General features: G+C 46.7%; 57 protein-coding genes (2 of these 57 only partly in view). 19 read left to right on the top strand and 38 right to left on the bottom strand.

Annotated features, from left to right (window positions below; translation table 11 throughout):
- The 6 genes from ctaD to glsA form a co-directional block, all read right to left on the bottom strand.
- Positions 1–1004: the 5' portion of a cytochrome c oxidase subunit I gene (gene ctaD / locus ACXAJH_RS01605; RefSeq protein WP_474968397.1), read on the bottom strand. The gene continues 865 nt to the left of window position 1, outside the view; the window shows 1004 of its 1869 coding nt (coding positions 1–1004); the start codon lies at positions 1002–1004; its stop codon lies off the left edge, out of view.
- A 35-nt stretch (positions 1005–1039) separates the two neighbouring features.
- On the bottom strand, positions 1040–2104 hold the full coding sequence (coxB, locus tag ACXAJH_RS01600) for a cytochrome c oxidase subunit II (protein WP_474971521.1): 1065 nt from the start codon (positions 2102–2104) through the stop codon (positions 1040–1042).
- Between the two features lie 72 nt (positions 2105–2176).
- A complete protein-coding gene (gene cyoE / locus ACXAJH_RS01595) occupies positions 2177–3112 on the bottom strand; it encodes a heme o synthase (RefSeq protein WP_474968395.1) in 936 nt (311 codons plus the stop codon).
- 585 nt (positions 3113–3697) lie between these two features.
- Positions 3698–7141 carry a pyruvate carboxylase gene (gene pyc / locus ACXAJH_RS01590; RefSeq protein ID WP_474992927.1) on the bottom strand — a complete coding sequence of 1148 codons (3444 nt, stop codon included), beginning with the start codon at positions 7139–7141 and terminating at the stop codon, positions 3698–3700.
- A gap of 185 nt (positions 7142–7326) precedes the next feature.
- Entirely contained in the window at positions 7327–7608 is a 282-nt protein-coding gene (locus ACXAJH_RS01585) for an Fpa/YlaN family protein (RefSeq protein WP_027954072.1), read from the bottom strand.
- 84 nt (positions 7609–7692) lie between these two features.
- Positions 7693–8622, bottom strand: coding sequence for a glutaminase A (gene glsA / locus ACXAJH_RS01580; RefSeq protein WP_474968393.1), 930 nt, complete (start codon positions 8620–8622; stop codon positions 7693–7695).
- A 90-nt stretch (positions 8623–8712) separates the two neighbouring features.
- Between glsA and ACXAJH_RS01575 the strand changes: the two genes are divergently transcribed.
- Positions 8713–9207, top strand: a complete 495-nt coding sequence (locus ACXAJH_RS01575) for a hypothetical protein (protein WP_474992925.1) — start codon at positions 8713–8715, stop codon at positions 9205–9207.
- An 88-nt stretch (positions 9208–9295) separates the two neighbouring features.
- On the top strand, positions 9296–9874 hold the full coding sequence (locus ACXAJH_RS01570) for a YhcN/YlaJ family sporulation lipoprotein (protein WP_474971526.1): 579 nt from the start codon (positions 9296–9298) through the stop codon (positions 9872–9874).
- Between the two features lie 31 nt (positions 9875–9905).
- Here the strand turns inward: ACXAJH_RS01570 and ACXAJH_RS01565 are convergent, their stop codons facing one another.
- Positions 9906–10199, bottom strand: a complete 294-nt coding sequence (locus tag ACXAJH_RS01565) for a hypothetical protein (RefSeq protein ID WP_474968390.1) — start codon at positions 10197–10199, stop codon at positions 9906–9908.
- Between the two features lie 129 nt (positions 10200–10328).
- Here ACXAJH_RS01565 and ACXAJH_RS01560 point away from each other — a divergent pair, with 129 nt between their 5' ends.
- On the top strand, positions 10329–10532 hold the full coding sequence (locus ACXAJH_RS01560; RefSeq protein WP_084162991.1) for a YlaI family protein: 204 nt from the start codon (positions 10329–10331) through the stop codon (positions 10530–10532).
- Between the two features lie 44 nt (positions 10533–10576).
- Here the strand turns inward: ACXAJH_RS01560 and ACXAJH_RS01555 are convergent, their stop codons facing one another.
- Positions 10577–10954: a YlaH-like family protein gene (locus ACXAJH_RS01555; RefSeq protein WP_474968389.1), complete on the bottom strand. Its 378-nt coding sequence runs from the start codon at positions 10952–10954 to the stop codon at positions 10577–10579.
- 133 nt (positions 10955–11087) lie between these two features.
- On the opposite strand from ACXAJH_RS01555, the gene ACXAJH_RS01550 reads away from it, so the two are divergent.
- Positions 11088–11261, top strand: coding sequence for a DUF5325 family protein (locus tag ACXAJH_RS01550; RefSeq protein ID WP_474968388.1), 174 nt, complete (start codon positions 11088–11090; stop codon positions 11259–11261).
- A gap of 48 nt (positions 11262–11309) precedes the next feature.
- Here ACXAJH_RS01550 and ACXAJH_RS01545 read toward each other — a convergent pair whose 3' ends face one another.
- Both ACXAJH_RS01545 and ACXAJH_RS01540 read right to left on the bottom strand, forming a co-directional pair.
- Positions 11310–12119, bottom strand: coding sequence for an inositol monophosphatase family protein (locus ACXAJH_RS01545; RefSeq protein WP_474992923.1), 810 nt, complete (start codon positions 12117–12119; stop codon positions 11310–11312).
- 191 nt (positions 12120–12310) lie between these two features.
- Entirely contained in the window at positions 12311–12499 is a 189-nt protein-coding gene (locus ACXAJH_RS01540; protein WP_474968386.1) for a hypothetical protein, read from the bottom strand.
- Positions 12500–12678: 179 nt separating this feature from the next.
- Between ACXAJH_RS01540 and ACXAJH_RS01535 the strand changes: the two genes are divergently transcribed.
- Positions 12679–13320 (top strand): YktB family protein, encoded by a 642-nt coding sequence (locus ACXAJH_RS01535; RefSeq protein ID WP_474992921.1) that lies wholly within the window; start codon positions 12679–12681, stop codon positions 13318–13320.
- Between the two features lie 33 nt (positions 13321–13353).
- On the opposite strand, the gene ACXAJH_RS01530 is transcribed toward ACXAJH_RS01535, so the two are convergent.
- Positions 13354–13626, bottom strand: coding sequence for a UPF0223 family protein (locus ACXAJH_RS01530; RefSeq protein WP_474968384.1), 273 nt, complete (start codon positions 13624–13626; stop codon positions 13354–13356).
- A gap of 16 nt (positions 13627–13642) precedes the next feature.
- Positions 13643–14614, bottom strand: coding sequence for an NAD(P)H-dependent flavin oxidoreductase (locus ACXAJH_RS01525; protein ID WP_474971528.1), 972 nt, complete (start codon positions 14612–14614; stop codon positions 13643–13645).
- A 108-nt stretch (positions 14615–14722) separates the two neighbouring features.
- Between ACXAJH_RS01525 and ACXAJH_RS01520 the strand changes: the two genes are divergently transcribed.
- Positions 14723–16192 (top strand): aminotransferase class I/II-fold pyridoxal phosphate-dependent enzyme, encoded by a 1470-nt coding sequence (locus ACXAJH_RS01520; RefSeq protein ID WP_474992919.1) that lies wholly within the window; start codon positions 14723–14725, stop codon positions 16190–16192.
- Positions 16193–16238: 46 nt separating this feature from the next.
- Here the strand turns inward: ACXAJH_RS01520 and ACXAJH_RS01515 are convergent, their stop codons facing one another.
- Together ACXAJH_RS01515 and ACXAJH_RS01510 are read right to left on the bottom strand one after the other, a co-directional pair.
- Positions 16239–16349, bottom strand: a complete 111-nt coding sequence (locus ACXAJH_RS01515) for a GapA-binding peptide SR1P (protein WP_084162990.1) — start codon at positions 16347–16349, stop codon at positions 16239–16241.
- 210 nt (positions 16350–16559) lie between these two features.
- The gene (locus ACXAJH_RS01510) at positions 16560–17447 is read right to left on the bottom strand and encodes a polysaccharide deacetylase family protein (RefSeq protein ID WP_474991819.1); all 888 of its coding nucleotides are present in this window, start codon (positions 17445–17447) and stop codon (positions 16560–16562) included.
- Positions 17448–17576: 129 nt separating this feature from the next.
- On the opposite strand from ACXAJH_RS01510, the gene ACXAJH_RS01505 reads away from it, so the two are divergent.
- From ACXAJH_RS01505 to ACXAJH_RS01495, 3 genes are all read left to right on the top strand, one after another.
- Positions 17577–18647 carry an FUSC family protein gene (locus ACXAJH_RS01505; protein WP_474970382.1) on the top strand — a complete coding sequence of 357 codons (1071 nt, stop codon included), beginning with the start codon at positions 17577–17579 and terminating at the stop codon, positions 18645–18647.
- Positions 18648–18702: 55 nt separating this feature from the next.
- Complete coding sequence (locus tag ACXAJH_RS01500; protein ID WP_474968380.1) at positions 18703–20235, top strand: glycine betaine uptake BCCT transporter; 1533 nt, start codon at positions 18703–18705, stop codon at positions 20233–20235.
- A gap of 199 nt (positions 20236–20434) precedes the next feature.
- Positions 20435–20815 carry a hypothetical protein gene (locus ACXAJH_RS01495; protein WP_474968379.1) on the top strand — a complete coding sequence of 127 codons (381 nt, stop codon included), beginning with the start codon at positions 20435–20437 and terminating at the stop codon, positions 20813–20815.
- A 138-nt stretch (positions 20816–20953) separates the two neighbouring features.
- Here ACXAJH_RS01495 and lpdA read toward each other — a convergent pair whose 3' ends face one another.
- The 5 genes from lpdA to ACXAJH_RS01470 all read right to left on the bottom strand — a co-directional run bounded on the left by lpdA (position 20954) and on the right by ACXAJH_RS01470 (position 27037).
- The gene (gene lpdA / locus ACXAJH_RS01490; protein ID WP_474968378.1) at positions 20954–22363 is read right to left on the bottom strand and encodes a dihydrolipoyl dehydrogenase; all 1410 of its coding nucleotides are present in this window, start codon (positions 22361–22363) and stop codon (positions 20954–20956) included.
- 3 nt (positions 22364–22366) lie between these two features.
- On the bottom strand, positions 22367–23671 hold the full coding sequence (locus tag ACXAJH_RS01485; RefSeq protein ID WP_474992917.1) for a dihydrolipoamide acetyltransferase family protein: 1305 nt from the start codon (positions 23669–23671) through the stop codon (positions 22367–22369).
- A 29-nt stretch (positions 23672–23700) separates the two neighbouring features.
- Complete coding sequence (locus ACXAJH_RS01480; RefSeq protein ID WP_027954054.1) at positions 23701–24678, bottom strand: alpha-ketoacid dehydrogenase subunit beta; 978 nt, start codon at positions 24676–24678, stop codon at positions 23701–23703.
- Between the two features lie 3 nt (positions 24679–24681).
- A complete protein-coding gene (gene pdhA, locus ACXAJH_RS01475; protein ID WP_474968376.1) occupies positions 24682–25764 on the bottom strand; it encodes a pyruvate dehydrogenase (acetyl-transferring) E1 component subunit alpha in 1083 nt (360 codons plus the stop codon).
- A 577-nt stretch (positions 25765–26341) separates the two neighbouring features.
- The gene (locus tag ACXAJH_RS01470; protein WP_474971532.1) at positions 26342–27037 is read right to left on the bottom strand and encodes a YkyA family protein; all 696 of its coding nucleotides are present in this window, start codon (positions 27035–27037) and stop codon (positions 26342–26344) included.
- A 155-nt stretch (positions 27038–27192) separates the two neighbouring features.
- On the opposite strand from ACXAJH_RS01470, the gene def reads away from it, so the two are divergent.
- Complete coding sequence (def, locus tag ACXAJH_RS01465) at positions 27193–27747, top strand: peptide deformylase (protein ID WP_027954051.1); 555 nt, start codon at positions 27193–27195, stop codon at positions 27745–27747.
- A 40-nt stretch (positions 27748–27787) separates the two neighbouring features.
- Here the strand turns inward: def and ACXAJH_RS01460 are convergent, their stop codons facing one another.
- Entirely contained in the window at positions 27788–28564 is a 777-nt protein-coding gene (locus tag ACXAJH_RS01460) for a Cof-type HAD-IIB family hydrolase (RefSeq protein ID WP_474968373.1), read from the bottom strand.
- A 437-nt stretch (positions 28565–29001) separates the two neighbouring features.
- Between ACXAJH_RS01460 and ACXAJH_RS01455 the strand changes: the two genes are divergently transcribed.
- Both ACXAJH_RS01455 and rnjA read left to right on the top strand, forming a co-directional pair.
- Complete coding sequence (locus ACXAJH_RS01455; protein ID WP_474968372.1) at positions 29002–29211, top strand: DNA-dependent RNA polymerase subunit epsilon; 210 nt, start codon at positions 29002–29004, stop codon at positions 29209–29211.
- Between the two features lie 3 nt (positions 29212–29214).
- Positions 29215–30882 (top strand): ribonuclease J1, encoded by a 1668-nt coding sequence (rnjA, locus tag ACXAJH_RS01450; RefSeq protein ID WP_027954048.1) that lies wholly within the window; start codon positions 29215–29217, stop codon positions 30880–30882.
- A gap of 46 nt (positions 30883–30928) precedes the next feature.
- On the opposite strand, the gene ACXAJH_RS01445 is transcribed toward rnjA, so the two are convergent.
- The 4 genes from ACXAJH_RS01445 to ACXAJH_RS01430 all read right to left on the bottom strand — a co-directional run bounded on the left by ACXAJH_RS01445 (position 30929) and on the right by ACXAJH_RS01430 (position 34308).
- Positions 30929–32650, bottom strand: coding sequence for a pyruvate oxidase (locus ACXAJH_RS01445; RefSeq protein WP_474968371.1), 1722 nt, complete (start codon positions 32648–32650; stop codon positions 30929–30931).
- A 111-nt stretch (positions 32651–32761) separates the two neighbouring features.
- Positions 32762–33031 (bottom strand): hypothetical protein, encoded by a 270-nt coding sequence (locus tag ACXAJH_RS01440; protein WP_474968370.1) that lies wholly within the window; start codon positions 33029–33031, stop codon positions 32762–32764.
- Entirely contained in the window at positions 33031–33570 is a 540-nt protein-coding gene (locus ACXAJH_RS01435; protein ID WP_474968369.1) for a hypothetical protein, read from the bottom strand. Before ACXAJH_RS01435 ends, ACXAJH_RS01440 begins: the two co-directional genes overlap by 1 nt.
- Positions 33571–33636: 66 nt before the next feature.
- A complete protein-coding gene (locus tag ACXAJH_RS01430; protein WP_474992916.1) occupies positions 33637–34308 on the bottom strand; it encodes a BMQ_0737 family morphogenetic spore coat protein in 672 nt (223 codons plus the stop codon).
- 325 nt (positions 34309–34633) lie between these two features.
- Here ACXAJH_RS01430 and ACXAJH_RS01425 point away from each other — a divergent pair, with 325 nt between their 5' ends.
- The 3 genes from ACXAJH_RS01425 (at position 34634) to ACXAJH_RS01415 (ending at position 36327) form a co-directional block, all read left to right on the top strand.
- A complete protein-coding gene (locus ACXAJH_RS01425; protein WP_474992914.1) occupies positions 34634–35719 on the top strand; it encodes a hypothetical protein in 1086 nt (361 codons plus the stop codon).
- Positions 35719–36120, top strand: coding sequence for a M67 family metallopeptidase (locus ACXAJH_RS01420; RefSeq protein ID WP_474968366.1), 402 nt, complete (start codon positions 35719–35721; stop codon positions 36118–36120). The genes ACXAJH_RS01425 and ACXAJH_RS01420 overlap by 1 nt, the downstream gene beginning before the upstream one ends.
- Before the next feature lie 63 nt (positions 36121–36183).
- Positions 36184–36327, top strand: a complete 144-nt coding sequence (locus tag ACXAJH_RS01415; RefSeq protein ID WP_156896443.1) for a hypothetical protein — start codon at positions 36184–36186, stop codon at positions 36325–36327.
- Between the two features lie 107 nt (positions 36328–36434).
- Here ACXAJH_RS01415 and ACXAJH_RS01410 read toward each other — a convergent pair whose 3' ends face one another.
- The 5 genes from ACXAJH_RS01410 to ACXAJH_RS01390 form a co-directional block, all read right to left on the bottom strand.
- Complete coding sequence (locus ACXAJH_RS01410; RefSeq protein ID WP_160835446.1) at positions 36435–37100, bottom strand: potassium channel family protein; 666 nt, start codon at positions 37098–37100, stop codon at positions 36435–36437.
- A gap of 333 nt (positions 37101–37433) precedes the next feature.
- Complete coding sequence (locus tag ACXAJH_RS01405; protein WP_474992912.1) at positions 37434–38447, bottom strand: cytochrome d ubiquinol oxidase subunit II; 1014 nt, start codon at positions 38445–38447, stop codon at positions 37434–37436.
- Complete coding sequence (locus ACXAJH_RS01400) at positions 38444–39805, bottom strand: cytochrome ubiquinol oxidase subunit I (RefSeq protein ID WP_474968364.1); 1362 nt, start codon at positions 39803–39805, stop codon at positions 38444–38446. The genes ACXAJH_RS01405 and ACXAJH_RS01400 overlap by 4 nt, the downstream gene beginning before the upstream one ends.
- Before the next feature lie 247 nt (positions 39806–40052).
- Complete coding sequence (locus tag ACXAJH_RS01395; RefSeq protein WP_474968363.1) at positions 40053–41864, bottom strand: ABC transporter ATP-binding protein; 1812 nt, start codon at positions 41862–41864, stop codon at positions 40053–40055.
- A gap of 19 nt (positions 41865–41883) precedes the next feature.
- A complete protein-coding gene (locus ACXAJH_RS01390) occupies positions 41884–43641 on the bottom strand; it encodes an ABC transporter ATP-binding protein (RefSeq protein ID WP_474971539.1) in 1758 nt (585 codons plus the stop codon).
- 390 nt (positions 43642–44031) lie between these two features.
- Here ACXAJH_RS01390 and ACXAJH_RS01385 point away from each other — a divergent pair, with 390 nt between their 5' ends.
- Positions 44032–44874, top strand: a complete 843-nt coding sequence (locus ACXAJH_RS01385; RefSeq protein WP_474968361.1) for a mechanosensitive ion channel family protein — start codon at positions 44032–44034, stop codon at positions 44872–44874.
- 37 nt (positions 44875–44911) lie between these two features.
- Here ACXAJH_RS01385 and ACXAJH_RS01380 read toward each other — a convergent pair whose 3' ends face one another.
- The 5 genes from ACXAJH_RS01380 to cbpB all read right to left on the bottom strand — a co-directional run bounded on the left by ACXAJH_RS01380 (position 44912) and on the right by cbpB (position 50368).
- Complete coding sequence (locus ACXAJH_RS01380) at positions 44912–46201, bottom strand: hemolysin family protein (RefSeq protein ID WP_474968360.1); 1290 nt, start codon at positions 46199–46201, stop codon at positions 44912–44914.
- Positions 46202–46358: 157 nt separating this feature from the next.
- Positions 46359–47474 (bottom strand): N-acetyldiaminopimelate deacetylase, encoded by a 1116-nt coding sequence (locus tag ACXAJH_RS01375; RefSeq protein ID WP_474971540.1) that lies wholly within the window; start codon positions 47472–47474, stop codon positions 46359–46361.
- A gap of 99 nt (positions 47475–47573) precedes the next feature.
- Positions 47574–48293 carry a 2,3,4,5-tetrahydropyridine-2,6-dicarboxylate N-acetyltransferase gene (dapD, locus tag ACXAJH_RS01370; RefSeq protein ID WP_474992910.1) on the bottom strand — a complete coding sequence of 240 codons (720 nt, stop codon included), beginning with the start codon at positions 48291–48293 and terminating at the stop codon, positions 47574–47576.
- Between the two features lie 64 nt (positions 48294–48357).
- Complete coding sequence (locus ACXAJH_RS01365) at positions 48358–49827, bottom strand: MDR family MFS transporter (protein ID WP_474992908.1); 1470 nt, start codon at positions 49825–49827, stop codon at positions 48358–48360.
- A gap of 76 nt (positions 49828–49903) precedes the next feature.
- Complete coding sequence (gene cbpB / locus ACXAJH_RS01360; RefSeq protein ID WP_027954032.1) at positions 49904–50368, bottom strand: cyclic-di-AMP-binding protein CbpB; 465 nt, start codon at positions 50366–50368, stop codon at positions 49904–49906.
- A 254-nt stretch (positions 50369–50622) separates the two neighbouring features.
- On the opposite strand from cbpB, the gene trhA reads away from it, so the two are divergent.
- Complete coding sequence (gene trhA / locus ACXAJH_RS01355) at positions 50623–51261, top strand: PAQR family membrane homeostasis protein TrhA (RefSeq protein ID WP_474968356.1); 639 nt, start codon at positions 50623–50625, stop codon at positions 51259–51261.
- Between the two features lie 427 nt (positions 51262–51688).
- Here the strand turns inward: trhA and copZ are convergent, their stop codons facing one another.
- From copZ to fadH, 4 genes are all read right to left on the bottom strand, one after another.
- The gene (gene copZ / locus ACXAJH_RS01350) at positions 51689–51889 is read right to left on the bottom strand and encodes a copper chaperone CopZ (RefSeq protein WP_474968355.1); all 201 of its coding nucleotides are present in this window, start codon (positions 51887–51889) and stop codon (positions 51689–51691) included.
- Between the two features lie 13 nt (positions 51890–51902).
- Positions 51903–54308: a heavy metal translocating P-type ATPase gene (locus ACXAJH_RS01345; protein WP_474992906.1), complete on the bottom strand. Its 2406-nt coding sequence runs from the start codon at positions 54306–54308 to the stop codon at positions 51903–51905.
- A 14-nt stretch (positions 54309–54322) separates the two neighbouring features.
- The gene (locus ACXAJH_RS01340; protein ID WP_474968353.1) at positions 54323–54640 is read right to left on the bottom strand and encodes a metal-sensing transcriptional repressor; all 318 of its coding nucleotides are present in this window, start codon (positions 54638–54640) and stop codon (positions 54323–54325) included.
- A 436-nt stretch (positions 54641–55076) separates the two neighbouring features.
- On the bottom strand, positions 55077–55844 hold the full coding sequence (gene fadH / locus ACXAJH_RS01335) for a 2,4-dienoyl-CoA reductase (RefSeq protein WP_474992904.1): 768 nt from the start codon (positions 55842–55844) through the stop codon (positions 55077–55079).
- 148 nt (positions 55845–55992) lie between these two features.
- Between fadH and ACXAJH_RS01330 the strand changes: the two genes are divergently transcribed.
- Positions 55993–56853: a metallophosphoesterase gene (locus ACXAJH_RS01330; RefSeq protein WP_474992903.1), complete on the top strand. Its 861-nt coding sequence runs from the start codon at positions 55993–55995 to the stop codon at positions 56851–56853.
- A gap of 92 nt (positions 56854–56945) precedes the next feature.
- A protein-coding gene (locus ACXAJH_RS01325) for an SCO family protein (RefSeq protein WP_474992901.1) crosses the window boundary here: on the top strand, positions 56946–57232 show its 5' portion. 268 nt of this gene lie beyond the right edge of the window; the window shows 287 of its 555 coding nt (coding positions 1–287); it begins with the start codon at positions 56946–56948; its stop codon lies off the right edge, out of view.

Genomic DNA, 57232 nt, shown 5'->3' with positions numbered 1-57232 from the left:
ATCGTAAACAGCCAGTTAAAGATTTTAATTCCTGTAGGTACGGCAATGGCCATCGTTGCTACAGCAAAGATGGAGTTGGCAATCGGTCCCATCCCGACCGTAAACATATGGTGAGCCCATACCATGAATCCAAGGAACCCGATCAGGACTGTCGCAAATACCATAGCGGAATAACCGAACAGGCGTTTCTTGGAAAAGTTGGAGAAAATATCACTGAATGCTCCGAATAACGGAAGAATTAAAATGTATACTTCCGGGTGTCCGAAAATCCAGAAAAGGTGTTCCCAGATAATAACGTTACCACCGAGACCGACATCAAAGAATGCAGATCCGAACATCCGGTCAAACATCATGAGGAACAAACCGACCGTCAAAGCCGGGAAAGCAAATAAAATCAATGTGCTGGTTACGAACGTAGACCATGTAAACAGCGGCATACGCATATAAGTCATCCCGGGCGCTCTCATATTGACGATGGTTACAAGGAAGTTAATCCCCCCGATTAACGTCCCTGCCCCTGAGATCTGCAGCCCCATGACATAGTAGTCCACGCCGTGTCCCGGGGAGGATGTTGAGAGCGGTGCATAGTTGGTCCATCCCGCATCCGGCGCCCCTCCTGTAAACCAGGAAACATTCAACAGAAGACCCCCGAACAAAAACAGCCAGAAGCCGAGTGAGTTCAGGAATGGAAAGGCAACGTCCCTTGCCCCTATCTGCAGAGGGACGACCGCATTCATTAGAGCAAATATAAGCGGCATAGCTGCCAGAAAGATCATTGTTGTTCCATGCATCGTAATCATTTCATTATAGAGTCCAGCTGAGATGAAATTGTTATCCGGTTTCATCAGCTGAATACGAATTAACATGGCTTCAAGTCCGCCGATTAAGAAAAACAATCCGCCGGCTACCAAATATAAGTGGGCTATTTTTTTGTGGTCAACCGTAGTTAAGTAATCCCAAATCGCAGCGCCGAGCCCACGCTTTTGTGCTGTTGCAGTACTCACGCTTTAACCTCCCTTTTCAACCTCTTTCTCAAAACTTATTCGCTTGCTTCAATGACAGGAACGTCCTGACCGACATCCGAATGCTGCAGCTCCAGCAGATAGTCAGCAATCTTATCAGCCTCTTCCTCTGTCACGAGCTCTGCAGGCATTTGGTTGCCCGGCTTAATTTCATCAGGGTGCACGATCCAGTCTTTCAGGTTTTCTTTTGTAGGCTCAAGAATACCGGCGATTTTGGAACGGTTTCCAAAGTTGGCCAGGTTGGGGCCTACCCCCGCAGAACCTCCGCCGATGGCATGGCAGCTCATGCAGTTGTTGTTGAACAATTCCTGCCCTTCCTGAGCTGAAGCGGTTTCAGGTTCAGCTTCAGGATCCACATTTTTCATATCCTCCACCCACTGGTCATATTGGTCAGGACTGACCGCTACGACTTTAAAGTACATCAATGAATGGGAAGGACCGCACAATTCTGCACAGAACCCTTCATAAACCCCTTCTTCATAAGCTTCTAAGTACATCGTGTTCGTGTTTTCACCAGGGTTGGTGTCCATCTTACCAGAAATAGCAGGAACCCAGAATGAATGGATCACATCGCTGGATTTCATGTTTAAGTATACCCTTTCATTTGTAGGTATATAGAGTTCCTGGCTCGTTGAAATTTCCTGGTCGGCGTATGTAAACTGCCACCAATACTGATTCCCTGTTACATCGATCGTCAGTGTCCCTTCATCATCCTGGGAAGATTGATCCGCAAGATCAAACGTTGCCTGAACCGTAGGGATTGCAAGTACAAGCAGGAGAATAATTGGAATGACTGTCCAGATCACTTCCAACGCCTTGTTTCCTTCCGTCTGCTTCGGAATCCTGTCTTCCTGTCCTTTTTTCTCCCGGAATCGGAATAGAACGAAAGCATAGATTGCCATGACGATAACAAAGACAAAAATCATGATTGCAATGCTGATCATCATTAGATCAAATAATAATTCCGATCCGTATCCCTTTGGTTTTAAAGCGCTAACATTTTCAATACCACAACCGGTAAGAATCAGTGTCAGTGCACCAAAGAGTATTAACGAACGGAATTTTCCCATCCAACCTCTCATCTGAAATACCTCTCTTTCTTTTGTCATGCATGATTTATTTAATAACCGACCCCCGGAGCGGGGGTCAGTTCATTAAAATGGGAAAGGCAGTGTCACGATTACCATCATAAAAAACAGGATGGTCATATAATTCAAAGAATAAACAAACATCCATGTGGCCCATTTATCATCATTCTTCATAAAGAAACCAGCTATACCCAGGGCCAGCCAGCCAAAGGATAAAAGGAAAGCTGTGACAAGAAAAACAGGACCCAGAGATGCCAGATATACCGGCAGGGGCAGGAGACATGCGACGTAGACGACGATCTGACGCTTTGTCATCTTAAACCCGTGTACAACAGGCAGCATCGGAATACCCGCAGCCTTATATTCATCTTTTTTCTTCATGGCAAGCGCCAGGAAGTGAGGCGTCTGCCAGATGAACATAATCAGAAATAGAATCAGGGCTTCAAGCTGAAGGCCCGGATCCACCGCAGCCCAGCCGATCAGCGGCGGGACAGCGCCGGAAAAACTTCCGATCACCGTGTTGATCGTGTATCGGCGTTTTGACCACATCGTATAAAGGACGACGTAGACAAACCATCCGAATGCCCCCCATAATGCTGCCTGCCATGTAGTGAAAAGCAGAACAACAAACCCCAGTATGGAGAGAGCGATTCCCATATTTTTAATTACAGGCAGTGATATGGAGCCTGTAACGGTGGGACGCGTTTGAGTTCTCGACATGATCGGATCGATGTCCCGATCATACCAGTTGTTAATAACACAGCCACCCGCTATCACCAGAGCGGTACCAAGCATCGTTAACAGGAAAGTGACCCACTGGTCTGTGAATAGAGTGCCTGTAAAATATAAGGCCAGCCAGAACCCTGTAAACGCGGTAATCAAATTAGAGTTAATAATACCAACTTTGATTAAACTTTTTATATCAGCTAACAAAGTAGTTTCCTGGGTTTTTGTTTGGATCATTTCTGTAGAAGCAGATTCGACTGTTCTTGGATTGTCCATCGTTTATCTTCCTCCTTCTACTTCCCCTGATTCATCATTGTAACAAGTTCATGACGAAACAGGAGATGTTTCCGTCCTTGCACGTATCCCAGTGACAAGAAACATCAAAATAATTGTATCATGTAATGTTTTTTCTATCTATTTAAACCGGATAATTTTATGAATTTGTGACAAATTTGTGAAACCTGTCCTCCTCCCTCTTAGTATCTACCACGCCCGCTTATTTCCACTCCCTTTCCGGAGTGTTGACGACGTTCATTGAAATGTTCAGCTGAAATTTCGTCTGCCTGCCAGCCTGTTGTACATGAAGTTGCATTCAATCTGTCATACGGTTGTAAATTCCGCTCCGTCTATTTTACATGACCGTATCGGGAACATGGACCATCAGGAGTGAACGTTCTATGACAAAAATGTCCTTTTCTATCAGTCTGCCCTGATAACTGAATGTTCCTACATGCTTCCGCTCAAATATAAAGGGAAATTCCTGCACTATAAAAAAACCTGCCTGTGTGCTCTTTAAGAACACACAGGCAGGGTACCGGGATTTATTGCTTATCCAGCCGCCGGTTATCCGTTGAATCCTTTTTATTCAAACTCAATCAAAAGGTCGCCTACATGAAGGGCTGCATGATTATTGACGAAGATGTCTTTGATCACTCCATCAAAAGGAGCCTGAACGGTGGTTTCCATTTTCATAGCTTCCGTGATCATCAAATGGTCGCCTTTGTTCACCTTTTCCCCTTTACTGGATAAAACTTTAATCACCGTGCCGGGCATTGTCGCACCGATATGCTTCTGATTTGTTTTATCTGCTTTTGGACGCTCCTGGACAGCCGCTTTTACATTTTCGTCTTTGATGACGACCTCCCGGGGCTGGCCATTGAGCTCAAAGTATACCGTCCTCGTTCCGTCGACCTGAGGTTCACCTACCGAAACAAGTTTTACGATCAAGGTTTTCCCCTGCTCGATTTCGACTTCGATCTCCTCCCCGAGTCTCATTCCATAAAGGAAGGACGGCGTATCGAGCATAGACATATCTCCATACTGGTCTCTGAATTTTTGATGATCCATAAATACCTTCGGATACAACGCATAGCTGATCATATCAAAGCTTGTCACCTGTCTGTCCAGAGAGTGGAAGAGTGTTTCCTTTAAATTATTGAAGTCGACCGGCTCCAGTAGTTCGCCCGGACGTACTTGGATAGGTTCTCTTCCTTTCAAAATGATCCGCTGTAATTCAGCCGGAAACCCTCCATAAGGCTGACCGAGGTATCCTTGGAAAAATTCAATGACGCTGTCCGGAAAATCAAGGGACTCCCCTTTTTCATAAATGTCATCTTCATTCAATTCATTCTGTACCATATAAAGAGCCATGTCTCCTACGATTTTGGAGGATGGTGTGACTTTAACAATGTCGCCGAACATATCATTCACCCGGCGGTACATGCTCTTCACTTCGTCCCAACGCTCACCAAGACCGACAGCTTTTGCCTGCTGTTGAAGGTTGCTGTACTGCCCTCCCGGCATTTCGTGTTCATACACCTCAGTATGTGGAGCATTCATGCCACTCTCAAAATCCTGATAATATTTTCTAGTGTCTTCCCAGTAATGGCCAAGCTTCTCGTAAGATTCGATATTCAGCTCAGGCTTACGCTCATGCCCCTCCAGTGCGTAGTAGAGGCTGTTGGCACTCGGCTGTGAAGTAAGGCCGGCCATTGAACCTGCAGCAACATCAACGACATCCACGCCTGCATCAACAGCTTTACTGTAGGTGAGCAGTCCATTGCCGCTGGTGTCATGTGTATGAAGATGAATCGGAATATCTACGGTTTCCTTCAGTGTGGAAATCAGCTGATAGGCGGCTTCCGGTTTTAACAGCCCCGCCATGTCCTTAATTCCGAGGATGTGGGCACCAGCCTCTTCCAGTTCCTCCGCCAGCTTTTTATAATAGGCCAGGTCATATTTTTGTCTTCCTGTATCAAGGATGTCACCGGTATAGCACATGGCCGCTTCTGCCACTTTACCGGATTCCCGAACCGCATTGATTGTCAGCTTCATCCCTTCCACCCAGTTCAGGGAATCGAAAATCCGGAAGACATCAATCCCCGCGGATGCACTCTTATCCACGAACTCACGGATCAGGTTATCCGGATAATTTTTATAACCTACTGCATTGGATGAGCGGAGAAGCATTTGGAACAGCACGTTCGGGGCTTTGGCTCTCAGCTTCAACAGTCTTTCCCACGGGTCTTCATTCAAAAATCGGTAGGATACATCAAAAGTTGCGCCTCCCCACATCTCAAGCGAAAACAAATCCGGCAGCAGACGTGCCGTCGGTTCCGCAATATTTTCCAGATCTTTTGTACGGACACGAGTAGCCAGCAGAGATTGATGCGCGTCACGGAAGGTGGTGTCGGTCAGAAGTACTTGCTTTTGACTTTTCAACCATGCGGCGAGGCCTTCTGGTCCCTGCTCATCAAGAATCTGTTTCGTCCCGCCGGGCATCCGTTCAGAATGATTGATCACAGGGATGCGCGGCTTAGGGAACACCGGCTTCTTCCTGTTTCCATACCCTTCAAATCCATTAATTGTCCTGTCCGCGATATACGTGAGCATCTTCGTCCCACGGTCTTTCCGCTTAGGAAATACAAAAAGTTCCGGAGACCTGTCGATGAACGTCGTATTATACTCTCCTGATAGAAACTGCTTGTGCTGCACAACATTTTCCAGAAAAGGGATGTTCGTTTTAATCCCGCGGATTCTGAATTCCTTCAGGTTCCGCAGCATTTTATGGGCCGCCTGATCAAAGCTCAGCGCCCACGTAGACAGCTTCACGAGCAGGGAGTCATAATACGGGGAAATAACCGCTCCCTGAAATCCATTGCCCGCATCAAGACGCACACCGAAACCTCCACCTGAACGGTAAGCCATAATTTTTCCGGTATCGGGCATGAAATTATTGAGCGGGTCTTCTGTTGTAACCCTTGATTGGATAGCAAAACCATGGGTGCGGATCTCTTCCTGCTTCGGAATTCCTATAGGGCTGCTGTGCAGACTGCGGCCTTCCGCCACCATGATCTGAGTCTGGACGATATCCACTCCTGTGATCATCTCCGTAATGGTATGCTCAACCTGGACACGCGGATTCACTTCAATAAAGAAGAACTCTTCATCTGTCACTAAAAACTCAACTGTTCCGGCGTTGATATAAGAAACGTTTTCCATTAACTTGACAGCTGCCTGACAAATCTCTTCCCTGAGCTGGTCACTCAAGTTCACACTCGGAGCAATTTCTACGACTTTCTGATGACGTCTCTGCACGGAGCAGTCCCGTTCATATAAATGGACGATATTTCCTTCGCGGTCTCCGATGATCTGCACCTCGATATGCTTGGGTTCCTCAATCAGCTTTTCAACGTAGACTTCATCACTTCCAAAAGCTGCTCTCGCTTCCGAACGGGCACGGTCATACGACTCGTCCAGTGTTTCAGCACTTCGGACCACCCTCATTCCCCGGCCGCCCCCGCCCATAGCCGCTTTAATCATAAGGGGGAAACCATGCCTGGCTCCGAAATCGTGAATTTCCTTCAATCCAGTCACTGGTCCATCACTGCCCGGGATCACCGGTATGCCTGCCTGAACAGCCTGATCCCTTGCTTTCACCTTATCCCCGAACATATTTAAATGGTTACTGGTCGGACCGATGAAAACGATCCCTTCTTCTTCACAACGTCTGGCAAACTGAATATTTTCAGATAGAAAACCATAGCCCGGATGAATGGCATCCACGCCGACACTTTTGGCAATATCGATCATGCCTTCAATATCAAGGTACGCATCAATCGGCTTTTTTCCTGCCCCGACAAGGTAAGCCTCATCAGCTTTATAACGGTGATAGGAACCGGTGTCTTCCTGGGAATACACCGCTACTGTACGGATATTAAGCTCTGTACACGCTCTGAATACACGGATGGCGATCTCTCCACGGTTCGCTACAAGTACTTTACTGATCTTCTTTGTCTCTGTCATTTTCCCACTCCCTCTATGTACGTAAAATCTGTTACTCCGCTTACCTAGATTCTCTATACTGTGGCAAAATTCCTTCAAATCTGACAATTTTACATTTAACCTGATTAGAAGCTTCCGTTCCATTTAAGAGAAGACATAAGAAAAGCCCAAACTACAACAGGATCTGTCGCAATTTGAGCTTTATGTTATGACTTCTGGGCAGCTTCGTGCAGAACGTTCAGCTGCTTTTCCAAGTTATCCAGTAAATCTTTACCTTCTACTTCGCTGATTAAATTCAAGCGAACTGCGAAATGTATTTCACGGGATAATCCAAACATCTGTGTATCTAAAACTTCTTCATATAGTGGACACTGGGGCATTGTGAGATTATCCATTTGGACTTTAATCAGTCTTAATATTTTATCAGCGTCAGCTTTCAGAAGGGCATAGGCTTTTTCCCGATGATCCACAGCCACATCAGACAACATTGAAATCCCCTCCATTACACAAGTCTTTCTTCTCACTATATTATCGTTTCGGCGTGAAAATTGCAACATTGGAATGGACGCCGCCTAGAAGATGGAGAGGTCATATCGATTGGACAATGTTTCCAGGAGCTTCAAACCTATGACGCTGTTTCCTTTTTCATCCAGGCTTGGACCATAGACAGCTATTCCTCCGAAATTATTCAGAGAAGCCAGCACCGATCCGGAGACACCGCTTTTGGCAGGAATTCCAACTTTAATGGCAAAGGACCCGGAAGCATCGTACATCCCGCATGTGACCATAAAAGTTTTACAGATACGGGCAAGATGTTTCGGAATGATCCGGCGTCCCGAAGAAATGTCCCGCCCTTCATTGGCAAGCAGAGCCCCGATCCGTGCAAGCTGACAGACGTTGACTTCAATCGCACATTGTTTTGTATAAGCATCGAGCGTTTCCTCTACACTGCCGGTCACGATCTGGTGCTGTTTCATATAAAACAACAGAGAACGGTTCAAAAAGGCCGTTTCGAATTCTGAACTTGCCACTTCTTCGTTGTAGCGGATGCTGTGATCATCGGTTAAGTCATGAACAAAGCTCAATAGACGGCCTACTTTTTCATCAGGTGTCGCCCCGTGAATCATATTGGTCACAGCAAGCGCTCCGGCATTGATCATCGGATTCAACGGCTTGGAGGGGATCTGCTCCAGTCTGTAAATGGAGTGGAATGGATCTCCAGTCGGCTCCATTCCCACTCTGTCGAACACATACTCCTCCCCATTGTCCATTAGCGCCAGGGCCAGGGAGATGACTTTTGATATGCTTTGAAGCGTAAACCGGACTTCTGTCTGTCCCGCTTCTACCGTGTCCCCGTCCTGGTAATGGATGGCAACGGCCAGGTCTTCAGGATTCTGTCTTCCCAGTGCAGGGATATAATCGGCCACCTGGCCATCGTAGGCGTAGGGACGGACATTTTCAAGCCACTCATTTAATACTTGTTCGGAAATATCTTTAATCAAAGAAAAGAGCCTCCTTTAATGAAATCGAATTCATTATCTGCTATGATTTTGGATGGATGATTCTTACTATTTTGAAAGGTGGCTTCAGCCATGATTGTTCAACTAACTGGAAAAGTAAAATTCCCGATTACTTTAGACCCCACCGTATGGATTTTTGATGACCGCAAATTAACATTTACTGAAGCATTTGAAGGGGGATCCCCGGAAACCTCCCCTGAGGAGGAAGATGAAATGAAACGGAAATCCCTCCGCTTCGACAGAGAAGTTTACCAGCAGAAACTGAATCCACCTGTAAATAAAAGCATCAACCGGTACGAAAAACAGAGAATTATGAACGGCACTTTCCTAATGCCCCTTCTCCCTTTCCTGCAAACCAGTGAGCCTTCCGCGGATTCGAAAAAAGCGGCGCTCGTTTCTGATAAGGGAGAAGAAATCATCCATGCCGATGATTTGAAAGATGCCCTGCTTTTATTTGCTGAAAACGGAAAACCTTTACAGACGGAGGGCCCTGTTCACCTATACTTCGGTGATGGATCCAACCGCGAAACTCCTGTCAAAGGAATAAAGAAAATCATCTTTCAGTAAAGACGAAGGACGGCTGCCTGCAGCTGTCCTTTTTGTATATTATCTCTCCTCAGACACAGACTATAAGTAAAAAAAGTGGTGGTTTCCTTTGAACAAGTTCCTATTGATAGCTGTTTTCCTACTTCTGAGTGCCTGTCAGCAGGGTGATAATGAACAATCCCTCCTGGAAGAAAAGCAGAGCGATCCAAAGTACAAATACGTATCTGATTCCGATCCCATTGAGAAAAAGACACTGACAAGTGAAGAAGCAGCCGAGCATTTAGCCGGGCTGGCTGTACAAGTTCCGGATGTCCATGATGCGACTGCTGTCGTCCTCGGTGATTATGTAGCGGTCGGCATTGATGTAGACAAAGACCTCGACCGGGCCAGAGTTGGTGTTATTAAATATTCAGTTGCTGAAGCGCTGAAAAATGATCCTTACGGAAAGCAGGCCGCCGTATTTGCGGATGCTGATGTCGTCGAACGCCTCAGGGGGATCGGGGACAAAGCCTCTCAAGGACACCCAATCGGGGCCTTGACCGATGAACTCAGTCAGATTATTGCCCGGTACATGCCTGAAGGTCCTATAAATGAAGAACCGGAGTCCAATGGCAGCCAGGACTCCATTCCGGAAAAAGAACAGAAGCAGCTGGATCAAATAGAGAAGGAACAATCGCATTCGGATTAGTACAGAAAAACAGCTAAATCCTAAAAAGGATTTAGCTGTTACTTTTTTCCAAAATTTCTCTTTCTTTTTCCGTCAGTTCATTATAGTACTGAACTCCGAACTGGGATCCCTCATTTACCATTTTAGAGTTTTCCAAGTCAGCGGTTTCCGGTTTGCCCGCTTCTTCGATCGGCATATCGTCACCTTTTTTCAGGCGGCTTTGAAGGGAACCTGCCTTGTCCTTCACTTTCTGTCTGTTGTCACCGTCTTTAAGAAAATAGGCAGCCACCCCGCCGGCCACGGCGCCTGCTGCTGTAACCATCCAGCGTTTTCTCACTATTATCATCCTTTCCATGACTTCTATAATAACAGTTCCCAAACCCAGTTCCGTTAAAACGTGGAAACTCCATCTATTTCTAAATTTTCACATGTGTTACACTAGAGGCAACCGTACTAAGTAAATAGAGGTGAGTATATGCGTGTCCAATGCGTAATTTGTGATCATATTGAAAAAATAGACAGCTACTGTCTTCAGGCGAAACGGTTAAGAAACCGGAGGATCAACACGTATATGTGTCAGCCATGTCATGAGCGGATAGCTGAAAATACGAAAAAAAGACTGGCCACCGGTGATTTCAAATTCCACCGCGAGCGTAAAAGAGAAAAACATTTAAGTTAACGATAAAAAACCCGGCTTATGAATGAAGCCGGGTTTTTCCCGTTTTACGATTCTCCCTGATGCCTGGCCGAACGCTCCCTGTGCAGTCTCACCCTGTATATACCAAGAATTAATGCGGCTGCAAGCAGACTTTCTGGTACGGGCAGATTCAGTCCCAGAATCAACGTCAACACGAATGTACCGATAATAAGGACGGCATAAACAACAATGGTCTTCAGCAAAGGGAGCTTCTTTGCAAATCCCAGTTTGAAGGTAATGACCGTTAAAATGACAGTCGTTAAGTATAACAGCATAAATGAGCGAAACAACATCGTTACTTCGCTTTCATCATTTAAGTTCACTTCGCTTCCAAGCCCGCGGAAGAAAAAGTCGGCCACCGGCCATAAATCCGTCGGTACTGGAAGTGTCGATGTATCCTGCATGATGTTCCTCCTCAAGAGATCCTGTCCTTTTCTCTATATTACTAGAAAAGAGACTGGGTTGCTACCCGTGAAACCATTTTCATCCGTGTTCAAATCCGATATACTGGTATCGAATAGAGGTGATTCAAAAATTATGGTGAACAATGCAATGCTTGCTGTTCTTGTCATTTTAAGTTTCGTTTTTGTCGGATTCGCCATCGGCCAGAATTTGTTCTGGCTGGCCGGACTCCTCTTCTTCTCCGGCTTTGCTCTCATGAGCGTCGGTCTCCGCCGCAAAAGAAGACGGGATGAAGTTCATGCCGATTAATTCATCCGCACACAAAACAAGCGACCTTTTCCCAAGGTCGCTTTTGTTCTATCTTTTCAGTTGTACATAATCATTGATGATTTCATCATGAATGTTGGACCGGCAGGCAAGCACGGTTGTTTTATTTAATAAATCCAGTTCTTCTTTGTCTGCACGGGTAACGATTCCACCTACTTCGCGGACGAGGATACTACCTGCTGCATAATCCCACGGCATCAGCGTCATCGTTAAATATCCATCGAGAATACCTTCAGCCACGAATGCAAGTTCAAGAGCGGCAGACCCGTAAGAACGCGTGCTTCTAAGCGTCTTCACAAGCTCCTCCACCCCTTTATGTTCTATAAATGGGTTTTCAGGAATGAGCCAGGTTGTATTCAAAGCGAGAATCGACTGCTTTAACGGACGGTCTTTGCTGAGCTGTGGAAGCTGCACATCGTTTTTCCATGCCCCTTCCCCTCGTTTCGCTGTGTAAAGAGTCCCTTCCATGACGTTATAAATAAAGCCGATTTCCCCTATACCATCTACGTAAATGCCGATGGATATAGCGAAATTGCGTTTTTGGTGGACGAAGTTCATCGTGCCGTCAATAGGGTCCACAATCCAGACGGTCCCTCCGATGTCTTCCAGTTCATCCCCAAAACCTTCTTCTCCAAGCAGATAATGATCCGGGTAGGCATTTTTAATTTTCTCTGCGAAAAATTGTTCCGTCTGCTGATCCATTTCTGTTACAAGGTCATTCGGATTGGATTTTGTTTCAATGGATCGGGGGGCATCAATCCTTGATTTGATCCGCTCGCCCGCTTCCAGTATCCATGCTTTAGCTTGATCGAACACTTCATTCTTTGTCTGTTGATCCATAGCATCGTACCCCTTTTATCAGTCTCACCTTTAATCGTACCAAATGCAGGCAACAAATGCATGCTTGATCCCCTTCCATCACAAATCTTTCACGCTTCCTGCCATTGGTAGAGGGAGGCCCGCGGTACAGGATTCACCCCTTTACAGGGAAGGAACACAAAAAAAACAGGCAACTCTATCGCTGCCTGGTTCTAGATCGACCATTCAATCAATTGTTTACGAAGTTCAGTCAGACGCCTTTTTGTCTTTGACATCTGCTCGGCGTCTCCTGCAATCATGGCATCATGCAGGGTGACCAGTTCATAATCAATCTCCATACGGATTACCGGGAGCTTCTCTTCAGCTTCTCTCTTACGCAACGCTTCCATTACATGTTTCATTGCAATCCCTCCCTTTTAAATCCTTACCTTATATATATGTGGCTTTAACGACAGAAGTTTCATTTAGATTACTTATATGTAACCCATTTTTCACGCCTTCAAACCAGTCAAACACATCCCTTAGTAACTTTGTCGAATTGTGTTAAACTATTATGGAAGAAATGGTAGGAGATGATAGTTTGAAGACTTTTACAGGTTTTAAACAAGAAGACTTTGACGTATTTTCCATTCCCGGACTGGAAAATCGAATGGAAGCTCTGCGGGAAAGGATCTCCCCTAAACTTGAAGCGGCAGCACAGGAACTTTCAGCGGATGTTACAGCTATGACAGGCGATGAAATGTTTGTCCACGTCGCCAGGCATGCCCGTCGCAAAACCAATCCGCCAAACGATACGTGGGCCGCTCTTGCCTCCAGTAAACGCGGCTATAAAAAACTTCCCCACTTCCAGATCGGCTTGTGGGAAACCCACGTATTTGTATGGTTTGCCGTCATTTATGAAAGTCCAATCAAAGTAGACTTCGCTTCCAAGCTGGAAGAAAATAAAGAGGATATCCTTTCGCACATTCCAGAGGATTTTGTGTGGTCTGTCGATCATACGAAGCCCGAAGCGGCCCCTCACAGCGATGTGGACGACGAGACATTCTCCAAAATGACGGAACGGTTGAAAACCGTCAAGAAAGCCGAGATCCTTTGTGGACGTCAGCTTCAGCGTGGAGATGACCGATTGAAGGATCCTGAGGCATTCATTGAATTCTGCCGGGAGACATTCCAGACGCTGGAGCCTTTGTATCGTTTTACGAAACAACTGGAAGAAAAGTAAGAGACACACGTCTGACGTGTGTCTCTTTTTTCTTTACATTTTCAATCGGTCACCCTCTGAGAGACTGCGCGCCTGCTTCACTGTACGGTAACAGGAATATCCGGAATCTTTTTCAAACTGCCCGCAGAGTGTTTTTTCTTCACTCTTCGATGGCACAATCTGTTTAAACCGTGTATAAGCCAGCAGCAGGTCGTCCCGCTTCACTCCCTGCTCATACGCTTGTTCAACGATACTGTAGAAATTCACAACATCGATGATCTCTTCCTTTGACCAGTGGATTTCATCAATTGGATAAGTATAACTCATCTTTTTTCCTCCTTCATCAGGACCAGCGGGTGCGGATATCCTCCGCTTCCTTGATCACCCGGTCAAAGAGTTCTTCGACCGTTGGGACATCATGGATGCGGGAGGCAATCTGTCCGGCCCATCCAAAGCCTTGACCGGCCTGTCCTTTGTATATAAATGTTTTATTCGCATCCCCGCTGATATAGGAGCGGAGACCGTCATAGCCGGCATTTTCCTGCTCCAATTCTAAAATACGAGTTGTCCAGTCATTTTTCAAGGCCCGGGCCGGAGCTTTTAAACTTCTTTTAATGACGGTCGTTGACGTTTCATCTGCTTTAATCAGGGCGTCCTGGTAGGCGGGGTGCGCATGGGTGCACTCTTTTGTAGCAATAAAACGTGTTCCCATTTCCACTCCTTCCGCACCAAGGGACAACGCAGCCATTAAACCCCGGCCGTCTCCAATTCCCCCGGAAGCAATAACCGGAATATCGACGGCATCGACGACCTGTGGAGTAAGGACGAGCGTCCCCACATCATCACGCCCGAGGTGGCCTCCCCCTTCATGACCGACCACCATCACAGCATCCGCCCCAAGCTCCTGAGCTTTTACCGCCTGCCTCCGCGCAGCAACAAGGACGAGCGTTTTAATGCCGGTACCTTTAAGCGCTTCCAAAACACCTTGTGGATTCCCTCCAGTAACAGAAACCACGGGCACCTGCTCATCCACGGCTGTCTGCACCATTTTTTCAAAAGGGCGCCCGTGCTGGCCGATCGCAAAATTGACCCCGAACGGCCGGTTGGTTTTTTCCCGGACCAGCTTAATTTCTTTTTTCAAGTGTTCGGGTCCCTCCATGCTCATAGCTGTCAGCTGACCAAGCCCGCCTGCATTCGAAACAGCGGCGGCCAGATTCGAATAGGCCAGATAGGCCAGCCCTCCCTGTATGACCGGGTATGTAATGTCCAAAAGTTCCGTCACTCGTGTATTCCATTTCATTTGCTCCACCTCCATACTTCTAGTTTAGCACGATTGGAAAAAGGAGACATAAAAGACTGGCGCAAGGTTCTGGACTCTGCTATAATTCATTTGCTTTTCTATTATAAAGAGGTGTTCCCATACATGAATCAACATGAAACCCCCCTGTTTACAGGGTTGAAAAAACACCGGGAGCGCAATCCCGTACAATTTCACATCCCCGGTCATAAAGGCGGACGTGGAATGGACGAGGAATTCCGTTCCTTTATCGGTGAAAATGCATTATCGATTGATTTAATTAACATACAGCCATTGGATGATCTCCATCATCCACAAGGCATGATCAAAGAGGCACAGGAGCTTGCAGCAGAGGCTTTTGGAGCCGACTACACGTTCTTTTCTGTTCAAGGGACCTCAGGAGCCATTATGACGATGATACTTAGTGTATGCCAGCCGGGCGACAAAATCATTGTTCCAAGAAACGTGCACAAGTCGGTAACCACTGCCATCATTTTTTCCGGGGCCAAGCCTGTTTTTATCCATCCGGAACTGGATGAACGATTTGGCATTTCCCACGGCATTACGACAGACGCCGTGAAGAAGGCCTGTGAGGCACATCCGGATGCTAAGGGCCTGCTCGTTATCAATCCGACGTATTTCGGTGTGTCGGCTGATTTAAAAGGAATTGTGGATATTGCCCACAGCTTTGATATACCCGTCCTCGTCGATGAGGCTCACGGTGTGCATATACACTTCCATGAGCGTCTGCCTATGTCCGCTATGGAGGCCGGAGCGGATATGGCTTCCACCAGCGTCCACAAGCTGGGCGGGTCCTTAACGCAGAGCTCTGTTTTGAATGTAAGAGAAGGGCTTGTGTCTCATGAGCGTGTACAGGCTGTATTGTCGATGCTTCATACGACATCGACCTCCTATATTCTGCTGGCCTCCCTGGATACAGCAAGGCGTCATCTTGCCATTCATGGACATCAACTGATGGAAAATGCTATTCTGCTGGCCGATCGCGCACGTGAAAAGCTCAATCAAATTCCAGCCATTTTCTGTCCAGGTGCTGATATTTTATCGTCCAGCGCAACGATCGACTATGACCCGACCAAACTGATTATTTCAGTGAAAAATCTCGGCATGACCGGTTACGATGTTGAAGTGTGGTTAAGGGAGAATTACAGCATTGAGGTGGAACTTTCCGACCTTTACAATATTCTTTGTATCATCACTCCAGGCGACAGCCTGCAGGAAGTCGAAAAACTTGTACAAGCGCTGCATCATTTAACAGATCTGTGCCGGACCGAGGCCGAAGTAACACCCGTTTCTGTAAAAGTTCCTGACATCCCTGTTCTTGCGCTCTCTCCAAGAGAGGCATTCTACTCCACCACCGAGACGGTTCCTTTGAAAAAGGCAGCAGGCAGAATCAGTGCCGAGTTTGTGATGGTCTATCCCCCGGGAATCCCTATTTTCATCCCTGGAGAAATCATTACCGCCGATAACATTGATTACATTTATGAAAACGTGGAGGCAGGACTCCCTGTCCAGGGACCCGTTGATGATACCTTAGAAACAATCCGAGTCATCCGTGAGCAGAAAGCCTTCAAGTAAACCTAAAAAAAGCCGGACGCATCACAGCGTCCGGCTTTTTTCAGGTTTATTTTTCGGTATCCGTGCATGTCGGGCATGTGCTGTATAAAGTAGAAACCTTCTCGTTTTCGTAATGCTCAATCACCTTTTGACAGTCTTGACATACGATTGTTCCCATTCATATCCACCCCTTCATTTTGTAATCGTTTTCAATGTAGTTTTATTTTAATATGGCTTATTGTGAAAATCAACCCTTTTAGTATAACTTTTTAAAATATATGTCATACTAATAAGTCGCCCACCTACCATTATATGATCCTGTTCTTCAAAAAAGAATAAAAGAAAAAGGAAGCCGGGCGGCTTCCTTTTTTTAAGTGAAGGTCATTATTTAAGGGGTTTGAATAAGCGCTGGATCAAGCAGGGTATATCCTTTATCCCTCAATCCATCTACGATATCCCCGAGAGCTTTATTCGTCCAGTCACGGTCGTGCATCAGCAAGTTTGCGCCGTTGGCCAGCAATGGTGTATTAACCATTATATCAGCGAGCGATGACGCATTTTGGTATTCCTGTTCCCAATCATAGCCATACGTCCAGTTCATCAGCAGCATGCCCTCTTCCTTTACGAGCTGCTTGACATAGTCTGTATTCGAGCCAAACGGCGAACGGTAAAACACCGGCCGTTCCCCGGTAATTTCTTCAATCTGGTCACTTACTGTCAGGATTTCCTCCCGCTGTTCCTCCTCGGACATTGTTTTAAGATCCTTATGGGAATAAGTATGGTTTCCGATTGGGAAGCCCATGTCATGAATGTCCTTCACCCACTGCTTTCTCTTTTCTGCCAGTTCTTCATCCGGAGTGTCTAAAAAGTGTCCATTTACAAAGAAAATGGCGGGGGCACCTTTCTCTTTCAAAGTTTCAGCCATCTCCATGGCATGTTCATCAGGTATATCATCAATCGTTAATAAAGCCACCTTCGGATCAGCATCTGCAATCGGCTGGAAAGACCAGGTGTCTGTCATTTCATATTGAGCCTCTTTCTGCACGAAAGCTTCCTGCGCAGCCTCTTCCTCATCTGACGCTTGCTGCGTTTCTTCTTCTTCCTTTTCCCCTTCTTCAGGGTTTTCTGACGACTCCGTACTGTCCTTTTCCTGCTGCTCAGCAGCCGGTTCATCTGACGCTGTCTGATCTTCTTCTGCCCCTGATGTTCCCTCGTTGCCGCCACAGGCAGCCAGGAATACAAGCATAAGCAGGAACACACTAAACCATCGTTTCATTTTTGACCCTCCACTGTTATGTATTTCCACTTTTATCATTATAATAGATTATCCGACATTTTTTCTATCGTTTTTGGGTAATTTATTATATAATAAGGAACCGTGGTCAGAAGACACGACATATGGGTGATGGTTATGCTTCATACATTGAAGAAATTTAAGATTTTAGGAAGCCGGACGTTGAAAACGGGAATCTCTGTCTTTTTGACTGCATTAATATGCGGTTTTTTTAATTTGCCGATCATCTTTGCTGTTATTACAGCTATAGTGACCATCGAGCATACGGCAGCAGATTCCATTAAGAAGGCAGCGGTCCGGTTTCCTGCATCAGCAATCGGGGCTTTACTTGCAACTGCCTTTTATGGATTATTCGGTAAAGGTGCGCTGACATTCGCACTGGTCGCCATGGCTACGATTGCCGTCTGCCACAAATTAAAGCTTGATGATGGGATTTTGGTGGCCACGATCACAGCTACAGCTATGATTCCCGATTTTCAGGACCAGTATTTTGTTTCGTTTTTCACAAGATTGGGTACTACATCCATTGGGATCATCATATCGACATTTGTGAATTTTTTCCTGCTTCCACCCAACTATTCCCCCACGATTTACAAAAACATCAATGGTCTGTATAATCAAGCTGGTCTGCTCTTAAGGCGTATAATCGAGAATGTAACGGCAGATTCTAAAGAGAAATCCCGTGGGATTCAGCGGTCATACCGACAACTCACTGCCCATCTGGAAACAACGAACCAGCTGTCACGGTATCAGCGTGAGGAGTGGAAGTACCATCGTCATACCGACGAAGAGATGGTTTCTTTTCAGCTTTCACAGCGAAAGCTTGCCGCTTTTCAGCAGATTGCCTATCATTTGGGGAACCTGCAGTATGTCCAGACAAAAGCCTCTGATTTTACGGAAAGCGAAAAAAATCTGCTTCTCGAACTGACGGATGAATATGTCAATGTACTGCTTGACCCGGCTCATTCGATCAGGGAGAAACAATTCAATATGGTGCATCAATTGGATGAAGCATTTTGGAAATGGAAAGAAGAACATGTCGTGAAACAGACCGGGTACAGGCATCACTTACCCCCTCAAACCATTTTAATCTACGAAATGCTTTGTTTTCACGATGTTCTGGAAGAATTGCAAAATTTGTCAGAAAAACAGATGCATGTCGTGAAAAGGTGCTACTTTTAGACCTGATTTTTATGAGGGGAATCAAACATAATACTTAATAGGAGGGATTTTCTTCATGAATCAAGTGACGAAAGTGTTTTATATCTCTGTTGTCGCTGCACTATTATTCATTGGATGGGGTGTTATTCCTGAATCCACCCTTCCCACGTGGAACTTAAGCAACGTTACATCTACAATTCAGGGATTTCTAACCGATAAATTCGGATGGTTTTATCTATTATCTGCTACAGGCTTCTTAATCTTTGCCATCTTCCTCGTCTTTTCTAAATTCGGAAAGCTGAAGCTTGGTAAGCCTGACGACGAGCCGGAATATCCATACATTACATGGTTTGCGATGCTGTTTAGTGCAGGCATGGGGATCGGCCTTGTATTCTGGGGAGCTGCGGAGCCACTTTCCCACTTCCACACGCCGCCACTTCCAGGACAGGAGGCTATGAGTGAAGAAGCAGCCCAGGCTGCCATGAAATATTCCTTCTTCCACTGGGGACTCCACCCTTGGGCCATTTATGCTGTACTTGCTCTTGCCCTTGCCTACTTTAAGTTCAGAAAAGATGCCCCTGGTGTTATCAGTGCGGCTCTTACACCGGTATTAGGCGAGAAGAGAGTAAAAGGTCCAATCGGTACAATCGTGGACTTTATCGCTGTATTTGCCACAATCTTTGGTGTCGCTACATCACTCGGACTTGGTGCCCTGCAGATTTCAAGTGGTCTTGCATTTGTCATCGATGGACTTGAGGATACGTTTACACTGCAGCTGATCATCATTTGTGCTGTTACCGTATTGTTCATGGTTTCTGCTATGACAGGATTGAACAAGGGGATTAAATACCTGAGTAATACAAACATCGTACTAGCGATTACATTAATGGTTTTCCTACTGTTTGCAGGTCCTACGAACTTTATTATGGATTACTTCACGACGACATTCGGTTCTTATGTCCGTGACCTTCCTTATATGAGTTTCCGTCTGACGCCTTTTGCTGAGGATAATTCCTGGGTTCAGGGCTGGACGATCTTCTACTGGGCATGGTGGATTTCATGGGCACCATTCGTAGGTACATTCATTGCCCGTGTATCCCGCGGCCGTACCATCCGTGAGTTCATTCTTGGTGTCCTGCTCGTTCCAACGATCTTCGGTGCCCTTTGGTTCTCCGTATTCGGCGGAACAGCAATTTCTCTTGAATACTTTGACGGTATAGATATCATCTCTGACGTTAATGAACTTGGTACAGAAGTTGCTCTATTCTCCATGCTCGAGCACATTCCGCTCGGAGCTGTCATGAGTGTCATCGGACTGCTGTTAATCAGCACATTCTTTATCACATCTGCCGACTCTGCAACCTTCGTTCTTGGTATGCAGACGACAAATGGAAGCCTGAATCCTAAAAACCAGGTGAAATTCACTTGGGGAATCATTCAGGCAGGAGCTGCTGCTGTGCTGCTGTGGCAGGGTGGATTGGGAGCCCTTCAAACAGCTGCCATTATCGCAGCCTTCCCGTTCACATTCATTTTAATTCTCATCTGTTTCTCCCTGTTGAAAACGTTCCAGGAAGAAGCGAAGAAAGTCGACCTTAAGAAAAAACGATAAGCTCAATAAAAATGCCCGGGTAAAATACCCGGGCATTTTTATATCCAATCCTACTCTCCATGATAACCTCCCCTCTTTAACATCTCTTTTCATTATAAAACACCAGGCTTTCATTCCTGTGACAAATCCATAACAACCCGGGATCCATCTTCTTCATCTGTTAAACTGAACATGAACTCAGATAAGGGAGAGAAGCTGCATGCAAACAAACAAACTTATGATCTTCACCGTCCTTCTCCTATTAATGGGCTGTATCGGTCAGTCTGAAGAAGTCCAGGTCCTTTCTACATCTCCTGATGATTATGATTTATACCTCTACACGAATCCAGATCAGGAGGAAAAGGCTGAAAACTACATGAGCGCCCTTCTGAATTGGAAATTAGAGCACCAGGACCAAAACCGCCTGCAATTCAAACAAACGACCACAGACTCCCACAAAGTCGAAGATATTGAAGGGGCTTCTCTCCCTATGCTCGTTGTCAAAAAGGAAGGCCGTACGATTACCCGGCTTTCCGGTATTGAAACCGAACATCGAATTTCATCCACCCTGGAGGAAGCACTCGTGCTCTCAGGAACATAAACAACATACCTCCAAACAAAAAGAAGCACCCGCTCCCGGCGGACTGCTTCTTTTTAATTCAGGGGCGCTGATCCCCCGTTTTATGTGGAAACATAAAAAAACTACCGGACTTTTTGTCCGGCAGTTTTTACTTTATCATTACTTCGTGATGTGAATCGGCTGACCGATAGCAACTTCAGCAGCTTCCATCGTAATCTCACCAAGTGTAGGGTGAGCGTGGATGGTAAGAGCCAAGTCTTCAGCAGTCATTCCAGCTTCAATGGCAAGACCAAGCTCAGCAATCATGTCACTGGCATTTGGACCGGCAATTTGAGCACCGATAACAAGATCATCATCTTTACGCGTAACGAGTTTAAGGAAACCGTCACTGTCGTTAAGAGAAAGGGCACGACCATTAGCTGCAAACGGGAATTTAGAAGCTTTCACTTCATATCCTGCGTCTTTAGCTTCCTGCTCAGTATAACCAACAGAAGCAAGTTCTGGATCAGAGAATACTACAGCAGGGATGCCGTGGTAATCAATTTCTGTTTTCTCGCCTGCAATAGCTTCAGCAGCCACTTTCGCTTCGTAGGAAGCTTTGTGAGCAAGCGGAGGTCCAGCTACGATATCACCAATCGCATACACGTTATCAAGGTTTGTGCGGCACTGGTTGTCGATTTCAATCAGACCTTTATCCGTCATGTTCAATCCAAGATCTTCAAGACCGATTTCATCAGTGTTCGGACGGCGTCCAACCGTTACAAGAACGTAATCAGCATCAACGGTTTTTGTTTCGCCTTTCACTTCATACGTAACTGTTACGCCATTTTCTGTTTCTTCCACACCTTGAGCCATCGCGTTTGTTTCAATGGCCACGCCTTTTTTCTTCAGACGTTTCTTCACAATGGAAGACATTTGTTTTTCGAATCCGCCAAGGATATCTTTCATACCTTCAAGGATGGTTACTTCCGTATCGAAGTTTGCGTACGCTGTACCAAGCTCCGTACCGATGTATCCTCCTCCGATTACGACAAGCTTCTTAGGAACTTCCTGAAGGGAAAGAGCTCCTGTAGAATCAAGCACGCGGTCAGAGAACTTGAAGTTTGGAAGTTCAATTGGACGGGATCCTGTTGCGATAATCACATTGTTGAACGTATAGGTTTGAGAGTTTTTCTCATCCATAACGCGTACCGTGTTTTTATCGACAAAGTATACTTCACCTTTTACGATGTCTACACTGTTTCCTTTAAGAAGACCTTCAACACCGCCGGTAAGTTTGTTTACAACGCCGCTCTTCCATTCCTGGACCTTGGAGAAGTCAACCGTTGTATTTTCAGATTGGATACCCATGTCGTCGGCACCTTTAGCATGCTCGTAACGGTGACCCGCCTGAATCAATGCTTTTGAAGGTACACAGCCGACGTTCAAGCAGACACCGCCAAGGTTGCCCTTATCAACGATGGTTACTTTCTGACCCGTCTGGGCGGCGCGGATGGCAGCAACATAACCGCCTGGGCCCGCACCTACTACTAATGTGTCTAGTTCAATTGGGAAATCTCCTACTACCATACTTTACGCCTCCATCATAATTAGTTGTGGATCGTTCAGTAAACGCTTGATGTTGTTCATTGCGTGCTGAGCTGTTGCACCGTCAATAATACGGTGGTCAAAGCTTAGGGAAATAGCAAGAACTGGAGCCACTACGACTTCACCATCGCGTACGATCGGCTTATCAGCGATACGGCCGATTCCTAGAATAGCTACTTCAGGGTGGTTGATAACTGGTGTAAACCACTGACCACCGGCAGAGCCGATATTCGTAATCGTTGTGGAAGCACCTTTCATCTCTTCACCAGAAAGTTTACCATCACGGGCTTTAACAGCCAGTTCATTGATTTCACTTGAGATAGAGAATACAGACTTACGATCCGCATCTTTAACGACAGGAACCATCAGTCCTTTTTCTGTATCTGCAGCAATACCAATATTATAGTAGTGTTTCTGAATAATTTCATCCGTATTGTCATCAATGGACGTATTTAGAACAGGGAATTTCTTCAGTGTAGAAACAAGGGACTTCACAACATATGGAAGGTAAGTCAGCTTGATATCCTGTTCTGCAGCAACGCTCTTGAACTTCTTACGGTGTGCAACAAGTTCAGAAACATCCACTTCATCCATCAATGTTACGTGAGGAGCTGTATGCTTGGAGTTCACCATAGCTTTGGAGATCGCTTTACGGATTCCACTCATCTTCTCACGAGTTTCTGGATAAGCTTCGCCTGCAGCTGGTGCTGCCGGTTTGCTGGAGGCTTCTTCCTGCTTCTCTTCCTGAGCTGGAGCTTCAGAAGAAGCTGTATCCGCTTGTCCACCGTTCATGAAGCTTTCAATATCTTCCTTAAGAACACGGCCATTTTTGCCTGAACCCTGGACCTGACGGATTTCAACGTCATTGTCACGGGCAAACTTACGTACAGACGGCATAGCGATGACGCGCTTGTCTTCGTCTACATCTGCATCTGCAGAAGATGCAGCCGGCTGTTCAGTTTTTTCTTCTTTGCTTTCTTCTTTAGGAGTCTCTGCTTTTTCTTCCTCAGCGCTCTCTTCCTGAGGAGCTTCAGAAGAACCAGTGTCCTCGGAACCGTCATCAATTGTGATGATTACAGTACCTACGGTTGTTGTTTCGCCTTCATCAACATGGATCTCTTTTACAGTACCATCCACCTGGGAAGGAATTTCAACAACGGCTTTGTCGTTCTGTACTTCACAGAGTACATCGTCTTCTTTTACTTCGTCGCCTGGTTTGACGAACCACTTTGCAATTTCACCTTCGTGGATACCTTCACCGATATCAGGCAGTTTAAATTCAAATGCCACGGGTATTCCCTCCTAGTAATTAGAGATAATTAAAAGTTCATAACGTCGTTGACTTTTTCAACGATCGTGTTGTGATTAGGAAGCCATACTTCTTCCGCTTGAGTAAATGCATATACCGTATCTGGTGCAGCTACACGCAGAACCGGGGCCTCAAGGTGAAGAATCGCTTTTTCCTGGATTTCAGCTACAATGTTGGAAGCGATACCGGCCTGCTTTTGTGCTTCCTGCACAACAACGGCACGGTTTGTCTTCTTCACAGATGCAAGGATTGTTTCGTAGTCCACAGGGGAAACCGTACGAAGGTCAAGAACCTCAGCGCTGATTCCATTTTTCTCAAGTTCTTCTGCCGCTTTAAGGGAAGAATGAACCATTGCACCATAAGCAACAAGAGTTACATCTGTACCTTCGCGCTTAACGGCTGCCTTATCCAGATCCACCGTGTACTCTTCTTCCGGTACTTCTTCACGGAAAGAACGGTAGAGCTTCATATGCTCAAGGAAGATAACTGGATCATTATTACGGATGGAAGAGATCAAAAGACCTTTGGCATCGTAAGGGTTGGATGGAATAACTACACGCAGGCCAGGCTGCTGTGCCATTAGACCTTCAAGGCTGTCCGCGTGAAGTTCAGGCGTGTGAACACCGCCGCCGAACGGAGAACGAACCGTGATCGGCATTGGACGTGTACCGCCGGAACGGTAGCGGTAACGAGCCATTTGGCCGCTGATCGCATCCATGACTTCGTAAACGAAGCCGAAGAATTGAATTTCTGGTACCGGGCGGAAGCCGGTTAGTGCAAGTCCGATGGACATACCGCCGATTCCGGATTCAGCCAGGGGTGTATCAAATACACGGTCTTCGCCGAATTCTTTTTGAAGACCTTCAGTAGCACGGAATACTCCGCCGTTTTGACCAACGTCTTCACCATAGATCAGCACGTTTTCATCATTTTTAAGTTCTGTGCGCATCGCGTCTGTGATGGCTTGAATCATTGTCATTTGTGCCATGATTTACTTCGACTCCTTTTCCTTATATTCTTCCAGCTGCTCCTGTAGGTTGGATGGAAGTTCCTCGTGCATGATACCGATAAGATCGGCTACCGACTGCTTAGGAGTGTTGTCAGCTTCTTTAACCGCTGCTTTGATTTCTTCTTTTGTTTTTTCGATCAGTTCGTTCTCTTCCTCTTCAGACCAAAGACCTTTAGCTTCGAGGAATTTACGGAAACGCACGATTGGATCTTTCTTCTCCCACTCGCTGTCTTCATCTTCCGTACGGTAGCGTGTAGGATCGTCACCAGCCATGGTATGAGGGCCGTAACGGTAAGTAAGAGTTTCGATCAATGTAGGACCTTCACCGTTTACAGCGCGGTCACGAGCTTCTTTTGTAGCCGCGTAAACAGCAAGAACATCCATACCATCAACCTGGATTCCTTCGATACCAGCAGCGACTGCTTTTTGAGCAATGGTCTGAGCCGCAGACTGCTTCTCTACAGGTACAGAGATCGCAAAACGGTTGTTTTGTACAACGAAGATCGCCTGGGCACCGAAAGCACCTGCAAAGTTGATACCTTCGTAGAAGTCACCCTGGGAGGCACCGCCGTCACCAGTATAAGTAATCGCTACAGCGTTTTGGCCGCGCTTTTTATAGCCAAGACCAACGCCGGCTGTTTGTGTAATTTGTGCACCAATAATAATCTGCGGGCTTACTGCGTTCACGCCCTCAGGCATTTGGTTTCCTTTGAAATGTCCACGGGAGAATAGGAAAGCCTGGTGAAGTGGAAGACCGTGCCAGATCAACTGTGGTACATCACGGTATCCCGGCAGGATAAAGTCTTCTTTCTCCAATGCAAACTGGCTTCCAAGCTGTGAAGCTTCCTGCCCTGCTGTTGGAGCGTAGAAACCTAGACGTCCCTGGCGGTTAAGCGCAATAGAACGCTGGTCCAAAATACGCGTATATACCATACGGCGCATGATTTCTTTTAAATCTTCATCTGATAGGTCAGGCATGAAATCGTCATTTACAATTTCGCCTTCTTCGTTAAGGATTTGAAACGTTTCGAACTGGTTTTCAATGTTCTCTAGAGTTCGTTTCAAGTCATTCACCCTTTCCTTTCGTATTTTAAAAATGGATGCTGTAAGTAGCTTTCCCAATTATGAAAAAAACTGTACCGATTTGCTCTTTACGTTTTACCCCTCACATCCATGGATTAATCATGACGAGGAGATATCTAAAACTGTTACAATTGTTAACTAAGATTCAATGGTACAATGTCAATCCACTTTGTAGTTTAGCTCAATTCGTCATCATTCGTCAATCACTTCGATGCAGATAATATCCAGATGAGGAAAGAGCCGCTGCACAGCAGTCGAAACCCGGCAGATCCTGCGGTAAAAAAAACTAACACTGTATCACCCAAAATTTAATCCTGTATTAATCTTATGTTTTTTCTCCTTAATAATCAAATGGGAGGCTTTAATAGGCAGGCATTTCCGGGCAGTCCAGTCAGCGTGAATCATATCCGGTGCGTAAAGCACCCTTCTTCGCGGCATGGATGGACTTAAGACTCCGGTCACCCCTCGCCCATGGGCAGGTGTCAAAACGGGGAGGGTTGAAGCGTCATCATAAAAACAACAAAAGACCCGCTTGCGTATGTAAGCGGGTCCTTTGTTGTTAAGAAGCTTCTTCCTCTGTTGTGTCCTCTTCAGATTCTTCATAGGTCACATCGAGTTCCATCATTTCATAAAGCTCTTTCTTCAATGTATTGTATTCATCTGTATACTGGTTGAACGCTTCGTTCTTTTCTATAACCGTATTGTAGCTTTCATTAATCTTCTCAACTTGAGATTTCAAGTCCTCTTCCTTCAGGTCTTCCTTCTGCGTCATTTCATACAATTCGGCATCAAGCGTGAGTGCCTCATCATAGGCGCTGTATAACTCCTCATATGTACGGTACCGTTTCTCCATGACATCTATAAGCTCCTGCGCTTTTTCCTGAGCTTCCTGATTCTCCTCGCCTAGATCTTCTACAGGAGATTTAATCTCATCAAATTCAGCTTTAGCTGCATCGATGCTTTCTTTTTCGAGCTCCAGCTTATTCCGTCGCTCTTCCACAATGCCGGCGGCTTCTTCTGATTTTTCTTTGATTTGATCAAACTGATCCATATTCAAGGCAATGATTTCGTCATAAAGCTTTTGTTCCTGCTCTTCCAGTTCAACCATCGGCTCCTGCTGTTCACGGAACGTTTCTTCCTGTGAAACGGCTTCTTCCAAATGCTCGTAAATTTGTTCTTCCGGCGCTTGATTGGAACAGCCTGTCATAACTAAGGCCGCTGCGGCAAGCGCTCCGATCATCGTATGTAATCGCACAACATTTCCCCCTCGTAATCCCTGACACATTATTGTAAACTAAGCATATCTACAATAGTATAATAATTGGCAGGAATTGAAAAGTACCGAATTCATTCACCTGTCCTGTCAATGGAAATACAGAGGAAGATATAAGCTTGAAAGGATGTTGTTTCATGATCACAATGGACGATATTGTCCGCGAGGGTCACCCCGCATTAAGGACAGTAACGGAAGAAGTACCCCTCCCTCCTTCTGAAGAGGATAAGAAAACATTGGAGGAAATGGTTCAATACTTAAAAAACAGCCAGGATGAACAGGTGTGCAGCCGCTACGGCCTGCGTCCCGGTGTCGGCCTTGCAGCACCTCAGATCAATGTGAACAAACGGATGCTGGCCGTACATTTTACAGATATGAAAGATAAACTATACAGTTACGGTCTGTTCAACCCCCGTATAGTCAGCCACTCAGTGGAACGTACGTATCTATCCACTGGAGAAGGTTGTCTTTCGGTCGACCGTGAAGTGCCCGGATATGTCCCAAGGTACCGGAGAATCACAGTAAAAGCGACAGATTTGGAAGGGAATGATGTGAAACTGCGGCTGAAGGATTACGCAGCCATTGTCTTCCAACACGAAATCGATCACCTTCATGGAGTGATGTTCTACGATCACATCGACCAGGAGCAGCCGTTCAAAGAACCGGAAAACGCCACACCCGCCGATCGTTAATAAAAGAGCGCCGTCTGATCATTCAGCGGCGCTCTTTTCATTATTTTAATAAGCCAAGTTCATATATCGCGTGGGAAAGGCCATCCTCTCCAACATCAACCGTAACAAAATCGCTCACAGCCTTCGTTTCGGACACGGCATTCCCCATAGCTACACCGGTGCCGACCTCCCGGATCATTTCAATATCATTCAATCCATCACCAAAGGCAAAAGTGTCCTCCATCTTAAGGCCGGCGGCTTCTACGAGTTTCTTGATCCCCTCTGCCTTTGACCCTCCACGGGGAAGCACATCACAGGACACCGGGTGCCAGCGGATATAATCGAAGGCCGGAAAGGCTTCCCTGTACTCTTCAATTTCATCGCCTTCACAAAAAATCAGGGACTGATAAATGTTTCTTCCTTTATAAAAAGACGCATCTTCATCCGGATGATCAATGTATAATGTTCCGAGGCTGGAAGAAATATCTTCATGATCCGGAGTGGAGGCCCTCATCTCCTCATGGTTCATGAACACCATCGGATGATTATTCGATTCTGCATGAGCATGGAGCTTTTCAAGATCAGGTCCTGAGAGGGGGTTCGTGTAGACTTCCTCCCCTTCAAAAACAACATACTGACCGTTGAAGCTGATATAGGAATCGATTCCAAGTTCTTCTCTCAGCTCTTCGTACATAAAAGGAGCACGTCCGGTGGCAATGGCACAGTAAACGCCTTGATCCTTCAGATCCTGAACCGCTTTTTTCGTCTTCTCCGGAAGCTTTTTATCGTGGTCAAGCAGTGTTCCATCAATATCAAAAAAGGCAATTTTCTTATCCATAAGCGTTCCTCCTGCATATTCAAATTCTTTCATTTCTGCGCTCTTATCATAGCATGTCCTGCTCTTTGGCTATACTGTAGCATGAGTGGATAGGTTTGAGAAGAAAAACACACCATAATGACAAAATATAAAATGTAAATGTTTCATTCTTTCACAAACCGTATTATACTAGAGATAACAGGGATTGGGCGGTTTAACGTTTTTGGCGTTTTCTTCATCAACATAAAGGGGATGGATGCAAATGATGAAGCGTCTGAGAAGAAAGCTTAGAAAACGTTGGAAAAATTTTATGAAGCGGAAGACATACGCGTAAATCATTGTTTCAGGTGTACGGCCACCTGCGCATACAAGAATCATTACCATACACGCTGGAATCGTGCTATGATGATGAGAGGACAAGAATGTGGAAATTATATCTAGTTAGGAGCGATAACGTAATGATATTCAAAGTATTGTATCAGGGACTTGATACTGAAGTTCCTGTCCGCGAACGTACAGACAGCATGTACCTCGAAGCGGAAACCGAAAGACAAGTACGTGAAAAATTAAAAAATGCAGGATTTAATATCGAATATATCCAGGTGCTTGATGAGGATCACCTGGCATATGAGCAGCAATCCGAAGATTTCAGGCTGGAGCAGTTTTAACCGATGAAATTTGTGAAAAATGACCAGACCGCCGTGTTTGCCCTTGGAGGCCTCGGTGAAATCGGTAAAAACACATACGGCGTACAATTCCAAGACGAAATCATCCTCATTGATGCAGGGATTAAGTTCCCGGAAGACGAACTGCTCGGTATCGACTATGTCATTCCGGATTATACTTATCTCGTGCAGAACCAAGATAAAATCAAAGGTCTGTTTATCACGCACGGTCACGAAGATCACATCGGTGGTATTCCCTACCTTCTGCGTGAACTCAATATTCCAATCTATGCAGGGAAGCTTGCCATCGGCTTAATCCGTAATAAACTGGATGAGCACGGCCTGCTGCGCAGTGCGAAATTAAACACGATTCAGGAAGAAGACGTGATTAAATTCCGCAAAACGTCCGTATCCTTTTTCCGGACGACACACAGCATTCCTGATTCTTATGGAATCGTTGTAAAAACACCACCAGGCAACGTCGTTCACACGGGTGACTTCAAGTTTGATTTCACTCCTGTAGGTGAACCGGCCAACCTTGCTAAAATGGCTGAAATCGGTAAAGAAGGCGTTCTTGCCCTCCTTTCCGACAGTACCAATAGTGAGGTTCCTGGTTTCACTAAATCAGAACGTGTTGTGGGACAAAGCATCCATGACATCTTCACGCGTATGGACGGCCGTTTAATTTTTGCGACCTTCGCGTCGAACATCCACCGCCTTCAACAGGTCGTGGAAGCCGCTATTAAACATGGCCGTAAAGTTGCCGTATTCGGCCGCAGTATGGAATCTTCCATCCGTATCGGTCAGGAACTTGGATATATCCGTGCCCCTAAGGATACATTCATTGATGCCCAGCAGATCAATCGTCTGCCGGCAAACGAAGTCGTCATCCTTTGTACCGGATCCCAAGGTGAACCAATGGCCGCCCTGTCAAGAATCGCCAACGGCACCCACCGTCAGATTCAAATTCAACCAGGCGACACCGTTGTGTTCTCTTCTTCCCCAATCCCTGGAAACACAATTAGTGTCAGCCGTACCATAAACAAGCTGTATCGTGCAGGTGCCGATGTTATTCACGGACCACTGAATGATATCCATACATCCGGACACGGCAGTCAGGAAGAAATGAAGCTCATGCTCCGCCTTATGCAGCCGAAGTTCTTTATGCCGATTCACGGTGAATACCGCATGCTGAAAGAACATGTGAAATTGAGTCTGGACTGCGACGTTCAGGAAGAGAACTGCTTCGTTATGGATAACGGTGATGTGCTTGCCCTAGGCAAGGAAGAAGCCTCTGTGGCAGGAAAGATCCCATCCGGGTCTGTTTATGTAGACGGAAGCGGAATCGGTGATATTGGTAATATCGTTCTTCGGGACCGACGCATCCTTTCTGAAGAAGGTCTTGTCATCGTTGTAGTCAGTATCAACATGAAGGAATTTAAGATTGCTTCCGGTCCTGACATCATTTCCCGTGGATTTGTCTACATGAGAGAATCCGAGGACTTGATCAAAGAAGCCCAGCAGCTCGTCAGCTCCCACGTTGAAAAAGTGATGGAGCGCCGTACGACTCAATGGTCTGAAATTAAAAATGAAATTACAGATACCATCGCGCCGTTCCTGTTTGAAAAAACAAAACGCCGTCCGATGATTCTTCCAATCATTATGGAAGTGTAATGAAAAAGCCCGCTGTCTCTCGACAGCGGGCTTTTTTGATGTGGTATTATAATAAACGTTGAATGGATTTCTTGAGGTCAGGAAGGTCCAGCGTTCCGGATTCAAAGAATTCCTTCACGATATACTTCGAATAATTCACCGCCGATGTGTAATCGATTTTCCCTGGAAGCGGAGCCTGGTCTTCAATGACTACATCAATCAGAACCGGTTTATCTGAGAGGAATGCCTGCTTCATTTTGGTCCCAAGTTCTTCATAGGATTCAATGCGGTAGCCTTCTGCTCCGCACGCTTCAGCAAATTTGGCAAAGTCCACTTCACCAAGGTTTGTTGCATAATTCAAGTGTCCCATCTGTTCCTGCTCATACTTAATCATCCCGATTTTACTGTTATTCAGAACAACCATTTTAATCGGCAGGTCGTATTTAACAGCGGTGACGAAATCATGCATGACCATGGAGAACCCTCCGTCTCCGGATACTCCGACCACCTGCTTCTCCGGATGAGCTTTCTGCGCTGCTATGGCACCAGGGAGTCCACTCCCCATTGTTCCAAGCCAGCCGGAAATGAGGAATTTCTGGTTGACGAGATGAAGGAAGCGTGTGAGCCATACGGTAACGTTCCCAACATCTCCGGAAACGACTGCCCCCGGCTTCAAATGTTTTTCCAATTCATACATTACTTGTGGAGCATGTAGAGGATCCTCTTCCCTTCTCTTTTCCTCCTGTACAGCAATACGCCAATCCTTCATCTTTTCCTGGTAGTAAGACAGAAAGCTGCGTTCTTCCACTGGTTCCATCACATCGGTCAGCGCCTGCAGTGTTTCCCGGCTGTCCCCGGCAAGACCTGTTGTAATCGGATAATGCTTGCCAAGGTGAGCGGGCTCCCGATCAATCTGAATCGCATTCACTTGTTCCGGGAGAAAGTCACGATAAGGAAACTGGGTGCCGACTAAAATGAGAAGGTCGGTTTCCTTCATCGCATGGTACGCCGGTTTGGTACCAATTTGACCGTGCTGGCCCAGACAATACGGATGATTATCGGGAATGATCCCTTTTCCGAGCAGGCTCATAATGATCGGCGCTTTAATGGTTTCGGCGAAGGCAATCAGTTCACTGGCTGAAGACTTCGTCCCCTGTCCTGCCAGAATCAACGGTTTTTCGGACTTCTCAATCAACTTCCTTGCCTCATTTAAATGTTCCTGACGAGGGAAAATTTCCGGTTTGAAAAATTCACCGGATGTCCGTCTCGTGTTATCGCTCTGCTTTTTAGCGAATAAATCATCCGGGACAATCAATACAGACACGCCTTTATTGGCATAAGCTTCCTTTACTGCCTGGTCCAGCAGATCCGGGAGCTGCTCTTCCGTTTCCGCACGTTGATTAAAAACCGATACATCATCAAACATGCGCTCCAGATTAATTTCCTGAAATGCTCCGGTTCCAATTTCCTCGCTGTGTACCTGCCCCACGATAGCAAGGACAGGCGCACCATCAGCCTTCGCATCATAAAGTCCATTTAATAGATGGATGGCTCCCGGACCGGCTATCCCCATCGTCACACCAAGTTTTCCGGTAAGCTTCGCATATGCGGCTGCAGACAGAGCACCTGTCTCTTCGTGGCGGACCTGAAGAAATTCGATCTCGTCCTTCCTTTTTCTCAAATCATCAATCAATTCATTTATAGAATCACCAGGCATGCCGTATACATGATCCACACCCCAGTCGATCAACTGCTGTGTCAGTAATGCTCCTGTACGTTTTTCAAACATATGCTTCATCCTTTCAACTTGCTGAATTTCTCGTCTATCCTTTGTATTTCCTTATCGCTCATTCAGTAAACAAAAAAAGAACGGGGATTCCGTCCCGTTCTTAAGATTCTTTCATTCTTCCCCCTCATCTAAAAGGGCCACAATCTCTTCGAGCTGTACCAGTACATCCCCCATCCACTGTTCCACCTCATCGATAAGAGGAGACTTTTCCAGCTCTCCCCCCTGCTCCTGTTTTTGCATCAGGTATAGGAAAAGCAGCTTCAAGGAGTCCTCCTCCAGAAAAACAAAACTATGGTCATCTGTCCGCTTGGCACTCTTTTTCTGTTTTAATTTTTCAACAAGCCAATGCTTTATAAATTGCTGGACATTTTCTTCCGCCATCAATCTCCCTCCCCTTTCACACCACTTGCACTCATCTGGTTCAAGGAGGGTACACCGGATTCCCACCCTTTTCCATACGCAAATCCCTGCATAATGGAAGCATAGGATTTCTCCGGTTTCCATTTCAGCTGAAAATTTGCGAAGGTCAGGGACCCTCCAGGTTCAATCATGTTCTGCTCCAGGGGTTTTAACCAGAATTCGTTCTTCGCCTGTTCTTCATCCATCCGAAGCCAGGCACCTGCTGCCTTCATTTTTGCGACTTGAGCTTTATGTATATATTTTCCTGAGAATTGAAATGGGGAATCCTCTGACATCTTAAGGCAGATGTAAGGGTCATGCATCACCTGGTGACCCAGGTTACGGATATGAAAACTTGCGATCATCATACTTTCCTGATCGGAATCATGGGAAACGTGGATGGAATACGTAAAAAAACAGATAACAGCCCTGTGCTGTCCTGCCTTCAATGCGGTGACTTTTTTACGGATGTCCTTGATGCGGGCCTCCTGCTGTTTTTTCAACTGCAACAACCGTTCCATATCATGCCACCTCCAAAAAAAATACAAGAGAAGAAGGGATTCCTCTCTTGTATTTATGCAGCTGGTTTACGCATTATCACCATCGTCAGCCGTTGGGAACAATACCGGACATTGTGGCGGCAGTGTTGGTGCCGGGCAAGGTGGGATTGGAAGCAGATCACGCGGCTCACAGAACTCAGCAATAAGCTCAAGCGTTACTGGATATGTGGATTGGATGCTTTGGCAGAGACGCACGGATACCGTGATGTCATCAAGGGAATCTCCAGCTGTTCCATTTTCTTCACACGTGAAGTTACAAACAAAACAGTCAAGGTCTGTATAAGTAACCTCCACGTCTGTTCCTTCCGGCGCACACAATAGTACCTGCTCACAGCGGACAAAGTCAGCTTCTCCTACTTCTACAACTGCTCCACCATTTTCTGCTGTCAATTCTACAGCGATGGTTACCGTAAAGTATTTACGGATGTTCACAAGCTGAAGCGTCAACAGCGTTCCGTCAACGACAAGCTCCTGATCGACGCGTCCGACGATTTCAATCGGATCGTCTTCACGCGGCTCTACTGTACAGATGACTTCTTCAATGTCATCACACTCAAGCTGTTCTCCTGAGGGACCGACGGGAAGCTCAAAGTCTCCGATTGTTAGATCAAACGAAGCCTCATTGATTACCCAGTCATAAACTTTTGTTGTGTTGATACATAGGAGCTCCTGGCCCCCATTAAGATTTTTTGCTTGCATGGTTAGCAAACACCTCCGAATAAGATTTTTCTTTCATTCGTAGCATATGTCTGGAAAAAAGCTTGGGTCTAGTACATTCGCTGATGTTTGGTGGGATTTTACAATTTTGTGCGAACACCTATATTACATGCAGGAGACCTCATATGGTGTCTGTCCAGCCCAAAGGAAATGTTCCACACATAACATCCCAAAGGTGGGCATAGGCTGATATGTAAAAAGAGCCGTTTCACAACCGTGGGCAGGTGTCTTAAAAACACCTCAGCGATGTGTCACGGATCAGGAACGAATCAATACTATAATACTGTGCTGGTAAGGGTGATGAATGATGGGACAGTTCAGCCATACAGGCCCGGACCATGTGGAGCTCCTAAAATGGAACATCAACCTTTTTAAGGAGATGGTCCAATCTCTGGAAAATGGTGACTGGACGGTGGAGGATGGGTACAGGGGAAAAGATCCGCTTCATTATAAGTTATTGTTAGAAGGAGTTATCAACAAAATGGAAGAATTCAACCAGCAGCTTGAGCTGCGAACGAATCAGCTCACAGCTCAAGTTCAGCAACTGAGTGAGCATGTTCATCTATTGAAAGATGATGTGGAAGACATCAAGGAAAAGCTTGACCGCCTGCAATTGAAAGATTTAATTCAGAAAATGAATGTGATTATTGAACAGCAGGACGATCGTGAACAGGAACAAGTGCAGCAATCTGAGAATGACCGGTTAAAAAGTGAAATTGATCAGTTAAAAGCGGAAATGAAAGCGCAGAAGATGCAGGAATACACCGAACAGAAGACGACGGCGAAAGAGCAGGCAGGACCTAAAGTTTCAGAGTATCGGAGACTGAAGACGATGCTGCATTCCTCGCCCATGTATCCAGCCCAGAGACAGGACTATTACCCTCCCCAGCAGCCTTATCCATATTCCAGCCCTGCCTCCTACTATCCACCACAACCGGGCCAGTATCAGCAAAACTACCCAACCGCACAAGAGTCGACCCGGAGAGGACAGAAACGGTCGTCCCGCCACCCGTTTATAGAACCTGTCAAAAATACCATCTTAAAGTCAACTTCAAAAAAAAACGATAAAGAACCCGCCCAGACCGTGAGTTCCCACACTCCGCCGGCGGTAACTACAATTCAGAAAGAGCCTGAAAATAAAAAAGCGCTGGTTCAAACCATCGCTCATACCATCGCGGCCATTCCAGCAGAGGAATCAACTCTCCCTGAACAACAGGCCTCCAAGGGGATGAAACGCACCTCCCCTGTCTCCATCGAAAAGGCTAAAATCACGCAGAGGCATAAGCCGGAAATCGTCTCTCCTCGGTCAGAACCGTTATTGGAGAAGGAGACCCCTGCTAAAAAACGGGAATTCTCTTCGATCTTTTCCATCTTTCAGAAGTGGAACGGATAATGGTGAGGATTGATCAGAGGTTATATGAGCAAATGGTCGATCACGGGTATACCTGCCTGCCGAATGAAGCCTGCGGACTGATCTCGGGTCACGGTGAAAAGGTTGAGCAAATCTGGCCGCTTGTGAACGAACGCCCTTCCCCCCGCCGTTTTTTTGTCAGTAAGACCATCGTTTCTTCCACCCTTGAAGCCATTGAACAATCAGGGCAGCAGGTGCTGGCCGTTTATCATACCCATCCGGGAACAGCACCCGTGCCCTCCTCTTATGATCTTCAAAGTCACCAGGACAGCACGGTGAAAATGGTGATCATCTCCTACAAATTCCATTCTCCACGCTCCGCCTGCTACTCCATATGGGACGGCCGCTATGTAAAGCACCCATTTCATATCGGGGAGCGTTAAGCGCCCTTCCCTTTTTCCATAGTGTGCTTATACTACAGTATCAAGGTGTAAGGAGAGGTGGCTATGAAAGAAAAAAGAAGAAAAAGACTGGTTAAGGTCAACCGGACCATGAAACAAACCCCAACCCCAATCGTTATTGAAACGACGAAAAATAAAGTCGAGCGTCCTGTTAAACGAGGGGGCTGCTGTTTAAAAAGGAAAAGCTGATTGAATCTCGCCTCCGAATGAGACCAATGAGCGGCATGTCCTTATTATTATTTATAAACACTTATAATAAAGGCCCCGGATTCCATATAGGAACCGGGGCTTCTGGTTTAGTCCTCAACAACAAGATTTTTTTCAAAGCGGCTGATATCTTTGTCTGCACCAATGACGATCAGGACATCACTTTCCCTGATTTCCTCCGTAGCCATCGGGGAGACAATCACATCCTTCTCCCGCTTAATGGCAACGACGTTACACCCATATTCCGCACGGATATCGAGGTCCACCAATGTCTGTCCGCCCATTTTACTGCCGGCTTTCACCTCGACAACGCTGTGGTCATCGGAAAGCTCGATGTAATCCAGAATATTATTGGAAATTATATTATGAGCAATCCTTTTCCCCATATCTCTTTCCGGGTGGACGACTTGATCGGCACCGATTTTGTTCAGGATCTTTTCGTGGTAATCATTCTGGGCTTTGACCGTAATCATTTTGATGCCCATTTCTTTTAGAATCAAAGTAGTCAGCATGCTGGCCTGTATATTGTCACCTATGGCAACAATGACATGGTCAATGTTGCGGAATCCAAGTTCTTTCAGGGCATTTTCATCCGTCGAATCTGCAATGACGGCATGAGACGCGATATCCCTGTATTCATTGACTTTATCCTCATCAAGGTCAAGCGCCAGTACTTCCATTCCTTCACGGCTTAATTCGCGGCATATACTGCCCCCGAATCGTCCAAGACCAATGACGGCAAATTCTTTCTTCATCTTTCCCGACCCCCATCTATCACGTAAAAAATCTATGCTTATTCTATCACACAATTGTGTTCCTCACATAAAAAAAGTAGAAACCACTTGTTCTTCCACTGCCTAAAGAAGCTCCTACCATTCAGACGGGACCGGGGAAAGGCGGGGTATTCATAAGAAACAGGTTCTTTACCACTATTGTCTTGCAGAGCAAAAAGGGAAGAACGTCTGTCAAACAGAGGTTCTTCCCTTTTATCGATATCTATTTGGTCAGGCTGGTATCCGCCAATAAGCGATCCGTGACCTTACATGATGAAGGTGTATTTCTTCAGTAAGCGTAGAGAAGGAGCTCTGCTACTTTTTCCCCTTCACATAATCTGCATCAAACAAGAACATGCGCATGAGGAGAATCAGCGATGGAATCAGCAGGAAAAGACCTGCAATAAAGACAATGACAAGCGCCACAGCCATCGATTCATTCGTCACCGCATTGGAAATCGTCACGTACGGATAAAGCAGATACGGAAGATGAGACGCTCCATACCCAAAGAAAGCTACGAAGAACTGAAGCATGACGGCAATAAAGGCCCATCCGTAAAACCTTTCTGTATAGACGAGGAACAATGCAGTTATAAAGAACCCTACAGAAATTCCGAACACCCACCACAAGTCAATCGCCCGTTGAAAATGCTCTGGATTCTGCTGACTCAAAGCAATAAATGTCGTGAGGCTGGCAATGATGGTCGGAGAGCTCCAGAACAGGGCATACTTCCTGACAATTTCAAGTGCCGGGCGGTCTCCTGCACGATGGGCATAATACGTTAAAAACATCGCGCTGATGTAAAGAACGGAAACGATGGCGAGAAAAACGACACTCCATGAATAAGGGCTTGAGAACAGTTCTCCGAAAAGAAGCTGCACACCATTTTCCGTTTCTTCAATAAAGCCTCCCTCTGAAATCGTCAGAGCGGTGGATAAAGAGGCCGGAATGAGCAGCCCTGTCGCTCCGTAAAGGAACATGTAGAGGGAGTTGTCTTTGGATCCATAGTTTTCAAACGCATAAAAGGATCCCCGTATAGCAAGGAGAACAATCGCAATACTTCCCGGAATCAACAGGGACTGCCCAAAATAATACGCCATATCCGGGAAGAATCCGACAAGACCGACGAAGAAAAAGACGAAGAAAACATTCGTCACTTCCCATACCGGAGAGAGGTACCGGGAGATCAGCTGATTAATCAAATGATCCTTTTTCGTCATTCTTGCATAATAGGCAAAAAAGCCAGCACCAAAATCTACAGATGCGACGATCAAATATCCGTAAAGGAACAACCAGAGGACGGATATCCCGATGATTTCATAGCTCATGACTGTCCCTCCCTGCTGGCTGCGGCTGTATTCGGAAAGCGGTGCTCCAGTTCAAGCTCGGCAGGCTTGCCTTTGAATATTTTGCGTAACGTAAGCAGACATCCAACACCGAGCACAAGGTAGACGGCAGCAAACAGCGCAAACATCCAGCCGATGTACGGAGATGTCGTCGAACCTTCCGCAACAGTCATAAAGCCTCTCAAAATCCACGGCTGTCTTCCGACTTCGGCATAAATCCAGCCAAACTCAATCGCGAGCATCGTCAAAGGACCAGCCGCTGCTACTCCCCACAAGAGAATAGGATGGAACGGGTTTCCTTTCTTCCATTTCCAGAGCACAAGGAACAGCAGGGAAATCCCCAGGGTGTAAAAGCCGATCGATACCATCAGATCGAACATATAGTGGATCCATAAGGGAGGCCGCTCGTTCTCAGGTGTTTCCTCGAGCCCTTCCACTTCTGCATTAAAATCGCCGTGAGCGAGGAAACTTAAAGCATTGGGAATCCTGATCGCGTTTTCGACTTCATTGTTCTCATTCAGCGTACCGAATACAACAAGGTCAGCGCCTTCTTCGGATTCAAAGTGCCATTCCCCGGCAGCGAGCTTCTCGGGTTGATGCTCAGCCAGAAACTTCGCCGATAAATCACCGGCAAGCGCTGTAAGCATAGCAAAGATAAAAGTGGCAGTCATTGTAAGTTTTAATGCTTTTTTGTGATAGAGGGATCCTTTTTTTATCAAAATGATGAAAGCAGCAATCCCTGCAAGCACCGCTGCAGCGGTTAAATAAGAGGAAGATATGACGTGAAAGACCTTCGTCGGTGTCGCAGGATTGAACATCGCAGCAAGTGGATCCACCGATGTAAAACGGCCCTCTTCCAGCTCAAAACCCTGGGGCGTGTTCATAAACGAATTCACCGTTGTAATAAAGAAGGCGGACATCGTGCCTCCAATGACCACAGGAATGGATAACAGCCAGTGGTAGATCGGCTTCTTGAACCGGTCCCACGTATATAAGTAGATCCCTAGGAAAATCGCCTCAAAGAAGAAGGCGAAGGTTTCCATGAATAACGGCAGAGCAATCACGTTCCCCGCAAGCCTCATGAAGCTCGGCCAGATGAGTGACAGCTGCAGACCGATCGCCGTCCCTGTCACAACTCCGACAGCGACCGTAATCGTATACCCTCTCGTCCAGCGCCTGGCGAGCAGAGTGTAATGCGGATCCTTCCGCTTGATTCCGATGAATTCCGCAATGGACACGAGGACGGGGACCCCGACTCCCAGTGTTGCGAAAATGGCGTGAAATAGTAATGTCATCGCAGTGAGCGCACGACTCACTTCGACGGTTTCGAATCCAAACATCTTAATTCGTTCCCTCCTACCCAGGAATAATCTCAAAATCTGTTCTGGGATTAGTATAAAACGTAAAACACCGTTGTGGTATTCAAGATGATGACTATTTTGTGACAAACTTCACAAAGTCTTTTCGATTCTTATCGTACCGCACACCATCCGTCCTGTCGACCTATCTGCCTGTTCCCCTCCTCCGTTCTTTTCTAACGTTGTTCAAAAGAAAAAACCCTGTAGAATTTTTCTACAGGGTGATTTATTATATGGCATCCAGCATTTGGAACTGGGCTTTTACAAGTTCATAATATTCACCGTGCTGATCCATAAGTTCATCATGAGATCCCTGCTCAAGAATCTTTCCATGCTCGAGCACGAAAATGTTGTCGGCTTCACGTATCGTTGATAAGCGGTGGGCGATCATAATGGCTGTTCTCCCTTTCAGGAGCTTCTTCAAAGCCTGTTGAATCTTCAATTCGGTTTCTGTATCTATACTCGCTGTTGCTTCATCCAGAATGAGAATTCTCGGATTGGCAAGCAGGGCCCGGGCAAAGGAGAGAAGCTGCCGTTCTCCGGCTGAAAGAATATTCCCCCGCTCCTCTACTTCGGTTTCGTAGCCGTTGTTCAAGCGCTGGATAAAACCATCCGCTCCTACCACTTCTGCCGCTTCTTTCACCTCTTCATCCGTAGCACCCGGACGCCCGAAGCGGATATTTTCCATAATCGTTCCCGAAAAAATGAACGTGTCCTGAAGAACGACACTGATCTGCTGTCTGATACTATCAATGGAAGCATCCTTCAAATCCACCCCATCGATTTTGACGGCACCTTTGGTTGGGTCGTAAAAACGGCTGATCAAGTTGGCAATCGTAGATTTCCCTGATCCCGTATGTCCAACAAGGGCCACCGTTTCTCCTTGTTTCATCTCAAGGTTGATATCATGAAGAGCTATCCGCTTGGAATCGTAGGCAAACTGAACATGGTCGAATTCGATGTGACCTTTCATATCCTTCAGTTCCACGGCATTTTTCTTCTCCTCGACATTTGGTTCTTCATCCAGGAATTCAAAGATCCGTTCAGAGGCTGCCATCGCCATAAGAAGCTGGTTGTACATCATCCCCAGTCTGGATATAGGTTCCCAGAACATCCCAAGGAAGAAGGCGAACGATACAAACGTTCCGACCTGGATATCTCCCTGAAGAATCAACCAGGCCCCAAATGAAACGAGGATGACTGTACCGATGGCATTGCTCATTTCGACAAACGGACGAAACATCGCGCTTTTTTTCGTCGCTTCCTTCCATGCGAGAAAGTTATCCGTGTTCACCCCGTCAAAGTATTCGGTATTTTCCTTCTCCTGTGTAAAGGACTGGGTAATCCGAATGCCCTGCAGACTTTCATTCAAGTGGGAATTCAGCCTGGACTGCTGGATTCGTACCTGCTGCCAGGAGCGTCGGATATTCCGGCGCAGCTTCGTGGAAATATAGAACATCAGCGGCATGATCACGAGAATCGCCAGGGCAAGCTTCGGATCGAGTGCCAGCAGAATAGCGATGATCCCAGTTAAGAGAACAATATCCATCAGAAGGTTGATGATCCCGTTTGTAAACAGTTCCTGAAGCGAGTTGATATCATTCATAATCCGCACGAGAATGGAACCGGCAGATCTTGAATCAAAAAACTTGTGCGACAGCCTTTGGACATGGGAAAACAAATGCTGTCGGAGATCATAAATCACGTTCTGCCCCAGAATGTTGACATACTTAATCCTCAAGGCGTTGGCGATGTAGCTGAGAACATACAAGCCTGCAATTCCCAGCACCAGCTGGATCAATAAACCGTTGTCTCTTTCTGCAATCGCAGTATCAATAGCCACCTTACCAATTAAAATCGGTACAATCAGCCGGACGAGCGTGGAAATCAGCATGGAAATAATGGATACAGGCAGAAGTTTTTTTGTATACGGCTTGATGTACGTAAGCAGACGCCACATCTGTGCCCAGTTAAAAGGCTTCTCAATGGCCTGATCCTGTGAATATTTGAAACGGTTTAAGTGTTTATTTTTTCCTGCCATAGAATGTCCCTCCTTCCTTTCATCGATGGGAAGCTGTATTTAGAATCTTTTCTTTGTCCTGGTATTGAATATCGTAAATGCGTTGATACGGTCCTCCATTGCTCAACAGCTCTTCATGCACCCCGCGTTCTTTCACGCTTCCATCTTCGAGAACGATGATTTCATCGGCGTGCTTCAACGAGGAAATGCGGTGGGCAATGATGAATGTCGTACGGCCTTTCATGACTTCCTGTAGAGCTTTTTGGATGTTGAACTCGGTTTCCATATCCACAGCTGAGGTCGCATCATCCAAAATGAGGACAGCAGGGTCAATAAGAATCGCACGGGCAATCGCAATCCGCTGCTTTTGTCCGCCGGATAATCCCATGCCCCTCTCTCCAAGGAGCGTATCATAGCCTTCGGACAACTCCATGATAAACTCATGAGCCTGGGCTCTTTTGGCTGCATCAATCACATCATCCATAGTCGCATCTGGATTACCATAGGCGATATTTTCCTTGATCGAAGTCGAGAATAAAAACGATTCCTGGAGCACGAAGCCTATATTCTTCCGGAGGGTTCTCAATCCATAATCCGAAACCGGCCGGCCGTCGACAAGCACCTCCCCTTTTTCCGGTTCATAAAAACGGGTAATCAGCTGGGTGATACTCGTCTTGCCTGACCCTGTAGCTCCGATTAACCCGATCGTTTTCCCAGGTGGGGCATCAAAGCTGATCTCCTTTAGTGCTGAGTCATCATCCTCCACATACGTCAGTGTGACATCCTTGAAGGTGACATGGCCTTTCAGTCGTTCCTGATGGATGGCATCCTCCTTTTCGGTAATCTCTTCCGGAGCTTCTAATATCTCAAGCAGCCGCTCGCCGGATGCTTTGGCCTGTGAAAACTGGTTGATGACAAACCCCAGATTCATCAATGGACCGAGGATATACCATACAAAGCTGAAAAAGGCCACCAGCTCTCCAAGCTGGAGCGAGCCATTGATGACAAGATACCCGCCATAGGCCAGCAGTGCCACAACCGACACGTTTCCGATAAACTCCATCAGCGGAAAATAACGCGACCATATGTTGGAGGTGTCGATATACTTCGTCCTGTAGTCATTGCTGCGGTTGGAGAAACGACCGATTTCAAAATCCTCTCTGGAAAGAGATTTTACCGTGTTCATTCCACTGATATTTTCCTGTACTCTTGTATTCAATTTACCGAATGATTTCCGGATTTTACGAAAAGCCGGGTGCACACGGCGGTCAAACCGGTAGACGACTATCCCAAGAAACGGCATTGCAGCCATCGTGACCAGTGCCAGAGGAACGGAATAGTAAAACATGACAATCAAGCTGATCACAATCAACAGGACAATCCGGAGCAGTTCTGAAAAGCCAAAGGATAAAAAGAACCGGAAGCCTTCCACATCCGCTGTCAAACGGGACATCAGATCCCCCGTTTTCGCGTTGTCATAGTAACGGAAAGGCAGACGCTGCAGTTTCTTGTAAATTTCATCCCTGAGTGTGTAAACCGAACGTATGCCGAAATAATCTCCATAATACTGGTTGAAATATGTAGCGATTCCTTTAACAATCATAAGTCCGATAAAAGCAGCACATAAATAGGGAATTAAGCTGTACTGCTCCCCTGATACGGCATCGTCAATCGTTTTCTGCAGGACAATCGGATAAACCACGGTAATAGCTGTAACAAAAAGCAGGGCGAACATGGACCATAAAAAATAACTTTTAAACGGCCAGTAAAACTGTTTCAACTTTTTGAACGTATCCAAATCATGACCTCCTTCGCTGTCAACGTATTTATAAATATATCGGGTATCGAAATAAATTGCCACCCATTTGAAATAATTTTTAAAATTTTCTGTTAAGACCTTTCCCGCTTTACCGCAGGATCTCAGCAAATGGCTCCTGGGTTCCCTTCCCCGGCTTTTGGATCTTGTCCAGCCTGAACAGCTCACGCCTGCCTATGTCTTTCCATTATATGCACAAGATTAGGGTGTCCCTATACGCCTCTTGGCAAATAGAAAGAAATGTAAAAAACGCAAGCGGATATGCGAAGTTTTATGCGTATTTTCGACAAATCATTGAAATCATCCCTTACGTTCCGCTATTCTATTAGAGAGGTCAGTACAAGGACATAAAGAAAGGAGCTCCATGCAGCTATGAATTTATTTGAAGAAGGAATGCAATTTAACCTCTCAGAGCTTGTCGAACTGCTCATTCAAGTCGGCTTGAAAGTGCTCGTACTCCTGATCGGTTATGCTATTGCAAAACCACTCGGCCGTAAAGCCATCGAATCGGCCATCAACCGCTTAAGTACCCAGAGGAAACTCTCCGAAGGACGGAATAAAACGTTACAGAAACTTTCTGTTAACCTCTTTTCCTATGCTCTTATTTTCATCCTCGTCATGATGCTCTTCAGTGCTGTCGGCATTGAAATCGGCCCTCTCCTTGCCGGTGCAGGAATCGTTGGTCTTGCGATCGGTTTCGGAGCCCAGGGTCTTGTGTCAGACATTGTCACCGGCTTTTTCATCCTGCTTGAACGTCAAGTGGAAGTGGATGATTACGTAACCGCCGGCGGTTATGACGGAATTGTCGAGGAAGTAGGCATCCGCACAACCCGCATCCGGAGCTTTGATGGAACGTTGAACTTCATTCCAAACCGCAACATTTCAGGTGTAGCCAACCACTCCCGCGGCAACATGCGTGCCCTTGTGGACATTGGCATCGGGTATGATGAGAACATTGACGAAGCAATGGCTGTCCTGCAGAAAGTGGCTCAGGACTTCCAAGAGGATGAACGCTTCAAAGAAGGTCCGGACGTCCTTGGTGTCCAAAGCCTCGGATCATCCGATATCGTCATCCGTATTCTTGGTAAGACGGAAAACATGGAACAGTGGGCCGTGGAACGCGACTTGAGAAAAGCGATGAAAGAAGCGCTTGATGCTGCAGGCATTGAAATTCCGTTCCCTCATCAAGTCTACGTTCATAAAAACGAAGAATAACAGAAAAACGCCCGGATGATTTTATCCGGGCGTTTTCTCATTCTTCCACTTTCCATATTTCCACTTTTTTTATCTGCCCTTTCACCATATCGACAACCTTAAAGGAATAGCCGCTGCTCACGACAACTGTCCCTTCTTCAGCCTCATAGTCCTGCGTATAAATCCAGCCGGATATTGTATCAATGTCCTCATGGTGAAGATGTACCTGGAAGTACTCATTAATATCCTGAACCGCTGTTTTCCCCTCGACGAGGTAGTGGCCGTTTTTCAAGCGTTTGATGTCCCGTTCCTCTTCTGCATCGAATTCATCCCTGATTTCCCCGACGATCTCTTCCAGGATATCCTCGACCGTCACGATACCGGCCGTCCCGCCATACTCATCAATCAGAACAGCCATATGGTTGTGCTCCTTCTGCATTTTCACCAACAGGTCATGAATGGGCACATTTTCGAACACTTTCATCACAGGCCTCATGAAAGGCCGGAGGGATGTATGATGTTCTGCATCATCAAACAGCAGCTCTTTCATATGGATGATTCCGATCACTTCATCCTTATTCCCATCTATAACAGGATAACGGGTAAAACGATTCTGCTTCACTTCACGTATGATGTTGGACACCGGCTGATGGACATTGATCACAGCCATTTCTGTCCGGGGGATCATAATCTCCTTGGCTGTACGGTTATCAAATTCAAATATCCGGTCGACATACGTATATTCTGAACGGTTGATTTCGCCTTTTTGATAGCTTTGGGATAATATATGGCGCAGTTCTTCTTCAGAATGAGCCTCTTCAGATTCATTCGCTGTATGAAATCCCATCATCCGTACAAAGATATTGGCAGCGCCGTTCAACAGCCAGATCAGCGGGTACATGACCTTGCTGTAGAGCATTAAAGGCCTGGATAAGACCAGCGTGAGCGCTTCTGCTTTTTGGATGGCTACTGTCTTCGGAGCGAGTTCCCCGAGTACGACATGAAGAAATGTGATGACGAAAAACGCAATCGCAAAGGAGAGCGTGTGGGTAACTCCTTCAGGAAGCGGAAAACGATCAAACAAAGGCCGGAGCAGGACATCCAGTGTCGGTTCGCCCAGCCACCCTAAACCGAGGGCTGTGATCGTGATTCCGAGCTGACACGCCGATAGATAGTAATCCAGGTCATTCAACACTTTCAAGGCGTTGCCCGCCCGTTTATCCCCATCGGAGGCAGCCGACTCAATCCGTGTTTTTCTCACTTTTACGATTGCAAATTCACTCGCTACAAAGAAAGCTGTCAAAATGATTAAAACCGCTACTGCAGATAACTTCAACACCGATTCCATTTCAGCCGATCCCCTCCACTATAGAAAAAGAGGAGTCGTCCCTCCTCTTTTTCCATCATTGCTTATGTGAACTTCTCCTACACATGTTTTACCATTACTGACGTATTCTAAACACCTTTCTCTAGTGTTCACATAAGCGGGGAAGCTATACGCCTGCTTACAAAGAACGAAGCGTTTGTTCGACAGTGTCAACGCCTACAACCAGCGCTTCCTCTTTCGGCATTAAAGAAGATTGATGCAGACCTGCCTCCGAGTCCACCCCAAGCCAGAACATAAAACCCGGAATCTCTTTCAACATGTATCCGAAATCTTCCCCTGTCATGGCCATAGGGGCTTCTTTGAACGTATAGGAAAGATTATTCATCACCTTTTGAAAAGCTTCCACCTGCTCCTTGTCGTTATACACCTGATGATAAGTGGAGCCGTAATCTATGGAAATGCTGCAGTCGTGGGCAATTTCAAACCCGCGCGCGATTTTTTCGATTTCTTCTTTCACAAGCTTCATGGATGCTGGAGAAAGAGTGCGGATCGTTCCTTCAAGCCTTGCTGTTTCTGCGATGATATTCTGTACAGTGCCGGCCTCGATTTTCCCTACGGTAATGACGGCACTGTCGAGCGGATCCATCCGGCGGGCCACAATCTGCTGGATGTGTGTAACAAACGTACTTGCCGCCACACCCATATCATGCGTCAGGTGAGGAAAGGCGGCATGCCCTCCTACCCCCTTGAAATCGATGAAAAGTTCACTCGTGTTGGCAAACAACAGGCCCGGACGCGAAGTCACTGTCCCGACAGGAAGGTCAGGAGCTACATGCAGCGCAAAAATAATATCCGGCTTCATTCGTTTCATTGGCTCAGAGGCCAGCATCGGCTCGGCTCCGCCCGGGCCTTCTTCCGCCGGCTGGAAGAGAAATACAATGTCGTCTTCTGCTGGCTGTTCAGCCAGCCGGGTCAATGCACCGAGGGCAATGGTCATATGAAAATCGTGCCCACACGCATGCATACGCCCTTCATGGATCGATGAAAACGGATAACCGGTGGTTTCTGTCAAAGGCAGGCCGTCGATATCTGCGCGGTACCCGATCGTCCGCTTCCCTTCTGTCCCTTTCACATAGACGAATACACCGGTCCTCCACGTTTCTACCGTTAACCTTTCCTGAGGCAGTGTATCAATATAGGAAAGTAAATAGGTCTGTGTTTTAAATTCTTCAAATCCCAATTCAGGGATTTGATGCAGTTCCCTGCGGATGTCTATCAGTTGATCCAGTTGCAAAACACTCACTCCTTCTATAGAAAAACCCTGCAGACCGCAGGGTATCAGACAGGCGCAGCCCACTTTGGACTACGCCTGTATAAAGCTTATGAAGTGGAATTAGTTATCCAGCTTACGCAGCTCCTGTTTGATTTCTGTTTTTGATTTTGTCTGGTCATCAATTTCCTTGATCACTTTAGCCGGGGTTCCCGCCACGAGTGTGTTTGCCGGTACATCTTCAGTTACAATCGCTCCAGCTGCTACAACGGCACCTTCTCCTACTGTGACACCTTCAAGGACGACCGCATTGGCACCAATGACAACGCCGTCTTCTACTACAACCGGTTGGGCAGAAGGCGGCTCGATGACTCCCGCGAGAACGGCCCCTGCACCGATGTGGCAGTTCTTACCGACCGTCGCGCGGCCGCCGAGAACGACGTTCATATCAATCATTGTGCCTTCTCCGACTACGGATCCGATATTGATCATCGCTCCCAGCATGATCACCGCTCCATCACCGATTTCCACTTGATCACGGATCACAGCACCCGGCTCGATCCGCGCATTGACTTTCTTCAGGTCAAGCAGCGGAATGGCAGAGTTGCGGCGGTCATTTTCAAGGACATAATCCTCAATGTCATTTTCATACTGTTCAAGAAGTGGCTGAATGACTTTCCATTCTCCGAAAATGACACCTGTTTTTCCAGTAATGAAGTCCTGGATCTGGTCACCAAACTCAAGGCTTTCCAGATTGTTACCTTTAAGATAAACCTTTACAGGTGTAGATTTTTCACTGTTTGAGATAAAAGAAATAATCTCGTTGGCATCCATTTGTTTCATCAGTCATTTCTTCCTCCTTTATGTATCTTTCATCCTTTACTTTATCAAAGGATGTCCGGGGTTATCAATCTTTTTTCGGAATTTGCAGAATCAGTAGAAAACTTACGGCCGCTAAAAGGACCAGACTGATGTATACGATATGAAGTCCCGAGGTCAGTCCATGCTGCAGTACGGCAAGAGCTTCTTCACCTAAAGACAGCCGTGTTTCTTCCCGGAGCAGGGCGTTCGTATCGTTAATGCTCAATTTACTGCCCATGCCGGCCTCCTCAATCGCATCAGATACGCGGCTGTTCAGCAGACCGCCGAGAAGGGCTGCTCCAAGCGCACTTCCGATCGTCCTCATAAACATGTTGGAAGCCGTCGCGATCCCTCTTTTCTCCCAAGTTACACTATTTTGAATGGAGACGATAAAAGAAGTGGTCGTCAATCCCATCCCGATTCCAATGAACAAAGAACCAGCTGCTGCGAATAAAGGTCCTTTCTCAGGAGAAAGCAAGGAAAAGAGAATGCTTCCCACTATAAGAGAAACACCGCCGGCGAGAGCTGTAGGTCTGAAACCGATCTTCAAAAACAACCGTCCGGCAGCTGCTGATGCCGCCGGCCAGCCAATCGACATTGTCGTAAGGGTAAATCCTGCCACTGTAGCGGACTGCTCCATCACGCCCTGGACAAAAGCCGGAAGGTAACTGCTCACCCCGATCAAAATCATACCTGTAATCAGAGACGTGGCATTGGAGTAACGGATGGACCGGATCTGCCACAAGTCGAGCGGCATCATCGGGTCCTCCATCTTTCTTTCATGAATAACAAAAGCCAGGGCCCCTCCTGTGGAAATCACACCCAGTGCAGCCATCCCCCACGAAAGCCACGGGATGCTTGTCCCGCCCTCAACCAAAATGACAATCAAGGAACTGATCGTAATCATCACCCATACGGAACCGGGCAGGTCTACGCTCCGTTTTTCTTTCGTTTTCTCTTCCTTAAAGAAGAATAAAATGCCCAGCAGAGCCAGCATACCGAGAGGCAGGTTCATCCAGAAGACATAAGGCCAGCTGAGCACATCGACGAACAATCCGCCGAGCAGCGGTCCTGCGACTGCAGATATGCCCCACACACTGGACAGCCATCCTTGGATCCGGGCCCGTTCTTCTTTTGTATAGATATCTCCGACGATGGTGGTTGCTATCGGCATCAAAGCCCCTGCACCAAGTCCCTGTATCAGCCTTGCCCCAATCAGGACTTCCATTGAAGGCGCGAGCGCACATAAAACCGCTCCGGTTAAAAACAGACCGATGCCGGTCATAAACACAGGTTTCCGACCAAAAACATCAGAGAGACGGCCGAAGAGCAGAACGGTGGCCGCATTCGTCAAAAGATAAGCGGAGAACACCCATGAATACCATCGGAAACCGCCGAGGTCTGCAGCGATACTCGGCATGGCTGTTGAAACGATGGTAGCTTCAATAGCCGCCAGAAACATCGCCAGCATAATCGAAGCGAGGACCAGTCCTCTATTTTGTTGTGTATTCGACATATGTATCTCCACCTTTTTCGTTATAAAAAAAAGATGACACCCGGTGGATGTCATCCATTTTACCATAGATGGAAGATTATGTTGTCTCCAGCATGGTATACTTCAACGTTTCATGATAGTGTTTGCTGAATTGTTTTAATATCGTTCTACGGGTCACAATACCGTCGAATTCGCCTTTGTCGTCTGTTACACATACAAAAGGATGATCGATCAGTTTGTGAAGCGCATCAATCATCGTCTGCTCCTTGGTGAGGCATGGGACTTGATCATCCATGACTTCCTTAACCATAATTTCAGAAAGACGGTTCATCTCGAATTCTTCTATACCAATCGTTTCCTCTAAAATTCTCGTTTTGCTGATCACACCTTGAAATGTATAGGATGGGTCCAGTACAGGAACAGCGGAATACCCGGATTTCACTAATACGAGCAGGGCATGCTCCAACGGGTTGCTGATTTGTACGTGGGCCACTTTCTCAGATGGAATCATCAGCTCAGATACTAATGGAATACGCAGTGTTTCTTTTTGTAAACTTACCATGTTCTACTTCACTCCTCTTTTTTTCACAAACATTGAAGGAGCAGAAAGAGACGTTCATTGGACCATAAACAGTTTATCATACATCATCCTAAAACTCGAACCGCAATTCCCGACAAATCTCTCTCTGACCAGGTTGACGATTATCTGATACCCCGATTCGCAGGCTGTCAAAACCTGTAAAACACACTTGGTCTTTATAATTTTTTCTTAACCGCTTATAATGAATATAATTGAACAATATTGGGGTTGAATCGATGCTGACACATACATTTACGAAAAAGGAAGAAATCGCAAATGCCGTAACTCACGGAATTGGAGCCGTCCTGAGTGTGGCTATGCTTGTCCTGCTGATAGTTTTCGCAAGTCTCGGAGGCAATGCGTGGCACATTACAAGTGTGACGATTTACGGAGTAACGATGCTCCTGCTCTACACTTCTTCGACTCTCGTCCATAGTTTTCCTCCCGGCCGCGCCAAAGATCTCTTTGAGATTTTCGACCATTCCGCCATCTATTTGTTTATTGCCGGGACGTATACACCGATTCTCCTCGTTCCACTGAGAAGTTCCCTCGGCTGGACGCTTTTCGGGATCGTGTGGGGAATTGCCATTCTGGGGATCGTTTTCAAAGTATTTTTCGTGAAAAAGTACGTCTTTATGTCCACGGTCTTCTACCTGCTGATGGGCTGGCTCATCGTCCTCGCCTGGGAGCCTTTGACTGCCCAGTTACCAGCTGCCGGCATCACCTACCTCGTCGTAGGAGGCGTCCTTTATTCCATCGGGTCCATCTTTTACGTATGGAGAAGCTTCACTTACCACCATATGGTATGGCACCTGTTCGTACTCGGAGGATCGATCCTTCACTTCTTCACGATTTTCTTTTATATCATCGGATAAAAAAACGCTGCGCTTTATGCGCAGCGTTTAGCTTTTAGAGAAACCTTTTTCCAAAGGAGTGGTCATCAATACTTGGTCATGGATAGGATTTTTCCCACGCAGGCCGCAGTAACGCAGCTTGTCCTGTTCTTTTGAAACGGCGGAGGAGCGATGCTTAACGTTCTCTTTTATCCGAGGGTAAAGCTGTCTTCCCACAGGCATCGGCACGAGGAGCGTTCGGTGGTGACGCCTGCGGGAACAGCGCGAGCCGAAGATCCACTTGGTCAAAAGGGTTTTCTTGACCAAGTTAGCTGAGGCCGTGCCCGCGGCAAGCATCCACCGATAAGCGGAACGTGTCACCCTCAACACGACAGGCGGACAACTCTAACTGGATAACACGGCTTTTTCTACAGCCTGAACGCTGCGCTTTATGCGCAGCGTTTTTTATTTAGACTACATCGTATCCTTGATCTTCGACTGCTTCTTTCAAAGCTTCATTGGAGACCGTATCGTTATGAGAAACACGGACCTCTCCCGATTTCAGGTTGACATCGGCTTGTTCCACACCGGAAAGTCCGGCTAAAGCTCCTTCCACCGCTTTCTTGCAGTGGTCACATGTCATTCCTTCTACTTGGAGCATCGTTTCCATTATCGTTCCTCCTTTACAATTTAACCCGCTTCAGTCTGAGAGCATTGGTTACAACACTGACCGAGCTGAAGGCCATGGCCGCACCAGCCACCCAGGGCGCGAGCAGCCCGAGCGCCGCCACCGGAATCCCTGCACTGTTGTAGGCGAGTGCCCAGAATAAATTCTGGCGGATGTTGCGCATCGTCTTCCTGCTGAGGGAAACGGCCTGGCTGAGATGGGCAAGGTCTCCTCCGACTAGAGTAATATCTGCGGTTTCAATCGCAACATCCGACCCAGTCCCGATCGCTACCCCTATATCGGCCACAGCAAGCGAGGGAGCATCGTTGATTCCATCCCCGACCATGGCTACTTTATGACCTTCCTGCTGCAGTTCCTTCACTTTTTCCGCTTTCTCTTCTGGAAGCACTTCTGCAAAGACGCCGTGAATGCCTACTTCCTTGGCAATCGCTTCAGCCGTCCGGCGGTTGTCTCCTGTGACCATGTACACATCCAGACCAAGCTTCTTCAAATCGGCAACAGCTTCCCTTGATGATTCCTTCACCGTATCAGCCACAGCCATAATACCTGCAAGTGCAGCGTCGACAGCAATGAACATCGCTGTTTTCCCTTCCTGCTCAAAATCTGCCATTTTCGATTCATATGCCTCATAATCCAGCTGTTCCCGTTCCATCAATTTTCTCGTACCGATCATAATGTGGTGTCCCTCTATGTCTGCAATGACCCCATAGCCAGGAACGGCTTCAAATCGCTCAGGTTCTGCCAGCGCTGTCTCCTGCTTTCCCGCATAGTCAACGACCGCTTCCGCAAGCGGATGCTCAGATGCCGATTCTGCAGAAGCAGCGAGATGCAGCAGATCAAAACGATCATCAAACGATTCAAAGTTCGTGACTTCCGGTTTCCCTTTCGTAATGGTCCCCGTTTTATCCAACAGAATAGTGGTCAGGTTATGTGTCCCCTCCAAATATTCTCCGCCTTTGTATAAAATGCCGTGTTCTGCTCCCTTACCGGTCCCAACCATGATCGAGGTCGGCGTAGCAAGACCAAGGGCACAAGGGCAGGCAATAACAAGGACAGCAATCGCAGCCTCCAGAGCAGGCCCCCATTCTCCTGGAGATACAAAGATCATCCATACTAAGAAAGTCATCAAGGCGATTCCGACGACAATCGGCACGAAAATTCCGGAAATCCGATCCGCTGTACGCTGGATGGGAGCTTTGGACCCCTGGGCCTCTTCGACGATTTTCACGATGCCGGAAAGAGCGGTATCCTTCCCTACCCTTTCCGCTGTCATTCGGATTGTACCATGCTTATTGATGGTGGATCCGATGACCGCTTCTCCTTCCATTTTCTCGACCGGAATCGATTCACCGGTAATCATCGATTCGTCGATGGAAGTCATCCCGGAGCGGACCGTCCCGTCGACGGGTATTTTTTCTCCAGGTTTAACGATGAGCTCATCGCCCACCTGAACCTGTTCAACAGGAATTTTCTCTTCTTTTCCGTCTCTAAAAACGACAGCTTCCTTCGCCTGCAGATTCAGCAGGTGGGAAAGAGCGGCTGTTGTTCTTCCCTTAGCAAGGGCTTCAATCAACTTCCCGACGAGGATCAGCGTAATGAGGACGGCACTCGTTTCAAAATAAAGATCCGGCATCCCGTCTGATGCGCTCATCCAGCCGATCATTTCTACAACACTGTAAAAATAAGCCGCCGAGGTACCCAGAGCAACGAGTACATCCATGTTGGCACTCTTATTGGATAACGCCCGCCAGGCCCCTTTGTAAAACGGCGCCCCGATGTAAAACTGGACGGGAGTTGCCAGAAGAAATTGAAACCACGGATTCATCAGCAGTTCAGGCACGTAAAAAGCAAGACCAAAAGGAAGATGACCAGCCATCGTATATAGCAGAGGAAGGGAAAGGAGAGCCGAAATCCATAACCGGCGTTTCTTCTGTTGGATTTCCTCTTCTTTCTTTTCCTTCTGATCCTCCCGGTCACGTTTCACTACGGCACCGTATCCGAGCTTTTTCACGCGGGCAATGATATCATCGACCGTGACTTCCGATGGGTCATATTCCACGACTCCTGCTTCTGTCGCCAGATTAATGGCTGCCTCATTGACGCCATCCGTCCGGCTCAGCACTTTTTGGATGCGGGAGGAGCAGGCAGAGCATGTCATCCCTTCAATATCAAGTTCCAGCTTTTCCATGCGGAGACCATAGCCGAGTTTCTCCACCCGTTCTTTGATCTGATTGGCATCGACTTCATCATTACGGTAGGAAACAGACGCTTTTTCCATGGCCAGATTGACGTCTGCCTGTTCCACGCCATCCATTTTATTTAACACGTTTTCAATTCTGGAAGCACAGGCGGAACATGTCATTCCTGTTACACCAAATTGTATTTCTTTTGTATCTGACATATCATGATCCCTCCTTATTTGGAGAACTGCTGGACGACTTTCATTAATTCATCAATGGCTTCGTCTCCGTCTCCCTTTTGAATAGCATCTTTCACACAGTGGTGTGTATGCCGCTCAAGAAGAGAATAGCCGACACGTTTCAAGGCTTTATCTATGGCAGAAATCTGCACGAGAATATCGACGCAGTAACGGTCATCCTCGACCATTTTCTGGATACCACGGACTTGACCTTCAATTCTCCGCAGCCTGTTTACGACGGCCTGCTTTTCATCGTCGGTTCTTGGCGTCACCGGGGCTTTCCCGCTGTTCTCAGGTAATGAGTGCTCACACATGTTCTCCGCCTCCTTTGATAAGCTTAATATACCCGGTATAGGTATAGATAGTCAAAAGAAACGTTTGAAAATCTATGTAGGTTTCATATTTTCATAATTACTTACCGGGGGTATACAAAAGTGACATCTTATATAAAAAACTGATCGAATGGCTTACCATCCTCAGATGACGAAAGTCTTGAATGTTGTATAGCCGATCAACGGCTGGATCCTCGTCAACAAGGAATCAAAGAAGCGAGGGAGTCTAAGTACAAGGCCTGCTGTTCAAGTCCATTAAGCATAAGAACCTTTGAAACAAACAAAAAACTGCCGGGAATTTTCCCCGGCAGTTTCCGATTATAGGTTTGTCTTCATTCATACAGGACATGCCTGCTCATGGAAGAACCGATTGGGTCTGTTTCCTCCCGGCATTTATACACAATGGGATGATAAACGTTTAAAAAGGAAACTTATTCAACCACTGACCACCATCCAAGGTGATACACTCTCCGTTCATATAAGCCGCTTCCTCAGAAAGAATAAACCTTGCCAGTCCGGCAATCTCTTCTGGAGTTCCGACACGTCCGAGCGGCACCGATTGAATCGTACGCTGCGCAGCCTTTTCGGACTGAAATAACTTATCGGCCCCTCCCGTACGTTCAATCGGTCCCGGAGCTATGGCGTTGGCCCGGATTCCATACTTACTTCCCCACTCCACCGCAAGGGTCCGGGTCATCGTGAGAACGCCGGCTTTCGCTGAGGCAGAATGAATGACGCCGGCCCCGGCATTCCAGGCATATGTAGCCACCATGTTCAGGATCGACCCTTTGATATGGTTTTCAATCCAGTACTTGCCAACGGCCTGACTGCAGTAGAATGTACCATTAAGGACAATATTAATAACCGAATTCCAGCCATTTGGTGAAAGTTCTTCAGCTGGAGCTATAAAGTTACCGGCCGCATTATTGACGAGGTGGTCGATGGTCCCGAATGTATCAACGGTTTCCTGTACCATCCGCTGTACATCCTCCACTTCCCTGACATCCATTTGAATGGTCAGAACAGCAGACTCATCTCCGCCTGCTATTTCCTGTTTAGCGGCCGCCAGACGTTCTTCGTTCCTTCCAGTAATAGCTACACGGGCTCCTTCGGAAACGAAACGTTTCGCCATATGGAGCCCCATACCGCTTGACCCACCAGTAACGATGATTACTTGATCCTTCATCATGTACCTCCATCTTTTTGACTTCTTAACTTACATTCCACAAAAGGAAAATGAATTCCTGTTCATTTTAGAAATTTAATCGATCATTCGACTTCTTCTTACAGTAATTCGTGATATAATGACGAAAGAATTTCAGAGGAGAATCGCTATGAACTTAACACGCCGCCAGTTTATCAAGCGGATGACCGCCGGAATAGCCGGATTTGTGGGGATCGGTGCGCTCGGTTATTCTTATGCCTGGTATATAGAGCCGCGTCTGCTTTCCAGACAAATGTATGTCATCGAGCATCCAAAGGTACCTCGTGCCTTTCATAACTTTAAAATACTGCAGTTTTCCGATACCCACCTCGGGTTTCATTATGATTTGGAACAACTTGAGAAGCTTGTCCGGAAAATCAATGAAGAAGAGCCTGATCTGCTTTTGTTCACGGGTGACCTGGTGGATGAACCGCAGACGTATCCTTTTTCACCGAGGCTTGTGGATGTACTCAAAAAACTCCACACCTCCAAAGGGAAATACTGGATTTACGGCAACCATGACCATGGCGGTTATGGGACCGAGAAAATTCATCAGGTGATGGATGCCTCCGGTTTTCAACTGCTCCAAAATGAGCATAGATCCATAAAAAACGGGAACGCTTCCTTCACTCTGGCAGGACTGGATGATGTGATGCTCGGGAAACCGGACATTGCCAGAGCTTTATACGGGGCGGATGAAGAGCTTTTCACATTGTTGATGGTTCATGAGCCGGATGTAGCCGACCGCTTCACAGACAGAGCTGTCGATATCCAGCTTTCTGGTCACAGTCATGGCGGTCAGGTGCAGCTCCCTTTGATTGGTCATCTGATTACACCGCCTTATGCCGATAAGTATGTGGAAGGACATTATTCAATCACACAAACCTTCGACTTATATGTAAGCCGCGGGATCGGTACGACAAGACTCCCTTACCGTTTTCTCTGCAGGCCGGAATATTCCGTCTTCCAGCTCAAGCATAAGGGTTTCTGACTCGTACAGTTTTGTGACAGATGACAGAACCGGCGCCTCTCTTCTCCCCTGAATGTTACACTAGACTCATCTAAAGACATGGAGGCAGGAACATGAATGCAAAACTTTGGTTTGGACTACTATGTACCGTTCTCTTTATAACGGGATGCGGATCGCAGGATGTCAATCCCCTCCACGCTGTCAATCAGAACGGAGAAGAACGAACCCTCCCCCAGTCCTATGAAGGGGACTACTGGATCGTTGATTTCATTTTCACCAATTGTGAAACCGTCTGCCCTCCAATGACCGGACATATGTCCAGACTCCAGCAGCACTTGGAATCGGAAAATCTGGACGCCCGGCTCGTATCTGTGAGTGTGGATCCGGAGAATGATACGAA

The sequence above is a fragment of the Halobacillus sp. ABD4_316 genome (assembly GCF_056161385.1).
The sequence above is the reverse complement of the archived record's forward strand: the minus strand, read 5'-3'. Positions and strand labels throughout refer to the sequence as shown.

What these genes read in the sequence shown, in the direction of transcription:
- coxB (WP_474971521.1), bottom strand. Translation starts at nt 2,104, where the DNA reads ATGAGAGGTTGGATGGGAAAATTCCGTTCGTTAATACTCTTTGGTGCA.
- cyoE (WP_474968395.1), bottom strand. Translation starts at nt 3,112, where the DNA reads ATGGACAATCCAAGAACAGTCGAATCTGCTTCTACAGAAATGATCCAA.
- pyc (WP_474992927.1), bottom strand. Translation starts at nt 7,141, where the DNA reads ATGACAGAGACAAAGAAGATCAGTAAAGTACTTGTAGCGAACCGTGGA.
- ACXAJH_RS01585 (WP_027954072.1), bottom strand. Translation starts at nt 7,608, where the DNA reads ATGTTGTCTGATGTGGCTGTGGATCATCGGGAAAAAGCCTATGCCCTT.
- ACXAJH_RS01575 (WP_474992925.1), top strand. Translation starts at nt 8,713, where the DNA reads ATGATTGTTCAACTAACTGGAAAAGTAAAATTCCCGATTACTTTAGAC.
- ACXAJH_RS01565 (WP_474968390.1), bottom strand. Translation starts at nt 10,199, where the DNA reads ATGATAATAGTGAGAAAACGCTGGATGGTTACAGCAGCAGGCGCCGTG.
- ACXAJH_RS01560 (WP_084162991.1), top strand. Translation starts at nt 10,329, where the DNA reads ATGCGTGTCCAATGCGTAATTTGTGATCATATTGAAAAAATAGACAGC.
- ACXAJH_RS01555 (WP_474968389.1), bottom strand. Translation starts at nt 10,954, where the DNA reads ATGCAGGATACATCGACACTTCCAGTACCGACGGATTTATGGCCGGTG.
- ACXAJH_RS01550 (WP_474968388.1), top strand. Translation starts at nt 11,088, where the DNA reads ATGGTGAACAATGCAATGCTTGCTGTTCTTGTCATTTTAAGTTTCGTT.
- ACXAJH_RS01545 (WP_474992923.1), bottom strand. Translation starts at nt 12,119, where the DNA reads ATGGATCAACAGACAAAGAATGAAGTGTTCGATCAAGCTAAAGCATGG.
- ACXAJH_RS01540 (WP_474968386.1), bottom strand. Translation starts at nt 12,499, where the DNA reads ATGAAACATGTAATGGAAGCGTTGCGTAAGAGAGAAGCTGAAGAGAAG.
- ACXAJH_RS01530 (WP_474968384.1), bottom strand. Translation starts at nt 13,626, where the DNA reads ATGAGTTATACTTATCCAATTGATGAAATCCACTGGTCAAAGGAAGAG.
- ACXAJH_RS01525 (WP_474971528.1), bottom strand. Translation starts at nt 14,614, where the DNA reads ATGGAGGTGGAGCAAATGAAATGGAATACACGAGTGACGGAACTTTTG.
- ACXAJH_RS01520 (WP_474992919.1), top strand. Translation starts at nt 14,723, where the DNA reads ATGAATCAACATGAAACCCCCCTGTTTACAGGGTTGAAAAAACACCGG.
- ACXAJH_RS01515 (WP_084162990.1), bottom strand. Translation starts at nt 16,349, where the DNA reads ATGGGAACAATCGTATGTCAAGACTGTCAAAAGGTGATTGAGCATTAC.
- ACXAJH_RS01510 (WP_474991819.1), bottom strand. Translation starts at nt 17,447, where the DNA reads ATGAAACGATGGTTTAGTGTGTTCCTGCTTATGCTTGTATTCCTGGCT.
- ACXAJH_RS01505 (WP_474970382.1), top strand. Translation starts at nt 17,577, where the DNA reads ATGGTTATGCTTCATACATTGAAGAAATTTAAGATTTTAGGAAGCCGG.
- ACXAJH_RS01500 (WP_474968380.1), top strand. Translation starts at nt 18,703, where the DNA reads ATGAATCAAGTGACGAAAGTGTTTTATATCTCTGTTGTCGCTGCACTA.
- ACXAJH_RS01495 (WP_474968379.1), top strand. Translation starts at nt 20,435, where the DNA reads ATGCAAACAAACAAACTTATGATCTTCACCGTCCTTCTCCTATTAATG.
- lpdA (WP_474968378.1), bottom strand. Translation starts at nt 22,363, where the DNA reads ATGGTAGTAGGAGATTTCCCAATTGAACTAGACACATTAGTAGTAGGT.
- ACXAJH_RS01480 (WP_027954054.1), bottom strand. Translation starts at nt 24,678, where the DNA reads ATGGCACAAATGACAATGATTCAAGCCATCACAGACGCGATGCGCACA.
- def (WP_027954051.1), top strand. Translation starts at nt 27,193, where the DNA reads ATGATCACAATGGACGATATTGTCCGCGAGGGTCACCCCGCATTAAGG.
- ACXAJH_RS01460 (WP_474968373.1), bottom strand. Translation starts at nt 28,564, where the DNA reads ATGGATAAGAAAATTGCCTTTTTTGATATTGATGGAACACTGCTTGAC.
- ACXAJH_RS01455 (WP_474968372.1), top strand. Translation starts at nt 29,002, where the DNA reads ATGATATTCAAAGTATTGTATCAGGGACTTGATACTGAAGTTCCTGTC.
- rnjA (WP_027954048.1), top strand. Translation starts at nt 29,215, where the DNA reads ATGAAATTTGTGAAAAATGACCAGACCGCCGTGTTTGCCCTTGGAGGC.
- ACXAJH_RS01445 (WP_474968371.1), bottom strand. Translation starts at nt 32,650, where the DNA reads ATGTTTGAAAAACGTACAGGAGCATTACTGACACAGCAGTTGATCGAC.
- ACXAJH_RS01440 (WP_474968370.1), bottom strand. Translation starts at nt 33,031, where the DNA reads ATGGCGGAAGAAAATGTCCAGCAATTTATAAAGCATTGGCTTGTTGAA.
- ACXAJH_RS01435 (WP_474968369.1), bottom strand. Translation starts at nt 33,570, where the DNA reads ATGGAACGGTTGTTGCAGTTGAAAAAACAGCAGGAGGCCCGCATCAAG.
- ACXAJH_RS01430 (WP_474992916.1), bottom strand. Translation starts at nt 34,308, where the DNA reads ATGCAAGCAAAAAATCTTAATGGGGGCCAGGAGCTCCTATGTATCAAC.
- ACXAJH_RS01425 (WP_474992914.1), top strand. Translation starts at nt 34,634, where the DNA reads ATGGGACAGTTCAGCCATACAGGCCCGGACCATGTGGAGCTCCTAAAA.
- ACXAJH_RS01420 (WP_474968366.1), top strand. Translation starts at nt 35,719, where the DNA reads ATGGTGAGGATTGATCAGAGGTTATATGAGCAAATGGTCGATCACGGG.
- ACXAJH_RS01415 (WP_156896443.1), top strand. Translation starts at nt 36,184, where the DNA reads ATGAAAGAAAAAAGAAGAAAAAGACTGGTTAAGGTCAACCGGACCATG.
- ACXAJH_RS01410 (WP_160835446.1), bottom strand. Translation starts at nt 37,100, where the DNA reads ATGAAGAAAGAATTTGCCGTCATTGGTCTTGGACGATTCGGGGGCAGT.
- ACXAJH_RS01405 (WP_474992912.1), bottom strand. Translation starts at nt 38,447, where the DNA reads ATGAGCTATGAAATCATCGGGATATCCGTCCTCTGGTTGTTCCTTTAC.
- ACXAJH_RS01400 (WP_474968364.1), bottom strand. Translation starts at nt 39,805, where the DNA reads ATGTTTGGATTCGAAACCGTCGAAGTGAGTCGTGCGCTCACTGCGATG.
- ACXAJH_RS01395 (WP_474968363.1), bottom strand. Translation starts at nt 41,864, where the DNA reads ATGGCAGGAAAAAATAAACACTTAAACCGTTTCAAATATTCACAGGAT.
- ACXAJH_RS01385 (WP_474968361.1), top strand. Translation starts at nt 44,032, where the DNA reads ATGAATTTATTTGAAGAAGGAATGCAATTTAACCTCTCAGAGCTTGTC.
- ACXAJH_RS01380 (WP_474968360.1), bottom strand. Translation starts at nt 46,201, where the DNA reads ATGGAATCGGTGTTGAAGTTATCTGCAGTAGCGGTTTTAATCATTTTG.
- dapD (WP_474992910.1), bottom strand. Translation starts at nt 48,293, where the DNA reads ATGAAACAAATGGATGCCAACGAGATTATTTCTTTTATCTCAAACAGT.
- ACXAJH_RS01365 (WP_474992908.1), bottom strand. Translation starts at nt 49,827, where the DNA reads ATGTCGAATACACAACAAAATAGAGGACTGGTCCTCGCTTCGATTATG.
- cbpB (WP_027954032.1), bottom strand. Translation starts at nt 50,368, where the DNA reads ATGGTAAGTTTACAAAAAGAAACACTGCGTATTCCATTAGTATCTGAG.
- trhA (WP_474968356.1), top strand. Translation starts at nt 50,623, where the DNA reads ATGCTGACACATACATTTACGAAAAAGGAAGAAATCGCAAATGCCGTA.
- copZ (WP_474968355.1), bottom strand. Translation starts at nt 51,889, where the DNA reads ATGGAAACGATGCTCCAAGTAGAAGGAATGACATGTGACCACTGCAAG.
- ACXAJH_RS01345 (WP_474992906.1), bottom strand. Translation starts at nt 54,308, where the DNA reads ATGTCAGATACAAAAGAAATACAATTTGGTGTAACAGGAATGACATGT.
- ACXAJH_RS01340 (WP_474968353.1), bottom strand. Translation starts at nt 54,640, where the DNA reads ATGTGTGAGCACTCATTACCTGAGAACAGCGGGAAAGCCCCGGTGACG.
- fadH (WP_474992904.1), bottom strand. Translation starts at nt 55,844, where the DNA reads ATGAAGGATCAAGTAATCATCGTTACTGGTGGGTCAAGCGGTATGGGG.
- ACXAJH_RS01330 (WP_474992903.1), top strand. Translation starts at nt 55,993, where the DNA reads ATGAACTTAACACGCCGCCAGTTTATCAAGCGGATGACCGCCGGAATA.